Annotated in this window: 50 protein-coding genes and 1 pseudogene (2 of these 51 only partly in view); 26 read left to right on the top strand and 25 right to left on the bottom strand. The window is 71.8% G+C overall.

Annotated elements, in window-relative coordinates:
• From xseA to ACIO6U_RS23035, 3 genes are all read left to right on the top strand, one after another.
• A protein-coding gene (gene xseA, locus ACIO6U_RS23045; RefSeq protein WP_401721765.1) for an exodeoxyribonuclease VII large subunit crosses the window boundary here: on the top strand, nucleotides 1-760 show its 3' portion. Its footprint begins 449 nt before the window's first position; the window shows 760 of its 1209 coding nt (coding positions 450-1209); its start codon lies off the left edge, out of view; its stop codon occupies nucleotides 758-760.
• A 155-nt stretch (nucleotides 761-915) separates the two neighbouring features.
• A complete protein-coding gene (locus ACIO6U_RS23040; RefSeq protein ID WP_401721762.1) occupies nucleotides 916-1197 on the top strand; it encodes an exodeoxyribonuclease VII small subunit in 282 nt (93 codons plus the stop codon).
• 117 nt (nucleotides 1198-1314) lie between these two features.
• Nucleotides 1315-1908 (top strand): malonic semialdehyde reductase, encoded by a 594-nt coding sequence (locus tag ACIO6U_RS23035; protein WP_391049214.1) that lies wholly within the window; start codon nucleotides 1315-1317, stop codon nucleotides 1906-1908.
• Between the two features lie 140 nt (nucleotides 1909-2048).
• Here the strand turns inward: ACIO6U_RS23035 and ACIO6U_RS23030 are convergent, their stop codons facing one another.
• Entirely contained in the window at nucleotides 2049-2606 is a 558-nt protein-coding gene (locus ACIO6U_RS23030) for a DUF4245 domain-containing protein (RefSeq protein ID WP_401721759.1), read from the bottom strand.
• Between the two features lie 164 nt (nucleotides 2607-2770).
• Here ACIO6U_RS23030 and glpX point away from each other — a divergent pair, with 164 nt between their 5' ends.
• Complete coding sequence (gene glpX / locus ACIO6U_RS23025) at nucleotides 2771-3802, top strand: class II fructose-bisphosphatase (RefSeq protein WP_355347954.1); 1032 nt, start codon at nucleotides 2771-2773, stop codon at nucleotides 3800-3802.
• Between the two features lie 138 nt (nucleotides 3803-3940).
• Here glpX and ACIO6U_RS23020 read toward each other — a convergent pair whose 3' ends face one another.
• Together ACIO6U_RS23020 and ACIO6U_RS23015 are read right to left on the bottom strand one after the other, a co-directional pair.
• Nucleotides 3941-4294, bottom strand: a complete 354-nt coding sequence (locus tag ACIO6U_RS23020; protein ID WP_188281299.1) for a WhiB family transcriptional regulator — start codon at nucleotides 4292-4294, stop codon at nucleotides 3941-3943.
• 333 nt (nucleotides 4295-4627) lie between these two features.
• Nucleotides 4628-5323 (bottom strand): DUF1707 domain-containing protein, encoded by a 696-nt coding sequence (locus tag ACIO6U_RS23015; RefSeq protein ID WP_355347952.1) that lies wholly within the window; start codon nucleotides 5321-5323, stop codon nucleotides 4628-4630.
• 132 nt (nucleotides 5324-5455) lie between these two features.
• Here ACIO6U_RS23015 and ACIO6U_RS23010 point away from each other — a divergent pair, with 132 nt between their 5' ends.
• From ACIO6U_RS23010 to ACIO6U_RS22940, 15 genes are all read left to right on the top strand, one after another.
• Entirely contained in the window at nucleotides 5456-7111 is a 1656-nt protein-coding gene (locus ACIO6U_RS23010; protein ID WP_391049208.1) for a FumA C-terminus/TtdB family hydratase beta subunit, read from the top strand.
• A gap of 1330 nt (nucleotides 7112-8441) precedes the next feature.
• The gene (locus tag ACIO6U_RS23005) at nucleotides 8442-9548 is read left to right on the top strand and encodes a DUF1996 domain-containing protein (protein WP_355347946.1); all 1107 of its coding nucleotides are present in this window, start codon (nucleotides 8442-8444) and stop codon (nucleotides 9546-9548) included.
• Between the two features lie 96 nt (nucleotides 9549-9644).
• Nucleotides 9645-11531: an adenylyl cyclase gene (locus ACIO6U_RS23000; RefSeq protein WP_401721754.1), complete on the top strand. Its 1887-nt coding sequence runs from the start codon at nucleotides 9645-9647 to the stop codon at nucleotides 11529-11531.
• Nucleotides 11532-11548: 17 nt separating this feature from the next.
• Nucleotides 11549-13306, top strand: a complete 1758-nt coding sequence (locus tag ACIO6U_RS22995; protein WP_391049204.1) for a discoidin domain-containing protein — start codon at nucleotides 11549-11551, stop codon at nucleotides 13304-13306.
• A gap of 19 nt (nucleotides 13307-13325) precedes the next feature.
• Entirely contained in the window at nucleotides 13326-13817 is a 492-nt protein-coding gene (locus ACIO6U_RS22990; RefSeq protein ID WP_355347938.1) for a DoxX family protein, read from the top strand.
• Nucleotides 13818-13950: 133 nt separating this feature from the next.
• Entirely contained in the window at nucleotides 13951-15336 is a 1386-nt protein-coding gene (locus tag ACIO6U_RS22985; protein ID WP_401721751.1) for a class II fumarate hydratase, read from the top strand.
• A 23-nt stretch (nucleotides 15337-15359) separates the two neighbouring features.
• On the top strand, nucleotides 15360-16034 hold the full coding sequence (locus ACIO6U_RS22980; protein WP_401721748.1) for a DUF402 domain-containing protein: 675 nt from the start codon (nucleotides 15360-15362) through the stop codon (nucleotides 16032-16034).
• A gap of 284 nt (nucleotides 16035-16318) precedes the next feature.
• On the top strand, nucleotides 16319-16993 hold the full coding sequence (locus ACIO6U_RS22975; RefSeq protein ID WP_355348005.1) for a class I SAM-dependent methyltransferase: 675 nt from the start codon (nucleotides 16319-16321) through the stop codon (nucleotides 16991-16993).
• Between the two features lie 56 nt (nucleotides 16994-17049).
• Entirely contained in the window at nucleotides 17050-19344 is a 2295-nt protein-coding gene (locus ACIO6U_RS22970) for a SpoIIE family protein phosphatase (protein ID WP_401721745.1), read from the top strand.
• A 476-nt stretch (nucleotides 19345-19820) separates the two neighbouring features.
• A complete protein-coding gene (locus ACIO6U_RS22965; RefSeq protein ID WP_355347928.1) occupies nucleotides 19821-21269 on the top strand; it encodes a catalase in 1449 nt (482 codons plus the stop codon).
• A gap of 178 nt (nucleotides 21270-21447) precedes the next feature.
• Complete coding sequence (locus ACIO6U_RS22960; protein WP_355347925.1) at nucleotides 21448-22392, top strand: SPFH domain-containing protein; 945 nt, start codon at nucleotides 21448-21450, stop codon at nucleotides 22390-22392.
• Entirely contained in the window at nucleotides 22389-22655 is a 267-nt protein-coding gene (locus tag ACIO6U_RS22955; RefSeq protein ID WP_355347922.1) for a hypothetical protein, read from the top strand. The genes ACIO6U_RS22960 and ACIO6U_RS22955 overlap by 4 nt, the downstream gene beginning before the upstream one ends.
• Nucleotides 22656-22760: 105 nt before the next feature.
• Entirely contained in the window at nucleotides 22761-23285 is a 525-nt protein-coding gene (locus ACIO6U_RS22950; protein ID WP_355347919.1) for a PadR family transcriptional regulator, read from the top strand.
• Nucleotides 23282-23983: an ATP-binding cassette domain-containing protein gene (locus tag ACIO6U_RS22945; RefSeq protein WP_391049189.1), complete on the top strand. Its 702-nt coding sequence runs from the start codon at nucleotides 23282-23284 to the stop codon at nucleotides 23981-23983. The genes ACIO6U_RS22950 and ACIO6U_RS22945 overlap by 4 nt, the downstream gene beginning before the upstream one ends.
• Entirely contained in the window at nucleotides 23980-26394 is a 2415-nt protein-coding gene (locus ACIO6U_RS22940) for an FtsX-like permease family protein (RefSeq protein WP_391161696.1), read from the top strand. The genes ACIO6U_RS22945 and ACIO6U_RS22940 overlap by 4 nt, the downstream gene beginning before the upstream one ends.
• Before the next feature lie 93 nt (nucleotides 26395-26487).
• Here the strand turns inward: ACIO6U_RS22940 and ACIO6U_RS22935 are convergent, their stop codons facing one another.
• From ACIO6U_RS22935 to ACIO6U_RS22920, 4 genes are all read right to left on the bottom strand, one after another.
• The gene (locus ACIO6U_RS22935) at nucleotides 26488-28140 is read right to left on the bottom strand and encodes an AI-2E family transporter (protein WP_401721740.1); all 1653 of its coding nucleotides are present in this window, start codon (nucleotides 28138-28140) and stop codon (nucleotides 26488-26490) included.
• Nucleotides 28141-28332: 192 nt separating this feature from the next.
• Nucleotides 28333-29037, bottom strand: coding sequence for a transglycosylase SLT domain-containing protein (locus ACIO6U_RS22930; protein ID WP_355347907.1), 705 nt, complete (start codon nucleotides 29035-29037; stop codon nucleotides 28333-28335).
• Nucleotides 29038-29475: 438 nt separating this feature from the next.
• A complete protein-coding gene (locus ACIO6U_RS22925; protein WP_355347904.1) occupies nucleotides 29476-30795 on the bottom strand; it encodes a PhoH family protein in 1320 nt (439 codons plus the stop codon).
• A 312-nt stretch (nucleotides 30796-31107) separates the two neighbouring features.
• On the bottom strand, nucleotides 31108-31869 hold the full coding sequence (locus ACIO6U_RS22920) for an isoprenyl transferase (protein ID WP_355347900.1): 762 nt from the start codon (nucleotides 31867-31869) through the stop codon (nucleotides 31108-31110).
• 112 nt (nucleotides 31870-31981) lie between these two features.
• Between ACIO6U_RS22920 and mgrA the strand changes: the two genes are divergently transcribed.
• Nucleotides 31982-33025 carry an L-glyceraldehyde 3-phosphate reductase gene (gene mgrA, locus ACIO6U_RS22915; RefSeq protein ID WP_355347898.1) on the top strand — a complete coding sequence of 348 codons (1044 nt, stop codon included), beginning with the start codon at nucleotides 31982-31984 and terminating at the stop codon, nucleotides 33023-33025.
• Nucleotides 33026-33391: 366 nt separating this feature from the next.
• On the opposite strand, the gene ACIO6U_RS22910 is transcribed toward mgrA, so the two are convergent.
• Complete coding sequence (locus ACIO6U_RS22910; RefSeq protein WP_401721735.1) at nucleotides 33392-34129, bottom strand: prepilin peptidase; 738 nt, start codon at nucleotides 34127-34129, stop codon at nucleotides 33392-33394.
• An 88-nt stretch (nucleotides 34130-34217) separates the two neighbouring features.
• On the opposite strand from ACIO6U_RS22910, the gene ACIO6U_RS22905 reads away from it, so the two are divergent.
• Nucleotides 34218-34589 carry a DUF192 domain-containing protein gene (locus ACIO6U_RS22905; RefSeq protein ID WP_355347892.1) on the top strand — a complete coding sequence of 124 codons (372 nt, stop codon included), beginning with the start codon at nucleotides 34218-34220 and terminating at the stop codon, nucleotides 34587-34589.
• On the opposite strand, the gene ACIO6U_RS22900 is transcribed toward ACIO6U_RS22905, so the two are convergent.
• Nucleotides 34586-35101: a hypothetical protein gene (locus tag ACIO6U_RS22900; protein WP_401721732.1), complete on the bottom strand. Its 516-nt coding sequence runs from the start codon at nucleotides 35099-35101 to the stop codon at nucleotides 34586-34588. The two genes, ACIO6U_RS22905 and ACIO6U_RS22900, sit on opposite strands and share 4 nt — an antisense overlap.
• Before the next feature lie 50 nt (nucleotides 35102-35151).
• On the opposite strand from ACIO6U_RS22900, the gene ACIO6U_RS22895 reads away from it, so the two are divergent.
• The gene (locus tag ACIO6U_RS22895) at nucleotides 35152-35913 is read left to right on the top strand and encodes a GNAT family N-acetyltransferase (protein WP_401721730.1); all 762 of its coding nucleotides are present in this window, start codon (nucleotides 35152-35154) and stop codon (nucleotides 35911-35913) included.
• Nucleotides 35914-36080: 167 nt separating this feature from the next.
• On the opposite strand, the gene ACIO6U_RS22890 is transcribed toward ACIO6U_RS22895, so the two are convergent.
• From ACIO6U_RS22890 to ACIO6U_RS22840, 11 genes and pseudogenes are all read right to left on the bottom strand, one after another.
• Nucleotides 36081-36776 (bottom strand): OmpA family protein, encoded by a 696-nt coding sequence (locus tag ACIO6U_RS22890; protein ID WP_391049167.1) that lies wholly within the window; start codon nucleotides 36774-36776, stop codon nucleotides 36081-36083.
• A 5-nt stretch (nucleotides 36777-36781) separates the two neighbouring features.
• Complete coding sequence (locus ACIO6U_RS22885; RefSeq protein WP_401721727.1) at nucleotides 36782-37369, bottom strand: hypothetical protein; 588 nt, start codon at nucleotides 37367-37369, stop codon at nucleotides 36782-36784.
• A gap of 31 nt (nucleotides 37370-37400) precedes the next feature.
• Nucleotides 37401-37964, bottom strand: a pseudogene (locus tag ACIO6U_RS22880) (pilus assembly protein TadG-related protein); the annotation flags it as partial.
• A gap of 32 nt (nucleotides 37965-37996) precedes the next feature.
• Nucleotides 37997-38257 (bottom strand): Flp family type IVb pilin, encoded by a 261-nt coding sequence (locus tag ACIO6U_RS22875; RefSeq protein WP_391049164.1) that lies wholly within the window; start codon nucleotides 38255-38257, stop codon nucleotides 37997-37999.
• 436 nt (nucleotides 38258-38693) lie between these two features.
• A complete protein-coding gene (locus tag ACIO6U_RS22870; RefSeq protein ID WP_355347874.1) occupies nucleotides 38694-39596 on the bottom strand; it encodes a DUF5936 domain-containing protein in 903 nt (300 codons plus the stop codon).
• Between the two features lie 55 nt (nucleotides 39597-39651).
• Nucleotides 39652-40671 carry a type II secretion system F family protein gene (locus ACIO6U_RS22865; RefSeq protein WP_401721724.1) on the bottom strand — a complete coding sequence of 340 codons (1020 nt, stop codon included), beginning with the start codon at nucleotides 40669-40671 and terminating at the stop codon, nucleotides 39652-39654.
• Entirely contained in the window at nucleotides 40668-42002 is a 1335-nt protein-coding gene (locus ACIO6U_RS22860; protein ID WP_355347872.1) for a CpaF family protein, read from the bottom strand. Before ACIO6U_RS22860 ends, ACIO6U_RS22865 begins: the two co-directional genes overlap by 4 nt.
• Nucleotides 41999-42349, bottom strand: a complete 351-nt coding sequence (locus ACIO6U_RS22855) for a TadE/TadG family type IV pilus assembly protein (RefSeq protein WP_355347869.1) — start codon at nucleotides 42347-42349, stop codon at nucleotides 41999-42001. Before ACIO6U_RS22855 ends, ACIO6U_RS22860 begins: the two co-directional genes overlap by 4 nt.
• Before the next feature lie 137 nt (nucleotides 42350-42486).
• Nucleotides 42487-44055, bottom strand: a complete 1569-nt coding sequence (locus ACIO6U_RS22850; protein WP_355347866.1) for an AAA family ATPase — start codon at nucleotides 44053-44055, stop codon at nucleotides 42487-42489.
• Entirely contained in the window at nucleotides 44052-44774 is a 723-nt protein-coding gene (gene cpaB, locus ACIO6U_RS22845) for a Flp pilus assembly protein CpaB (RefSeq protein ID WP_355347863.1), read from the bottom strand. Before cpaB ends, ACIO6U_RS22850 begins: the two co-directional genes overlap by 4 nt.
• A gap of 12 nt (nucleotides 44775-44786) precedes the next feature.
• Entirely contained in the window at nucleotides 44787-45635 is an 849-nt protein-coding gene (locus tag ACIO6U_RS22840) for a hypothetical protein (protein ID WP_355347860.1), read from the bottom strand.
• A gap of 389 nt (nucleotides 45636-46024) precedes the next feature.
• On the opposite strand from ACIO6U_RS22840, the gene ACIO6U_RS22835 reads away from it, so the two are divergent.
• On the top strand, nucleotides 46025-47521 hold the full coding sequence (locus ACIO6U_RS22835; protein ID WP_391049374.1) for a glycosyl hydrolase family 18 protein: 1497 nt from the start codon (nucleotides 46025-46027) through the stop codon (nucleotides 47519-47521).
• 110 nt (nucleotides 47522-47631) lie between these two features.
• Here the strand turns inward: ACIO6U_RS22835 and ACIO6U_RS22830 are convergent, their stop codons facing one another.
• Genes ACIO6U_RS22830 through ACIO6U_RS22820 form a run of 3 tightly spaced genes read right to left on the bottom strand, consistent with a single transcriptional unit; the run spans nucleotide 47632 to nucleotide 49951 of the window.
• Nucleotides 47632-48042, bottom strand: a complete 411-nt coding sequence (locus tag ACIO6U_RS22830) for a RidA family protein (protein ID WP_355347857.1) — start codon at nucleotides 48040-48042, stop codon at nucleotides 47632-47634.
• Nucleotides 48039-48881, bottom strand: coding sequence for an IclR family transcriptional regulator (locus ACIO6U_RS22825; RefSeq protein ID WP_401721719.1), 843 nt, complete (start codon nucleotides 48879-48881; stop codon nucleotides 48039-48041). Before ACIO6U_RS22825 ends, ACIO6U_RS22830 begins: the two co-directional genes overlap by 4 nt.
• Complete coding sequence (locus ACIO6U_RS22820; RefSeq protein ID WP_391161706.1) at nucleotides 48878-49951, bottom strand: PfkB family carbohydrate kinase; 1074 nt, start codon at nucleotides 49949-49951, stop codon at nucleotides 48878-48880. Before ACIO6U_RS22820 ends, ACIO6U_RS22825 begins: the two co-directional genes overlap by 4 nt.
• A 147-nt stretch (nucleotides 49952-50098) precedes the next feature.
• Between ACIO6U_RS22820 and ACIO6U_RS22815 the strand changes: the two genes are divergently transcribed.
• Both ACIO6U_RS22815 and ACIO6U_RS22810 read left to right on the top strand, forming a co-directional pair.
• Complete coding sequence (locus tag ACIO6U_RS22815; protein ID WP_401721715.1) at nucleotides 50099-51457, top strand: alanine racemase; 1359 nt, start codon at nucleotides 50099-50101, stop codon at nucleotides 51455-51457.
• 435 nt (nucleotides 51458-51892) lie between these two features.
• Nucleotides 51893-53512 carry an amidohydrolase family protein gene (locus tag ACIO6U_RS22810; protein ID WP_401722239.1) on the top strand — a complete coding sequence of 540 codons (1620 nt, stop codon included), beginning with the start codon at nucleotides 51893-51895 and terminating at the stop codon, nucleotides 53510-53512.
• Here ACIO6U_RS22810 and ACIO6U_RS22805 read toward each other — a convergent pair.
• Entirely contained in the window at nucleotides 53400-55679 is a 2280-nt protein-coding gene (locus ACIO6U_RS22805; protein ID WP_401721712.1) for a P-loop NTPase fold protein, read from the bottom strand. The genes ACIO6U_RS22810 and ACIO6U_RS22805 overlap by 113 nt on opposite strands.
• Nucleotides 55680-55770: 91 nt before the next feature.
• Here ACIO6U_RS22805 and ACIO6U_RS22800 point away from each other — a divergent pair, with 91 nt between their 5' ends.
• Nucleotides 55771-56985: a pyridoxal phosphate-dependent aminotransferase gene (locus ACIO6U_RS22800; RefSeq protein WP_355347839.1), complete on the top strand. Its 1215-nt coding sequence runs from the start codon at nucleotides 55771-55773 to the stop codon at nucleotides 56983-56985.
• A gap of 82 nt (nucleotides 56986-57067) precedes the next feature.
• Here ACIO6U_RS22800 and ACIO6U_RS22795 read toward each other — a convergent pair whose 3' ends face one another.
• A protein-coding gene (locus ACIO6U_RS22795; RefSeq protein ID WP_401721709.1) for a phosphoenolpyruvate carboxykinase (GTP) crosses the window boundary here: on the bottom strand, nucleotides 57068-57289 show its 3' end. Its footprint extends 1599 nt past the window's final position; the window shows 222 of its 1821 coding nt (coding positions 1600-1821); the start codon falls outside the window, past its right edge; it ends in the stop codon at nucleotides 57068-57070.

The following is a 57289-nucleotide window of genomic DNA, read 5'->3' as shown; positions in this document are numbered from 1 at the left end:
CCGCGCCTCGGCGGCCGAGCGGGACGTCCGGGAGAACGCGCGGCTGCGCTGGCCCGCCGTCCGCTTCGAGGTGCGCAATGTGCCGGTGCAGGGCGCGAGCGCGGTGCCGCGGGTGATCGAGGCGGTACGGGAGCTGGACGCGCGTCCGGATGTCGACGTGATCGTGGTGGCGCGCGGCGGCGGCAGCGTCGAGGACCTGCTGCCGTTCTCCGACGAGGAGCTGGTCCGCGCGGTCGCGGCCTGCCGGACGCCGGTGGTCTCGGCGATCGGCCACGAGCCGGACTCGCCGCTGCTCGACCTGGTCGCCGACCTGCGGGCGTCCACCCCGACCGACGCGGCCAAGCGGATCGTGCCGGATGTGCGCGAGGAGCTGGCGCGCGTCCAGTTGGTACGGGACCGGGCGCTGCGGGTGATGCGCGGGCTGCTGGACCGGGAGGAGCGCGGCCTGGAGGCGGCGCTGAGCCGTCCGTCGATGGCGGCGCCGTACGGGATGATCGACGGCCGCGCGGCGGAGGTGGCCGACCGGGTGGACCGGGCCCGCCGTACGCTGCGCCATCTGCTGGAGCGCGCCGACGCGGATCTCTCGCACACCCTGGCGCGGGTGGTCGCGCTGTCCCCGGCCGCGACGCTGCGCCGCGGGTACGCGGTGCTCCAGCGCGGGGACGGCTCGGTGGTACGGGACCCGGCGGAGGTGGCGCCGGACGACGCGCTGCGGGCGCGGGTGGCCGAGGGCGACTTCACGGTGCGCGTCACGGAGTGATGCCGGGGTGGGCGTGGGCGGCGCGCGGTGATGTCGGCGTCGCGCGGTTCGGTGTCGTCACGCGGTGATGTCGTCGTCACGCGGTTCGGTGTCGCGCGGTGATGTCGGTGTGCGCGTCGCCTGACCTGTCCCACCCCGCGCCTAGGCTTGCCCCCATGGCAGACACGGCAGGCACCACCGATACGGCGGACCGGGAGAGCGGTAGCGCGGCCCTCGGGTACGAGCAGGCGCGCGACGAGCTGGTGGACGTCGTACGGCGGCTGGAAGCGGGCGGCGCGACCTTGGAGGAATCCCTGGCCCTGTGGGAGCGGGGCGAGGAGCTGGCCAAGGTCTGCCGCCGCTGGCTGGAGGGCGCGCGGGCCCGGCTGGACGCGGCGCTGGCGGCGGAGGAGGACGACGAGGAGGCGGAAGGGGTCACGGGGGCCGCACAGGAGTGACAGGGGTCACACTTGCCCCAGGGAATGGTTGAACGTTCACCCAGGTTGGTCGGAGTGTCCGACGCGCCGCCCCCCGGCGCGCCCCCCTCGCACGACCGAAAGACCTGAGGATCCCGCATGACTCTCGTGCTCGACACCGCCGCCCAGGACCTGCTCTTCCGTGAGGCCCGCACCGCCAACACGTTCACCGACGAGCCGGTGACCGACGAGCAGGTCCAGGCCATCTACGACCTGGTGAAGTACGCGCCGACCGCGTTCAACCAGCAGCCGCTGCGCGTCGTCCTGGCCCGTACCGAAGAGGGGCGCGAGCGCCTGGTGCGGCACATGAGCGAGGGCAACAAGGCGAAGACGTCGACCGCGCCGCTGGTGGCGATCCTGGCCGCGGACAACGAGTTCCACGAGGAGCTGCCCACCCTGCTCCCGGTCTTCCCGCAGGCCAAGGACGTGATCTTCGCCGAGCGCCCGGTCCGCGAGCAGTCCGCCGCGCTGAACGCCGCGCTCCAGGTCGGCTACTTCATCATCGGCGTCCGCGCCGCCGGTCTGGCCGCCGGCCCGATGACCGGCTTCGACGCCGACGGCATCAACAAGGAGTTCTTCGCGGACGGCGAGCACTCGGTGCTGGCCGTGGTCAACATAGGCAAGCCGGGCGAGGCCGCCTGGTACGACCGCAACCCGCGCCTGTCGTACGAGCAGGTCGTGACGACCGTCTGATCCGTACGACGGACCGACGTATGTCCGTATGACCGGGCACCTGGTCACACGTACGTCCGTATGACCGGCTACCGGTGGGACGTATGTCCATACGACCGGCCGCCCCCGGTGGGACGTATGTCCGTATGACCGGCTACCGATTACTGGCCGCCGCGCTCCTTGAGCGCGGCGGCCATCGTCGTCAGCTCCGTGTCCTTGCCGGTGCCCAGTACCACCGTGGTGACGCCCTGCTCCTTGCGGACCAGCGCGTTGTACTTCGGCCCCGCGTAGCGCTCCCAGACCAGGCCGCCCGCGGTGACCGTACGGCCGCCGTCGCGGTGCGCGCCGAAGGTGACGTCCTTGATGTACGGCTCGGCCGCGGCGTTGCTCTGCTCGACGGCGACGTACTGGTCCTCGGGGTCGACGAAGCCGATGTGCCAGGTCACCGCCTGCGGGTCGGCCGCGCTGTAGGTGACCGAGGTGGCCCGCCAGGTCGCGGGCAGCCCCTCGGGCCCCGCCACCTTGTACGGCGCGTCGCGCCGCGCCTGGCCGAGCTCCACCGAGAAGGTGACCGGCTTGGTCGGGTCGGCCTTCGAGTCGTGCGGGATGAACACATAGATGAGGGCGGCGACGGCGCCGATCACCGCCATCGACAGCACCAGGTCCCGCACGGTCTTGTTGCCACGTTTGTCTGCTGCCACCCGACCATCGTCCCCCATGCCGGGAACGGCCCCGGACGCCGGGGTCCGCACCCTCCACGGGCCCCGGCCCGCACAGGGCACCAGGCGCTCATGTGACGTGCACCCTGCTCATATTCGCGCCGAACCGATAGGGTCGGAACACCCTCATATTCCGGCCGTCCTCGTACAGAAAGGTGCGCGTGATGACCGAACAGCATTTGCCGCCCCAGCTCGAAGTGAGCCCGGAGGCCCCCGACCGCAACCTGGCACTGGAACTCGTACGCGTCACCGAGGCCGCCGCGATGGCGGCCGGACGCTGGGTCGGCAGGGGCGACAAGAACGGGGCCGACGGCGCCGCGGTGAACGCGATGCGCACCCTCGTCCACACCGTCTCGATGAACGGCGTCGTCGTCATCGGCGAGGGCGAGAAGGACGAGGCGCCGATGCTCTACAACGGCGAGCGGATCGGTGACGGCACCGGGCCCGAGTGCGATGTCGCCGTCGACCCGGTGGACGGCACCACGCTGACCGCCAAGGGCATGCCGAACGCGGTGGCGGTGCTCGCCGTCGCCGACCGCGGCACCATGTTCGACCCCTCGGCCGTCTTCTACATGGACAAGCTGGTGGTCGGCCCCGAGGCCGCCGAGTACGTCGACATCACCGCGCCGCCCGCGGTCAATGTGCGCCGGGTCGCCAAGGCCAAGGGCAGCGCGCCCGAGGACGTCACCGTCGTGGTGCTCGACCGGCCGCGGCACGACGGCATCGTGAAGGAGATCCGCGAGACCGGCGCGCGGATCAAGTTCATCGCCGACGGCGACGTGGCGGGCGCGATCATGGCGGTGCGCGAGGGCACCGGCGTGGACATGCTGCTGGGCATCGGGGGCACGCCCGAGGGCATCATCGCGGCCTGCGCGATCACCTGCCTCGGCGGCACGATCCAGGGCAGGCTGTGGCCCAAGGACGACGCCGAGCGGCGCCGGGCGCTGGACGCCGGGCACGACCTGGACCGGATTCTGCACACCAAGGACCTGGTCAGCGGCGAGAACGTCTTCTTCGTCGCCACCGGGATCACGGACGGCGAACTGCTGCGCGGGGTGCGGTACCGCGCGGAGACCGCCACCACCTCGTCGCTGGTGATGCGCTCCAAGTCCGGCACGATCCGGCAGATCGACTCCACGCACCGGCTGTCCAAGCTGCGGGCGTACAGCGCGATCGACTTCGACCGGGCGCGCTGAGGCTCACTCCCCGCCTTCGGTACGTCCTTCGGTACGTCGGCTGCCGCCTGCCGCGGCGCACTCGGGCCCCGTATTCCCGGATGCGGCGCGGCGGGCGGCGCCCGGCCGACGAAACTCCTGAGCCGCTGAGCCGTACGGTCAGCCCGCGGCGGCGATCTGCGGGTCGGGGCGCTGGAGTTCGACCTCGCGACGGCGGCGGCGGGCCAGCACCACGCGGCGCTCGGCGGCGGTCATGCCGCCCCACACCCCGTACGGTTCCGGCTGGAGCAGGGCGTGTTCACGGCATTCGAGCATCACCGGGCAGCGCGCGCACACGCGTTTGGCCGCCTCCTCCCGGGACAGACGAGCGGCAGTGGGCTCCTTCGACGGGGCGAAGAACAGCCCCGCCTCGTCACTGCGGCAGGCGGCCTCCGAGTGCCAGGGCCCGCCCAGATCCCGCGGATGACCGGGCGGGTAGGCGGTGTCCGTGACGGGCTCGATCGGTTGAAGCACGGGATACTCCTGACGACGGCTCGGCGATTGCCACCCTGGCGCGTCACCGACCACTCCCCCGGCGGGCGCGGATCTCAACGGCGGCAGTGCGGCGGCGTGCTCGAACCCCTACCCGCTGTACGCGACTTCATGCGCACCGTGTTCGCCCGGCGCGAGAGCCCCGCAAGCCTGTGACCTGCGGATGGCGGAAACACGCACGATGCTTGGCGCACTTACGCACCATCAATCACAGCCGTTACCGAGTCGGGGGGCGTGAAACCGCCGCTGCCCGCTCACCCGTGCGCGAGGCCGCCTCACCCCGGCGCCGGAGGCTCCCCCGACCGGTCCCGCGCCTCAGCTCTCGAGGTTCTTCTTCGTCCAGTCCTTGACCTTCTTGCCGCGCTTGGCCTTCGCCTCGACGCCGCCCCAGAAGGCGAAGCCGTCGATGCGGACCACCGGCGCGTCGGCGTCCGGCGCCTCGAACGCCTTGACGTCGGAGCCGCCCATGATGCCGACGACCCCGCCGCCGCGCAGCGTCACGTTCTCCGGCAGCTTGACGCTGATGCCGCCCATGATCGCGGTGCAGTGGATGACCAGTTCGGGCGAGGTGAAGGTGGCCTCGGTGAGGTCGATCTCGACGCCGCCCATGATCGCGACCGCGGTGATCCGGTGGCCGACGCGCCAGCGGCCCTTGCGCTCGGCCCCGCCGAGGATGCCGACCAGGTTCGGGTTCTCGCCGCTGGGGTCGGGGGCGTAGTGGTAACCGCCGCGGGCCGCGGGGGCGGGCGCCGGGGCGCTGGTCCTGCCCACCGGCAGATCCCGTACCAGCGGCTCCAGTTCGCCCATCGTCTTGGCCGCGTAGACCTGGTCGAGCCGCTCGGAGTGCTCCGACGAGTCCAGACGGCCCTCGGCCAGGGCCTCGCGCAGGATGTCGGCGATCCGGTCCCGGTCCGCGTCCGACGCCCGCAGGTCCGCTTCCGCGGTGGGCTTGCCCGTACGCACCGGCTGGGGCTGCTCTTGCGCGCGTTTCTGGAGCTGCGATTCGTCCACGTCCCTACGGTACACAGACGCGATAGATCGCGACTACCCCGAAGTACCCCCTAGGGGTCCGGCCCGCCCGGCCGTTCGGGGGCGTTCTAGAATCGGGAGGCCGCAGCGCCGCCGCCGAGTGAGGAATGCCCCATGCCTGAGTTCGCCTACACGGATCTGCTTCCCCTCGGCGAGGACCCCACCACGTACCGCCTGCTCACCGCCGAGGGTGTCAGCACCTTCGAGGCGGACGGCCGTACGTTCCTCACGGTCGATCCGGAGGCGCTGCGGCTGCTCGCGGCCGAGGCGATGCACGACATCTCCCACTACCTGCGCCCGACCCACCTCGCGCAGCTCCGCCGCATCCTGGACGACCCGCAGGCGAGCCCCAACGACAAATTCGTCGCGCTCGACCTGCTGAAGAACGCGAACATCGCGGCGGCCGGCGTGCTCCCGATGTGCCAGGACACCGGTACGGCGATCGTCATGGGCAAGCGCGGCCAGCAGGTCCTCACCGCGGGCGGCGACGAGGAAGCGCTGTCGCGCGGGATCTACGACGCGTACACCAAGCTCAATCTGCGCTACTCGCAGATGGCCCCGCTGACGATGTGGGACGAGAAGAACACCGGCTCCAACCTGCCCGCGCAGATCGAGCTGTACGCGACGGACGGCGGCGCGTACAAGTTCCTCTTCATGGCCAAGGGCGGTGGCAGCGCCAACAAGTCCTTCCTCTACCAGGAGACGAAGGCGGTGCTGAACGAGGCGTCGATGATGAAGTTCCTTGAGGAGAAGATCCGTTCGCTGGGTACGGCGGCCTGTCCGCCGTACCACCTGGCGATCGTGGTGGGCGGGACCAGCGCCGAATTCGCCCTGAAGACGGCCAAGTACGCCTCCGCGCACTACCTGGACGAGCTGCCCGCCGAGGGCTCGGCGGCCGGACACGGCTTCCGGGACAAGGAGTTGGAGCAGAAGGTCTTCGAGCTGACGCAGAGGATCGGGATCGGGGCGCAGTTCGGCGGGAAGTACTTCTGCCACGACGTGCGGGTGGTGCGGCTGCCGCGGCACGGCGCGTCGTGCCCGGTCGCCATCGCGGTGTCCTGCTCGGCGGACCGGCAGGCGCTGGCGAAGATCACCGCAGAGGGTGTCTTCCTGGAGCAGTTGGAGACGGACCCGGCGCGTTTCCTGCCGGAGACCACCGACGAGCACCTGGACGACGACGTCGTACGCGTCGACCTCAACCGGCCGATGGACGAGATCCGCGCCGAGCTGACCAAGTACCCCGTGAAGACCCGGCTTTCGCTGTCCGGGCCGCTGGTCGTGGCCCGCGACATCGCGCACGCCAAGATCAAGGAGCGGCTGGACGCGGGCGAGGAGATGCCGCAGTACCTGCGCGACCACGCCGTCTACTACGCGGGCCCGGCCAAGACGCCCGAGGGGTACGCCTCGGGCTCCTTCGGGCCGACCACCGCGGGCCGGATGGACGCCTACGTCGAGCAGTTCCAGGCCGCGGGCGGCTCCTTCGTGATGCTCGCCAAGGGCAACCGCAGCAAGCAGGTCACCGACGCGTGCGCCGCCCACGGCGGCTTCTACCTCGGCTCCATCGGCGGCCCCGCCGCCCGCCTCGCCCAGGACTGCATCAAGCGGGTCGACGTCCTCGAATACGCCGAACTCGGCATGGAAGCCGTCTGGAAGATCGAGGTCGAGGACTTCCCCGCCTTCGTCGTCGTCGACGACAAGGGCAACGACTTCTTCCAAGACCCTTCCCCCTCCCCCACCTTCACCACCATCCCCCGCCGCCAAGGCGCCTGACCCCTGCGGGAAGCTCACCGCCTACGGCTCTGCCGCCCCGCCGGGGGGCCGCGCCGCGGGGGGGCGGTAGCCGCGGGCGCGTGCGGCACGGGAACGGGCGGGTACCGCCCTGCGGGGCGGTGGCGGCACGGGTGCGTGCTGTCGCCGCCGCGGGGGGGCGGGCGCGCGCCATTGGGTAGCCGCGGCGGCGGCAGGCGCGGACGCGCACGGCGCGGGCACGGGCGGGTACCGCCCTGCGGGGCGGTGGCTTGCACGGGTGCGCGCTGTCGCCGCCGCGGGGGGGGCGGGCGCGCGCCACTGGGTAACCGCAGCGGCGGCATGCTCGGACGCGCACGGCGCAGGCACGAGCGGGTACCGCCCTGCGGGGCGGTGGCGGCGAGCCACGGCGGTGCCAGCGCGGCACGGGTGCGTGCAGACCCGCGGGGCGGCAACGACCGCATGCTCGCGCACGGTAGTGGGCACGCGCTTGCCCTGCGGGGTGGGGCCGCAACTCCGCAGACTCGGGAGCGGCGACGGCGACATACGCGGGCGCGAGCGCGCACTGCACGCGGGCTGGGCGATGGTGCCCGCAGGAGCAGCGGCAGACGCGGACGCGGCAGCAGGTAGCGCGGGCAGCGCGCAAGGCGAGTCGAAGCAGGGCCCGGCGGCAACGGGCCATAAGCCGGTGCCCTGATGCGGCGGGGCGTGGCAGCGCCCGCGTTACGGGGCCGGCCCGGCGGCTGATCGCCGACGCCCGTCACCCGGCATGCGTCGCGACGCGGCGCTGAACCGGGCGAAGGCCCCGCCCGATGGGGCGCGGCACCGCGCCGGAGCCCTGCCGGTTACCCAACGGCCGGGGGTGACACCCCGGCGTCCACGCCGCAGGCCCGGCGGGGCGACCGCCGCGTATGCCAGCGCACGGCGCCGGGGCGGCGGGGCCGGCCGAAAACCGCGTGGGGTGGGGGCCGCTGATTACGCCAGCACGCAGCGCCCGGGCGGCGGGGCCAGCCGAGAGCCGTGTGGGGGGGACCGCTGATTACGACAGCGCGTGGCGCCGGGAGTCGGTGGTGAATGCCAGCGCGTGGCGCCGGGGGTTGGTATAGGCCAAGGGCAGGGGTGGACCTTCACGAAATCCGCAAGAAGTGGAGGGCTTGCAGGCCAGGGTGGTCGGGGGGTGGCGGAATGCCCGGCTCGCGCAGCGGGGCCGATTCATCAACCGTTGACATGTCCTTAGCGGGAGCGGAACATTCCGTACCTGGGAGAGCGCTCTCCCAACTGACGGCCCGTCATGACGCCTGCCGCCACGTCGTGCCGTCAGCCCCCCATGCGCACCATCAAGCAGGAGGTCTCCATGGCACGGAGGACCAGAAGGATCCCGGGGCTGCTCATAGCCCTGTCACTCGCCGCTACCGGCCTCGGTATCGGCGGGGTCGCGATGACGACCGGAAACGCTTCCGCCAGCACACCGGCCGCCGCGGACCACGCGGCCGACCACGCCGGGATGCCCGGCATGGCGATGCCGCTGACCGGCAACGGACTGGCGTCCGGCGACGACCCGGACGGCGACGGCTACATCATGGCGAACCCGCCGGTCACCGGCGTGACGCCGTCGACGTACGAGCCGCCGCACGCGTACTTCCACGAGTTCCAGGCCCAGTGTGCCCCCACGCACACGGCGCCGGACGACCCGATCGTCTTCCCCGGCCAGCCGGGGGCTTCGCACGACCACACCTTCATGGGCAACACCAGCACGAACGGCAACTCCACGACGGCCTCGCTGGAGACCGGTAACACGGTGTGTCTGGCGCCCGGCGACAAGTCGGCGTACTGGATGCCGAGTCTGTTCAAGGGCACGCAGAAGATCCTGCCGGTCGGCACGCAGACGATCTACTACAAGTCGTCCGTGAACGACTACACCAGCGTCCGCCCCTTCCCCAAGGGCCTGCGCTTCGTGGTCGGCAGCCCGAGCCAGACGCAGGACGAGTTCCAGCACCTCAAGGGCACCGTCGAGGGCTGGGAGTGCGGGACCAGTTACCACAACTGGAACATCCCGGTGAGCTGCCCCAACACGCCTGACACGCAGCTCAACATCCGTCTCCAAGCCCCGAGTTGCTGGGACGGCATCCACCTGGACGTGCCGGACCACAAGAGCCACATGGCCTACCCGGTCGCCGGCGGCGCCAACCAGAACGTCTGCCCGGCCGACCACCCGGTCGCCCTGCCGATGATCGAGTTCAAGATGGCCTGGCCGGTGAACGGCGACATGTCGCAGGTCCACCTCTCCAGTGGCCAGGGCTTCTCCTTCCACTACGACTTCTTCAACGACTGGGACGCCCCGACCCTCAACGCGCTGGTCACCCACTGCATCAACGGTGGACTCCAGTGCGACGCCCGCGGTTACGACCAGTCGCAGCCCCAGAAGGGCGCGGCTCTGAACCAGAACTACCAACTGCCGTAAGCCCGGACACCGCGCTCTCCCGCGCGGGCCGGGCTTTACCCGACCCCGTGGGAGAGCGCTCTCCGGAAACCTGTCCCCCCAACACACAGGTGATCTATGAACAGCCCCGCACTTCCCCCCTCTCAACCCCCCACAAGCAGCACAAGCAGCACACCCGGCTCACCGGTGACATCCGTCTTCTCCCGGCGCGCGGCCCTCGGCGCGCTGGCGGCCCTCGCGGCCACCCCGGTACTGGCGGGCCGCGCCTCGGCGGCCACCGCGGCCACCGCGTCCGGCGCGAACGGTACGAAGGCCGGTAGGACGGCCGGTACGACGGCCGGTCCGCGCGCCGCCGCCGCGGACCCCGACTTCGGCCCCAACGTCCTGGTCTTCGACCCCTCGATGCCGATCGCCGACATCCAGGCGAAGGTCTCGGACGTCTTCCGCCGCCAGGAGTCCAACCAGTTCGGCACCGACCGCTTCGCGCTGTTCTTCAAGCCGGGCACGTACGAAGGACTCGACGTCAACGTCGGCTTCTACACCCACGTCGCCGGTCTCGGCCTGTCCCCCGACGACGTCGACATCCACGGCCTGGTGCACGTCGAGGCCGACTGGATGCAGGGCAACGCCACCCAGAACTTCTGGCGCAGCGCCGAGAATCTGTCGGTCACCCCGACCGGCGGCTCCAACCGCTGGGCGGTGTCGCAGGCCGCCCCGCTGCGCCGCGTGCACATCCGCGGCGAGGTCCCGCTGTGGAACGGCTACGACGGCTGGTCCAGCGGCGGCTTCATGGCCGACTGCAAGGTGGACGGCCGGGTCGTGTCCGGCTCGCAGCAGCAGTGGCTGACCCGGAACAGCGCGCTCGGCGAATGGGCCGGTTCCGTATGGAACATGGTCTTCGTCGGCGTGGACGGCGCGCCGCCGCAGAACTTCCCCGACCCCTCCCACACGGTGGTCGACAGCGCCCCGGTGATCCGGGAGAAGCCCTTCTTGTACGTGGACGGGTCCGGCGCGTACCAGGTGTTCGTGCCCGCGCTGCACAGCAACGCCCGCGGGGTGACCTGGAACGGCGGCGCGCAGGGCGAGTCGATCCCGCTGACCGACTTCTACGTCACGAAGCCGGGCGACTCGGCGGCCACGATCAACTCCGCGCTGGCGCAGGGCAAGCACCTGCTGGTCACGCCGGGCGTGTACGCGCTCGACCAGACCGTGGAGGTGACGCGGGCGGGCACGGTCGTGCTGGGCCTGGGCATCGCCACGCTGCTGCCGGACAACGGCATCACCGCGCTGTCCGTCGCCGACGTCGACGGTGTGAAGATCTCCGGGCTGCTGATCGACGCGGGCGCCACGAATTCCGCGGTGCTGGTCCGCGTCGGACCGCGGGGCGCCGACGGCGGCCACGCGGGCGACCCGACGCTCCTCCAGGACGTGTTCGTGCGGATCGGCGGCGCGCAGGCCGGCAAGGCCACCGTCAGCGTCGAGATCAACAGCTCCGACGTGATCGGCGACAACCTGTGGCTGTGGCGGGCCGACCACGGCAGCGGTGTCGGCTGGGACGTCAACACCAGCGACACCGGCCTGGTCGTCAACGGCGCGCGCGTCACGATGTACGGCCTGTTCGTGGAGCACCACCAGAAGACCGAGGTGCTCTGGAACGGCGACGCCGGACGGACGTACTTCTTCCAGAACGAGATGCCGTACGACCCGCCCAACCAGGCGGCCTGGATGGACGGTTCGCGGCACGGCTACGCCGCCTACCAGGTGGCGGACTCGGTCTCCTCGCACGAGGCGTGGGGGCTGGGCAGCTACTGCCTGTTCCTCGCGGACCCGAGCGTCGTCGCCGACAGCGCCCTGCTGGTGCCGAACACGTCCGGGGTGCGGCTGCACGACATGGTCACCGTCTCGCTCGGCAACGACGGGACGATCAGCCATGTCGTCAACGAGACCGGAGACCCGGTGAACAACACCAACTCCGGTATCTCCTACCTGGTGAGCTACCCGTGACCCCCTCGGAGGACGAGATGCGCGCACATGTGATCAGGAGGACGGCCAGGCGCGGCCTGGCGCCCCTCGCGGTGGCGGCACTGGTCGCGGCGGGTCTCGCCGTCGTGCAGGCCCCGGCCGCGCAGGCGGCGGGCAGCGTGGTCAAGGTGACCGGCTCGCAGGGCAATTGGCAGCTCACCGTGGACGGCGCCCCGTACACCGTGAAGGGTCTGACGTGGGGTCCGCAGCCCTCGCAGGCGGCGGCGGACCTGCCGGACGTGGCGCGGATGGGCGTCAACACGATCCGTACGTGGGGTACGGACGCGAGCAGCGCGCCGCTGTTCGACGCGGCGGCGGCCAACGGCATCAAGGTGATCGCCGGTTTCTGGCTCCAGCCGGGCGGCGGTCCCGGCTCGGGCGGCTGTGTCGACTACCTGACGGACACCACGTACAAGAACAACATGCTCGCGGAGTTCCCGAAGTGGGTGAACACCTACAAGGACAACCCGGGCGTGCTGATGTGGGACGTCGGCAACGAGTCGGTGCTGGGGCTCCAGAACTGCTACAGCGGTGACCAGTTGGAGCAGGAGCGCAACGCGTACACCTCCTTCGTCAACGACCTGTCGAAGGCGGTGCACGCGGCGGACCCGAACCACCCGGTGACGTCGACCGACGCGTGGACCGGCGCGTGGCCGTACTACAAGCGCAACACCCCGGACCTGGACCTGCTGGCGGTCAACTCCTACAAGGACGTCTGCAACGTCAAGTCGGCGTGGGAGAGCGGCGGTTACGACAAGCCGTACATCATCACCGAGGGCGGCCCGGCCGGTTCGTGGGAGGTGCCGAACGACGCGAACGGTGTGGCGGACGAGCCCACCGACCAGCAGAAGGCGGACGGTTACACCAACGCGTGGAACTGCGTGGCCGGCCACCCCGGTGTGGCGCTGGGCGCCACGCTCTTCCACTACGGCAACGAGGACGACTTCGGCGGCATCTGGTTCAACCTGGTGCCCGACGGCCTGAAGCGGCCCTCGTACTACGCGGTCAAGCGCGCGTACGGCGGGAACACCTCGGGTGACAACCAGCCGCCGCTGGTGACCGACATGACGGTGGACAACGCCACTTCGGGTGTGCCCGCGGGCGGCACGGTGACGATCACCACCTCGACCTCCGACCCGGAGAACGATCCGATCACGTACCAGGTGCTGTTCAGCAGCATCTACATCGACAACAACGGCTCGCTCACTCCGGCCGCGACCACGCAGAACGGCGGCACGCTGACGGCGAAGGCGCCGGAGAAGGTCGGCGTGTACGAGGCGTACGTCCGCGCCACCGACAACCACGGCAACGTCAGCTACGGCTCCAAGTCGGTGCGGATCGTGCCGCCGAAGCCGAACGGTACGAATGTCGCGCTCAACAAGCCCGCGACGGCCTCCACGTACCAGACCGACCCGACCGGCGGCTGCCCGTGCACCCCGTCGAACGCGGTGGACGGCAACGCCGGGACCCGCTGGGCGAGCGACTGGAGCGACCCGCAGTGGATCCAGGTCGACCTGGGCGCCACCACCGCCTTCCACCACGTCCAGCTCTCCTGGGAGTCGGCGTACGCCAAGGCGTACGACATCCAGACCTCCGACGACGGGCAGAACTGGACGACGGTGAAGTCCGTGACCGACGGCAACGGTGACATCGACGACCTCGACGTCTCCGGTACCGGCCGCTATGTGCGCCTGACGGGCACGCAGCGCGGCACGGCCTACGGGTACTCGCTCTACGAATTCGGCGTCTACAACTAAGCGGAGAGGAGGTGCGCTCATGTCGGACACCGTTACCGGTACGGGTTCGGACTCCCGCATCGACCGGGCCCAGCCGTACGCGCTCAGCCTGTTCCGTATCGTCGTCGGGCTCCTGTTCACCTGCCACGGTGTGGCGTCGCTCTTCGGCGTGCTCGGCACGGCCGAGCTGTCGGCGGGCCGGTGGCCGGGGTGGTACGCGGCGCTGATCCAGCTCGTCGGCGGTGTGCTGGTGCTGTTCGGGCTGGCGACCCGGCCGGCCGCGCTGATCGGCTCGGGGTCGATGGCGTTCGCGTACTTCGACGTCCATCAGCACCGGGGGCTGCTGCCGATCGAGAACGGCGGTGAGGCGGCGGTCTTCTTCTGCTGGACGCTGCTGCTGATCGTCTTCTCGGGGCCGGGCGCCCTGGCGCTGGACCGGCTGCTCGCGGACCGCAGGTCGGCCGCGCGGGCGGCGCTCGACGCGCAGGAGGCGCAGGACGGGGGGAACGGCCGGCTGGCCATGCCCGCCTGAGGCTCCGCGCGGATCTCACGCGGCCTCGCCCGGCTTCACGCGGGCTCGCGCGGCTGCGCGCGGATTCGGCCGATCTCACCACGGGGAGACAGTGCCCGGGAACACCCAGGTGTTCCCGGGCACTGTTATAGGCATGAGCGAATACCGGATCGAGCACGACTCGATGGGCGAGGTACGGGTGCCCGCCGAGGCGAAGTGGCGGGCGCAGACGCAGCGCGCGGTGGAGAACTTCCCGATCTCGGGGCAGCGGATCGAGCGGGCGCACATCGCGGCGCTGGCCCGGATCAAGGCCGCCGCCGCGAAGGTCAACGCGGAGCTGGGCGTCCTGGACAAGGACACCGCCGAGGCGATCCAGGAGGCCGCGGCCGAGGTCGCCGAGGGCCGCTGGGACGAGCACTTCCCGGTGGACGTCTTCCAGACCGGTTCCGGCACCTCGTCCAACATGAACGCCAACGAGGTGATCGCCACCCTGGCCACCGAGCGCCTGGGCCGCGACGTCCACCCCAACGACCACGTCAACGCCTCGCAGTCGTCCAACGACGTCTTCCCGTCCTCCATCCACATCGCGGCGACGGCGGCGGTGACCGGCGACCTGATTCCGGCGCTCACCCGTCTGGCGGAGTCCCTGGAGGCGAAGGCGGCGGAGTTCGCGACCGTCGTGAAGGCGGGTCGCACGCACCTGATGGACGCCACGCCGGTCACGCTGGGCCAGGAGTTCGGCGGCTACGCGGCGCAGGTGCGGTACGGGATCGAGCGGCTGCGGTCCTCGCTGCCGAGGCTGGCGGAGCTGCCGCTGGGCGGCACGGCGGTGGGCACCGGCATCAACACCCCGGCGGGCTTCCCGGCCGCGGTGATCGCGGAGGTGGCGCGCGCGACCGGGCTGCCGCTGACCGAGGCCCGCGACCACTTCGAGGCGCAGGGCGCCAGGGACGGCATCGTGGAGACCTCGGGGCAGCTGCGGACGATCGCGGTCGGCCTCACCAAGATCGCCAACGACCTGCGGTGGATGTCCTCGGGGCCGCGTACCGGGCTGTCCGAGATCGCGCTGCCCGACCTTCAGCCCGGCTCGTCGATCATGCCGGGCAAGGTCAATCCGGTCGTCCCGGAGGCGGTGCTGATGGTGGCGGCGCAGGTGACGGGCAATGACACGGCCATCTCGGTGGCGGGCGCGGCGGGCAACTTCGAGCTGAACGTGATGCTGCCGGTGATCGCCCGCAACGTCCTGGAGTCGGTCCGGCTGCTCGCCAACGTCACGCGGCTGCTGGCGGACCGCACGGTGGACGGGATCACGGCGAATGTCGAGCGGGCCCGCGAGTACGCCGAGTCCTCGCCTTCGGTCGTCACTCCGCTGAACCGTTACATCGGGTACGAGGAGGCCGCGAAGGTCGCGAAGAAGGCGCTGGCGCAGCGGAAGACGATCCGCGAGGTGGTGATCGAGTCCGGTTACGTCGAACGCGGTCTGCTGTCCGAAACGCAGCTCGACGAGGCGCTGGACGTTCTGCGTATGACGCATCCGTAACAGTGCTTCCGTAAACTCTGTTCATGACAGCCGAAGCCGATCTCTCGACCCGCGCCGGGGAGCGCCACTTCTGGACGCCCGGCGCGCAGGTGCTGTGGCGTTACCGGGGGAACGGCACGGACGCGGTGCACATCTGCCGTCCGGTGACCGTGGTGCGCGACGACGCGGAGCTGCTCGCGGTGTGGATGGCGCCCGGTACGGCGTGCGTGAAGCCGGTGCTGGCGGACGGGACGCCGGTGCACCGGGAGCCGCTGGCGAGCCGGTACGTGAAGCCGCGGGTGGCGCGGGTCGAGCCGTGGTGGGGCGCCGGGGTGCTGAAGCTGGCGCGGCCGGGCGAGCCGTGGTCGGTGTGGCTGTTCTGGGAGCCCGGGTGGCGGTTCAAATGCTGGTATGTGAACCTTGAGGAACCTCGTCGGCGCTGGTCGGGAGGGGTGGACTCGGAGGATCACTTCCTCGACATCTCGGTCCACCCGGACCGCTCCTGGCGCTGGCTGGACGAGGACGAGTTCGCGCAGGCGCAGGCGGACGGGCTGATGCCGACCGAGCTGGCGGCGCGTGTGCGGCGGGCCGGTGAGCGCGCCGCGGGGGTGGTCAGGGCCTGGGGTCCGCCGTTCCGTGACGGCTGGGAGGACTGGCGGCCCGACCCGGCGTGGCCGGTGCCCGCGCTGCCGCCGGACTGGGACCGGCCGCCGTCGTAGAAGCGGCGGGCCGGGCCGGGGGTAGGGCCGCGGTGCGTACGGTAGGGGGCGTAAGCGGGCGTAAGCCGTGGGGGGCGGGAGTGAACCTCCGAGCCCCTTGTTGCGTCCCTGACCCCCAACCGTAGGATCGTGCTCCGGAACACTGCGCAATTGCCGATCGCGGCCTAGAGTTTGACGCTACGTCACAGCGACGCGAACACAGCCATTCGTACAGCCATTCAGCAGCAGCCATCCAGCAGCAGTCAGGGAGGCCCGGAACGGTGGGAACCGGCGGCTACGAGCACATGGGGATCCCCCCTGCCGACGATCACGAGGATCAGGGCAGGGACCGTACCGGCCAGGCCGAGGCGTTCGACGCGATCGGCGACCGGTACGACGAAGCGTTCCCGCACAAGGACGGGCAGGTCAGGGCCGGTGAATGGCTCGTCGAGACCCTGCCCGCCGGTGCCCGTGTGCTGGACCTCGGCTGCGGTACGGGACTGCCGACCGCGCGCCAGTTCACCGACGCGGGGCTGCGGGTGACGGGCGTGGACCTGTCCGCCGGAATGCTCGCGCAGGCACGGGTGAACGTGCCCGCGGCCGACTTCGTCCAGGCCGACTTCGCCGACCTCACCGAGGGCGGGCCGCTGGCGCCGGGAAGTTTCGCGGCGGTCGCCGCGTTCTTCTCGCTGCTCATGCTGCCCAAGGACGAGATCCCCGGCACCTTGCGGGCGCTCCACGGCCTGTTGGAGCCCGGCGGCCTGCTCGCCGTGTCGATGGTGGAAGCCGATCTGGACAATGTGCCGATTCCGTTCCTCGGTCACACCATCCGGGTATCCGGTTATCTAAGGGATGAACTGCGCCATGTCGTGGTGGACGCGGGCTTCGAGGTGATCAAGGAGGATTCGTACGCCTACGCACCGGCGAGCACCGACGTGCCGCCGGAGGAGCAGATCTTCCTCTCCTGCCGACGCGCCTGACCAGGCCCGACCCGCCGCGGCCAGCGCGTGGCGCACAGACGGATGGAACGACTCGCGTGACCACGGACCCGCCCCGTACGCCCAGGAACCACGCCGCGACCCCACCGGACCCGCGTGGCGGCTTCGCCGTACCCGAGACGCCTTCGGGGCCGAGTACCGCTGCGGGCCTCGGCTCGGCCACGGGCCACCACGAGCTGCCCCGCGCCGCCCGCGACTTCGAGTCGGCGCGCGGCCTGGCCTCGGCGGCCTCCGCCACACCCCCGCGCCCCGGTGGGGCCCGCCCGCACGACGAGAACGAGCCGGAAGGCAGGCCGGCCGAGCGCCCCGGCGCCGACCACCCGGCGGCCGAGCGCCCCGCCACCGACCGCCCCGGCGCGGACCGGCCCTCGGCCATACCCGGCGGATCCGCCCCCGAGACCCCGCGCGGACCCTCGCGCGCCGTGGAGCCGCACCTGCCGCCGCTGCCGCCCATCCCGACGCACGGCTCCGGCTGGACGGCGCCGCCGGAGGGCGAGTCGCTGGCGTCGTTCGTCAGCACTCCGCCGCGCGGCACACCGCTGGAAGCGGCGGGACACCCCGGCGACGAGGATTCTGTGGGGATGCGCATCCCGATGCCCGTGCAGACCGGTCCCGAGGCCGACCGGCTGCGATACGTGGGCGCCGCGACCCGGCGGATCGCCCGCGGGCTCGACCTCGACGAGATCCTGCTCGGCCTGTGCCGCTCGGCGGTGCCCGCCTTCGCCGACGCGATCCTGGTCTATCTGCGCGACCCGCTGCCGGTCGGCGACGAGCGGCCGTCCGGGCCGCTGCGGCTGCGGCTGCGGCGCGCAGACGGCGGCTTGGAGGAGCCCGCGGACCCGCTGGCGACCGCGACCGCCCCGGTCGGCGCGGCGCCGCTGCTGCCCGCCCTGGAGTCGTCGTACGGCGGCGCCGCCGAGTCCATCGCGGTGCTGCTCGACGGGCCGCTGGCGGAAGTGCTGCGCGGCGTACGGCCGGTCTTCGCCGACTCCCCGCGCGCCGCCGACGCGCTCGCCGAACTCCTCGGCCGCCCCGACCACAGCGATGCGCCGCTGCCGGGCATGCCGACCGGGCGCCGCGCCCTGCTGGCACCGCTGCGCGGCCGTCGCCGGGTGATCGGCGCCGCGGTGCTGCTGCGGCGCGCGGACCGTACGCCCTTCGAGGCGGACGACCTGCTGGTGGCCGCCCAGCTCGCCACGCACACCGCGCTCGGCGTCGACAAGGCCGTGCTCTACGGCCGCGAGGCGTACATCGCGGACGCCCTCCAGCGCGAGATGCTGCCGGACTCGCTGCCGCAGCCGACCGGCGTCCAGCTCGCCAGCAGATACCTTCCGGCGGCCGAGTCCGCGCGTGTCGGCGGCGACTGGTACGACGCGATCCCGCTGCCCGGCAGCCGGGTGGCGCTCGTCGTCGGTGACGTCATGGGCCACTCCATGACCTCCGCGGCGATCATGGGCCAGCTCCGTACCACCGTCCAGACCCTGGCCGGGCTCGACCTGGCGCCCCAGGAAGTCCTCTACCACCTGGACGAACAGGCCCAGCGGCTCGGCCAGGACCGCATGGCGACCTGCGTCTACGCCGTCTACGACCCGATCGCCCACCGGCTGGTGGTCGCCAACGCGGGCCACCCGCCGCCGGTGCTGCTGCACGCCGACGGTCTCGCCGAGGTGCTGCGCGTGCCGCCCGGCGCGCCGATCGGCGTCGGCGGGGTGCCCTTCGAGGCCGTGGAGCTGCCCGCCCCCGCCGGGGCGACCCTGCTGCTCTACACCGACGGCCTGGTCGAGTCCCGCAGCCGTGACGTGTGGGGCGGCATCGAGCTGCTGCGCGAACGGCTGCACGACGCCGCCAGCGTGGTCTCGCCGCCGCCGCTGGAGCCGCTGTGCGACGAGGTGCTGGAGATCCTCGGCCCCGGCGACCGCGACGACGACATCGCCCTGCTCGCCGCGCGCTTCGACGGCATCTCGCCCAGCGACGTCGCCTACTGGTTCCTGGAGCCGCACCCCCAGACGCCCGGCCGCGCCCGCCGCCTGATCCGCCAGGCCCTGCGCCGCTGGGACCTCGAGGACCAGTCCGACGCCGCCGAACTCCTGGTCAGCGAGATCGTCACCAACGCCGTGCGCTACGCCGAGCGCCCCATCACCCTGCGCCTCCTGCGCACCGACGTCCTGCGCTGCGAAGTCGGCGACGACGCGCCTCTTCTGCCGCGCATGCGCCACGCCGCCCCGGAGGAGGAAGGTGGCCGCGGCCTCTACCTCGTCAACCGCATGGCCCAACGCTGGGGCGCCACCCGCTTGGGCGCGGGCAAGGTGGTGTGGTTCGAGCTCCCGATCTAGGGCCGCGCCGCCAGTCACCGCTGCGCGGTGGGGTTCGCCGGTGGGGTGCGTTTGCGTGAGGTGGGTTCGCCGGTAGCCAGCGAGCCGAAGGCGGCGCCGGTGTTGAAAGGGAGAACGCGCACAGCGACCGAGGAACGAGGGAGCGAGCACGATCGACTGTCGACACCGGATTTAAGCCGCCGGAGGCGAGAGGGCGGCAAAAAAAGGGGATCGCGGTGAGCTGACGCATGAGGGCTCCCACCCACGTTCAGCCGCGCGGTGAGCTGACGCAAGAGGGCTCCCACCCACGTTCAGCCGCGCGGTGAGCTGACGCAAGAGGGCTCCCGCAGTGACCTCCCCCGGACAGGGGCGAGCCGACTCGGCCACCAGCGTGACCGAGGGTCACCGCAAGGTGGCTCAGCGTGCCGACAGGCATATTCGGTGGGAAGGTGGGGAGCAGCGAGGTCATACGACTCCCGAGCGTGAGGACACTCTCGATGAGCACCCCGTACACCACCAACAACGCCGGTATCCCGGTCGAGAGCGACGAGCACTCGCTGACCGTGGGGGCCGACGGGCCGATCCTGCTGCAGGATCACTACCTGATCGAGAAGATGGCCCAGTTCAACCGGGAGCGGGTCCCCGAGCGGGTGGTGCACGCCAAGGGCAGCGGGGCGTACGGCCGGTTCGAAGTGACCAACGACGTCAGCCAGTTCACCCGCGCGGACCTGTTCCAGCCGGGCAAGCGCACGCAGATGCTGGCGCGGTTCTCGACGGTCGCGGGTGAGCAGGGCAGCCCGGACACGTGGCGGGACCCGCGCGGCTTCGCGCTGAAGTTCTACACCGAGCACGGCAATTACGACCTGGTCGGCAACAACACGCCAGTGTTCTTCGTGCGCGACACGATCAAGTTCCAGGACTTCATCAGGTCGCAGAAGCGCCGCCCGGACAACGGGCTGCGCGACAACGACATGCAGTGGGACTTCTGGACGCTCTCGCCGGAGTCCGCGCACCAGGTGACGTGGCTGATGGGCGACCGCGGCATCCCCAAGTCGTACCGGCACATGAACGGCTACGGCTCGCACACGTACATGTGGGTCAACGGCGGCGGCACGAAGTTCTGGGTGAAGTACCACTTCAAGACCGACCAGGGCATCGACTTCCTCACCCAGGCGGACGCCGACACCCTCGCGGGCCAGAACGCCGACTACCACCGGCAGGACCTGTGGGAGTCCATCGACCGCGGCGACCACCCGTCGTGGACGCTGTATGTGCAGGTCATGCCGTTCGAGGACGCGGCGGACTACCGCTTCAACCCGTTCGACCTGACGAAGGTGTGGCCGCACGGCGACTACCCGCTGATCGAGGTCGGCCGGATGACGCTGGACCACAACCCCGAGGACTACTTCGTCCACATCGAGCAGGCGGCGTTCGAGCCCTCGAACATGGTGCCGGGCATCGGCCCGTCCCCGGACAAGATGCTGCTCGGCCGCCTGTTCTCGTACCCGGACACGCACCGGTACCGGATCGGCCCCAACTACGCCCAGCTCCCGCCGAACCGCCCGCACTCGCCGGTCAACTCCTATGCCAAGGACGGCCCGATGCGGTACGAGCCGTCGAACGCGGGGGCGCCGTACGCGCCCAACTCGTACGGCGGACCGGCCGCTTCGCCGCAGGCGTACGGGGAGGTCACCGGCTGGCGGGCGGCGGGCGAGATGGTGCGCGAGGCGTACGCGCTGCACGCGGAGGACGACGACTTCGGGCAGGCGGGCACGATGGTGCGCGAGGTGCTGGACGACGCGGCGCGCGCCCGGCTGGTGTCGAACGTGGCGGGCCACCTCAGCGATGGGGTGAGCGCGCCGGTGCTGGAGCGGGCGCTGACGTACTGGCGCAATGTCGACCAGTCGCTGGGCGACCGGATCGCCGGTGAGGTCAAGACCGGCTGACGCCACCGAAGCGCAGCCCCGAGGCACGTGATCATGTCCCGTGCCCCGGGGCTGCATCGTGTCCGGGGGCGGGTCAGGTGCGGGTCCGGTGCGGGTTCGAGGCTTTGCCAAGGTTTGGGTTTCCCGAAAATGTGATATCTCTTTGATAGACACTTTTTCGGAGGAACGGGGACCCGCCATGTCGGACCAGAAACCACAGCTCGCCGTCGACGCACCGGACATGCCCGCGCCGCGGGTGCAGGAGCGACGGGCGGTGGGCATGCCCGGTCTGCCCTTTCTGCTGCTCGCGCTGGTGGTGGTGGCCGGTGGTGTGGCGCTGATCGTCGCGGGCGCGGTGCACGCCAAGGACCACCCCGGCGCCCTCGCGACCACGCTGATCGTCGCGGGCGCGGTGGTCGTCCTCTGCGCGTTCATCACCCTGTTCGGCCTCACCCAGGTCGCGCCGGGCTCGGCGCGGGTGTGCCAGCTCTTCGGGCGCTACCAGGGCACCATCCGGCAGGACGGCCTGCGCTGGGTGAACCCCTTCACCAGCCGCCGCAAGATCTCCACCCGGCTGCGCAACCACGAGACCTCGACACTGAAGGTCAACGACGCGTACGGCAACCCGATCGAACTGGCCGCGGTCGTGGTCTGGCAGGTCAGGGACACCGCGCAGGCGACCTTCGAGGTCGACAACTACGTCCAGTTCGTGAGCATCCAGACCGACACCGCCGTCCGGCACATCGCGACCAACTACCCGTACGACGCCCACGACGGCCAGTCGATCTCGCTGCGCGGCAACTCCGAGGACATCACCGAGCGGCTGTCCGCCGAGATCGCCGCCCGCGTCGAGTCGGCCGGTGTGAAGATCATCGAATCCCGCTTCACACACCTCGCCTACGCGCCCGAGATCGCCTCCGCGATGCTTCAGCGGCAGCAGGCCGGGGCCATCGTGGCCGCCCGGCAGACGATCGTGGACGGCGCGGTCGGCATGGTCGAGTCGGCGCTGTCCCGGATCGCCGAGCAGGGGATCGTCGAACTGGACGAGGAGCGCAAGGCGTCCATGGTCAGCAATCTGCTGGTCGTGCTCTGCGGTGACCGCGCCGCGCAGCCGGTCCTGAACACGGGCACCCTCTACCAGTGACCTCCTCCGCGCCCGACGACGGGCCCGACGGGGCGGGCGGCGGGGAGACCGCCGCCCGCCCCGTACGCAAGCAGGTGCTGCTGCGGCTCGACCCCGCCGTTCACGACGCCCTCGCGTCCTGGGCGGCGGCGGAGCTGCGCAGCACCAACGCGCAGATCGAGTTCCTGCTGCGCCGCGCCCTCGCCGAGGCGGGCCGCCTGCCCAGCGCGACCCGCCCCCTCCCCCGCCGCGGCCGGCCCCCGAAGCCGTCGGCCGGTACGTAGGCCCCGCCCGCCACCGGCCCCCTCCCGACACCACCGCACGGCGGCGGAAGGCAGCGCTCCGGTGCGTATACATGGTGTGTATACCCGTGGTGTACAGTGCTCCGCATGTCAATTGGGCACACCCTGCTCGGACTCCTGGAGTCCGGCCCGCGCCACGGCTACGACCTCAAGCGCGCATTCGACGAACGGTTCGGACACGACCGCCCGCTGGCCTATGGGCAGGTCTACTCGACGATGGCCAGGCTGCTGAAGAACGGCCTGGTCGAGGTGGACGGCATAGAGCCGGGCGGCGGCCCCGAGCGCAAGCGGTACGCGATCACCGAAGCGGGGATCACGGACGTCGAGACGTGGCTGACGCAGCCGGAGAAGCCGGAGCCGTACCTCCAGACCACGCTGTACACGAAGGTCGTGCTGGCGCTGCTGACCGGCCGCCCGGCCGCCGACCTGCTCGACACCCAGCGCGCCGAGCACCTGCGGCTGATGCGCGACCTCACCCGGCGCAAGTCGGCGGGCGACCTGGCGGACCAGCTCATCTGCGACCACGCCCTGTTCCATCTGGAGGCGGATCTGCGGTGGCTGGAGCTGACCGCCGCCCGTCTCGACCAGCTCGCCGCGGAGGTGGCCAAATGAACGCGTCGACCGAGCCCCGACCCGAGCCGCTGCTGGTGGCCGCGGGACTGCGCAAGGCGTACGGCCCGACCCCGGCGCTGGACGGCGCCGACTTCAGCATCAGGCCCGGCGAGGTCGTCGCGGTCATGGGCCCCTCGGGGTCGGGCAAGTCGACCCTGCTGCACTGCCTGGCCGGCATCGTGAAGGCCGACTCCGGCCAGGTGCGCTACCGGGGACGCGACCTGTCGGCCATGTCGGACGGCGAGCGCAGCGCGCTGCGCCGCGCCGACTTCGGCTTCGTCTTCCAGTTCGGCCAGCTCGTACCCGAGCTGACCTGCCTGGAGAACGTGGCGATGCCGATGCGGCTCGGCGGCGCCAAGCGCAGGCCGGCCGAGCAGCAGGCGGCGCAGTGGCTGGAGCGCCTGGAGGTCGCCGACATCGCCGACAAGCGGCCCGGCGAGGTCTCCGGCGGCCAGGGCCAGCGCGTCGCGGTGGCGCGCGCGCTGGTCGGCGGCCCGCGGGTCGTCTTCGCCGACGAGCCGACCGGCGCGCTGGACTCGCTCAACGGCGAGCGGGTGATGCGGCTGCTGACCGACGCCGCGCACGACACCCGCGCCGCCGTCGTCCTGGTCACCCACGAAGCACGGGTGGCCGCCTACTCCGACCGGGAGATCGTCGTGCGGGACGGGAAGTCGCGCGACATGGAGCGGGTGTCATGAACAGCCGCGAACCTCACGGCACCGAGGCACCGGACCAGCCGGCCGGCGTGCGGACCTGGGCGCGCGACCTCGCGCTCGGCGCGCGTTTCGCGGCGGGCGGCGGACGCGAGGGCTGGACCCGTACGGTGCTGACCGCCGTCGGCGTCGGGCTCGGCGTGGCGCTGCTGCTGCTCGCCGCCGCCGTACCGGCCATGCTGGACACGCGGGAGCAGAAGCGGGTGGCCCGCGACACCTCCTCCGCCACGTTCATCGCCAAGCCGTCCGACCGCTCGCTCCTGGTGGCCGACGTCAGGACCGTCTACCGGGACTCGCAGATCGGCGGCTCGCTGCTCCAGGCCGAGGGGGCCAAGGCGCCCTCGCCGCCCGGCGTCGCCCATCTGCCGGGCGCCGGGGAGATGGTGGTCTCCCCCGCGCTGCGAAAGCTGCTGAACTCCACGCCGCTGCTGCGCGAGCGCATCCCGTACAAGATCACCGGCACCGTCGGGGAAGCCGGGCTGATGGGCCCGAGCGAGCTGCTGTACTACGCGGGCAGCGATCAGCTCACCGCCCGTGACGAGAACTACGGGCACGGCAACGCCACGCGGGTCACCTCGTACGGCTACCACGCCCCGTCCGAGGCGATGAGCCCGGTGCTGACGCTGCTGCTGGTCGTCATGCTGGTGGTGCTGCTGCTGCCGGTCGCGGTCTTCGTCGGCGCGGCGGTACGGCTGGGCGGCGAGCGGCGGGACCGGCGGCTGGCGGCGATGCGGCTGGTCGGCGCGGACATCCGGATGACCCGCAGAATCGCCGCGGGGGAAGCCCTGTTGGGGTCGCTGTTCGGGCTGGTGCTGGGCGCGGTGTTCTTCTTCACCGGTCGGCAGCTGGCCTCGCACTTCACGATCCACGACATCAGCGCCTTTCCCGCCGACATGACGCCGAACGCGGCGCTCACCACGCTGATCGTGCTGGCGGTCCCGGTGGCGGCCGTCGCCGTGACCCTGGTCAGCCTGCGCGGCACGGCGATCGAACCGCTCGGCGTGGTCCGCCAGGGGCTCGGCCGGCGCCGCACCCTGTGGTGGCGGCTGCTGGTGCCGCTGGTCGGCATCGGCCTGCTGGTCCCGCTGTTCGGTTCGGTCAACGGCAGCGACGCGCATGTCAACGAGTACCAGACCGCGGCGGGCGCGGTGCTGCTGCTGTTCGGTGTCACCACGGTGCTGCCCTGGGTCGTGGAGGCCGTCGTCGGACGGCTGCGCGGCGGGCCGGTCGCCTGGCAACTGGCCACCCGCAGGCTCCAGTTGAACAGCAACGGATCGGCGCGGATGGTCAGCGGCGTCACGGTCGCGGTCGCCGGGGCCATCGCGCTCCAGATGCTCTTCGCGGGCGTCAACGACACCTTCGTGCACTCCACGGGCGCCGACACGTCCCGTATCCAGGCCACCGTCAGCGCGCCGACCGCCGACGCGCGGCAGGCGGTCGACTACACCGCGAAGGTCCGGGCGACGCCCGGCGTGGCGCGGGCGTACGGCTTCATCGACACGCGGGCCACGCAGCCGGACGCCAGCAAGCTCGGCCCCGACGCCGAGACCGCCTACATCCCGCTGCTGGTCGCCGACTGCGACACGCTGCGGCAGATGGCCGACATCGGCTCCTGCGGGGCGGGCAGCGTCTACATCGTGCCCAACAACGAGCAGTGGGGCGCGTCGTCCAACGCGGACCTGGCCAAGTACGCCAAGCCCGGCAAGCGCCTCGACCTCAACACCGGCGCCCTGCCGTACACCGGCGCTCCGCGGCTGTGGACGGTCCCGTCCGACGCCCGTTCGGTCACGGCGCGGACCGACCCGCGCGGTCAGACCAACTGGGGCGTCCTGCTGACCCCCGAGGCCGTCGACCAGTCGAAGCTGGCCGATCCCACGGCCGTCGTCATGGTCAACCTCGACGCGGGCAAGCGGGACGCGGTGGAGTACCTGCGCAACACCGGGGCCGCGCTCGGCCCGACGGTCACCGTCTCGGCCGTGAGCGACAGCACCACGCAGACGCAGTACGGCCAGTTGCGGCGCGGCCTGTTCGTGGGCGCGGCCATCACCATGGCGCTGATCGGCGCCAGCCTGCTGGTCACGATGCTGGAGCAGCTCCGCGACCGCAAGAAGCTGCTCGCCGTCCTGGTCGCCTTCGGCACCCGGCGCACCGCTCTGGCCTGGTCGGTGCTGTGGCAGACGGCCATTCCGATGGCGCTCGGCCTGGTCCTCGCCTGTGTCGGCGGGCTCGGGCTCGGCGCCGCGCTCCTGGCGATGGTCGGCCGTACGTTCCACGTCGACTGGGCGATCGTCGCCCAGATGTCGGCGATCGGCGCGTCCGTCGTCCTGGCCGTCACCCTCCTCAGCCTGCCGCCGCTGTGGCGGCTGATGCGGCCGGACGGTCTGCGGACCGAATAGGGCGAAGGGCGAAGGGCGAACGACGCGACCGCCCCCGCGTCCGGAGGGGGGACGCGGGGGCGGTCGGAGGCGGGGGCGGTCGCGGGGGCGCTGTTAGGCGGACGCGCCCTCGTGAGTGTGGTCGTCCTCGTGGGAGGGGTCCCGGTCGTCCGGGCCGGGACCGTTCGGGCCGGGGCCCTCGGGACCGGAACCCTCAGGACCGGAACCCTCAGGACCGGAACCCTCAGGACCGGAACCCTCGGGACCGGAACCCTCGGGACCGGGGCCGTCCGGTGTCGGGCCGCCCGAGGCCGGGGCCTCCGGGTCCGCCGGGGGCTGACGGGTGGTGACCGGGGCGATCTCGTAGGCCGTCGCGCCGTGCGGACCGGCTGCGGCCGCCGCCCGCTCCTTGGTGTGGGCCCTGAGGTAGCCGACCACCGTGTTGCCGACCGCGACCAGCGGCACGGCGACGACGGCGCCGCCGATGCCCGCGATCATCGAACCGGCGGCGACGGACAGGACGACGGCCAGCGGGTGGACGCGGACGGCGCGGCCGAGGATGAAGGGCTGGAGGATGTGCCCCTCGATCTGCTGGACGGCGAGCACGACGACCAGCACCATCAGCGCGGTGAACGGCCCCTGGGTGACCAGGGCCACGACGACCGCGATGAAGCCGGAGGCGACGGCGCCGACCAGCGGCACGAAGGACGACAGGAAGATGACCACGGCCAGCGGCACGGCCATCGGCACGCCGAGGAAGAAGATGCCGACGCCGATGAAGATGGCGTCGATGAGGGCGACTATCACCGTGCCGCGCACGTACAGGGTGAGGGTGCGCCAGGCGCGCGGACCGGCGCCGGCCAGCCCGTCCCTGGCCGCGTCGGGGAACAGCTTGAGGAACCAGTTCCAGATGTTCGGCCCGTCGTAGAGCAGGAACAGCGTGCTGAACATCGCCAGCAGTATGCCGGTGAGCAGTTCGACGATGACGGTGACGCCCTGGAGCCCGGCGTCGGTCAGCGCCTTGGTGTTGGAGCCGATCGCTTCCTGGAGGTTCTTGGCGACCTGGTTGATCTGGTCGTCGGTGACGTGGAAGGGGCTGTTGAGCAGCCACTTCTTCACCTCGTTGACGCCGTCCTGGAGGCTGGTCGACAGATTGCTGATGTTGTCCATCACCTGCCAGACCACGAACCAGCCGACCAGGCCCATGATGACGAAGCCGCCGACGAAGACCATGGCCGTCGCCACCCCGCGCGGCACACCGCGCCGCTTGAGGCGGGCGACGAACGGCTGGAGCAGCGCGGTGATCAGCAGGCCGGCGGTGAAGGCCAGCACCACGAGCTGTACGGCGCCGATCACCCGCATCAGCACCCAGACGGTGCCCGCGAGCACCAGCAGCCGCCAGCCGACCTCGGCGCCGACGCGCATGCTCCACGGCACGGCCGACACCGGATCGGGCTGCGGCGCGCGCGGCGCGGGCACGACGACGACGGGCGGGGGCGCGACGGCCCCGCCTCCCGCACCGGCGGCCTTCGCCGTACGCTTCCCGCCGCCCGGTTCGGAGGCCGCGTCGGGCGTGTCGGCCCCCCGGTCCGCACCGGCGGAGGGGTCGGTGGCGGGAGCGGCGTCCGAGGAGTCGCGGCGCGGGTCCTCGATCGCGGCGCCGACGCCGCGGCTCGCGTTCACCGCCGCCTGGCGTTCGTCGATCCGTCCGGCGATATTGGCCAGCCCGGAGGCCAGTACGGCGCTCCAGTGGCGCTTGTCCGGCATTGCTCTCCCCTGACCCCGTCGACCATCTGTGGAACTGCTGAGAATGACGATGTTATTCGCGAGGAGGGTTGCCTCCCACATCCTCCCCGCGCCTACCCCGTTCCGGGACACGCACAAGCCCCCGGCCCTGAGGGCTCGGGGGCTTGCGGAGAGATACCGCGCACTGCCGCCTGACGGCTGGGCGCCGTCGGCTCAGTAGTAGTTGTGACTCTGCCAGAACGACCAGGCGCCGCAGGGGCTGCCGTACCGGCTGTTCATGTAGTTGAGGCCCCACTTTATCTGCGTGGCCGGATTGGTCCGCCAGTCCGAGGCGACCGAGGCCATCTTCGAACCGGGGTTGGACTGAACCAGGCCGTACGCCCCGGAGGAGGGGTTGGTCGCCGTGTAGTTCCAGCCGCTCTCGCGGGAGACGATGTTGGAGAAGCACGCGAACTGGTCGCCGCCGACGATGGTCTGCGCCATCGCCTTGACCTGCGCCACCGTGTACGAGGCCGTGACGGGGAACGTGGCACGTGAGTCGCCACCGCCCCGGCTGGCGGCCTCTTCGAGCTTGCGCTGCTTCTCCTTGGCAGCCGCCTCGTCCGCCGCCTTCTTCTTGGCGGCGGCGTCCTTGGCCGCCTGGACGCGGGCGGTCTGCTCAGCGGACTGCCGGGCCGTGGCATCGGCGGCGTCCGACTGCGCCTGCACCTGCTCGGTCAGCGAAGCCTGCTGAATCTGCTGCCCAGCGGGAATGTCCGCAAGGAGGGTCGTCGTGCCGGCTGCTTCGACAGGCTCGGAAGAGCCCTGGTCGGCGCCCGACGCGACGCCTACGACGGCGCCCACAGTGGTGACCGCAGTGGCCGAAGCCACCGCGAGTCCCCGGACCGAGATCCGGCTCACACGGTTTCCTTCCAGCATCGCCCGATGGGTGACCTCACGGACGAAATCGTGCCCCTGGCACGGTCCCCTTCCTGCCGGTCCGCCAATACGGGCCGGTCGGTCACGGGGGCACTGGCCCGGTGCGAACTCCCGGAGGAGTCCCGCGTGGTGCTCGGGCGGCTCATGGCGGTCGATGTGGATTTGTGTGGAGCTGCTCTTCCCACACCCCTGAGGGTGTAGGAGTGCCATAAGCGGGGCCTGACAGCCTCACACCCTGCCGTACGCGGACGCCGCGCGGCAATTTCCGGTTGAGTGGCAAAGCTCACACGCTGCGGAGGAGGGTAAATCCGAGCGGCGGACCCCGTAAAACGCTAGGCTGCTGCGCCCTTCACGCCGGGCGCAGCAGCCTCAACTCACGCTATCACTCAGTAAATCCGGACACTTCAGGCCCCCCGCCATTCGGGGGCCGTGCCCCGGTCAGGCCCCGCCGTCCTCCAGCATCTCGGTGACGAGAGCGGCGATCGGCGACCGCTCGGAGCGGTTGAGGGTGATGTGGGCGAACAGCGGATGGCCCTTCAGCTTCTCCACCACCGCCACGACACCGTCGTAACGGCCCACCCGGAGGTTGTCGCGCTGCGCCACGTCGTGGGTGAGGACCACCCGCGATCCGGCGCCGATCCGCGACAGGACGGTCAGCAGGACGTTCCGCTCCAGCGACTGGGCCTCGTCGACGATCACGAAGGCGTCGTGCAGCGAACGGCCCCTGATGTGGGTCAGCGGCAGCACTTCCAGCATGCCGCGCGCCACGACCTCCTCGATGACCTCCTTGGACGTCACGGCCGACAGCGTGTCGAAGACGGCCTGAGCCCAGGGGCTCATCTTCTCCGCCTCGCTGCCGGGCAGATAGCCCAGCTCCTGGCCGCCGACCGCGTACAGCGGCCGGAAGACCATCACCTTGCGGTGCTGACGGCGCTCCAGGACGGCTTCGAGGCCCGCGCACAGGGCCAGCGCGGACTTGCCGGTACCCGCGCGCCCGCCCATCGACACGATGCCGACGTCGGGGTCGAGCAGCAGATCGAGCGCGATCCGCTGTTCCGCGCTGCGGCCGTGGATGCCGAACGCCTCGCGGTCGCCGCGCACCAGCCGCACCCGGCCGTCCTCGGTGACCCGGCCCAGCGCCTTGCCGCGCTCGGACTGGAGCACCAGGCCGGTGTGCACCGGCAGCTCGGCCGCTTCGGGCAGCGCGATGGACTCCTCCGCGAAGAGGGTGTCCACCTCGTCCGCCCCGACCAGCAGTTCCTCCATTCCCGTCCAGCCCGAGGTGATCGCCAGCTCGGCCCGGTACTCCTCGGCCAGCAGGCCGACGGAGGACGCCTTCACCCGCAGCGGCAGATCCTTGGAGACGACGGTGACGTCGTACCCCTCGGCCTGCAGATTGCGGGCGACCGCCAGAATGCGCGAGTCGTTGTCACCGAGCCGGAATCCGGCGGGGAGCACCCCGGGATCCGAGTGGTTGAGCTCGACACGCAGCGTGCCACCGACGTCACCGATCGGAATCGGTGCGTCCAGACGGCCGTAGCGGATCCGGAACTCATCCAGCAGCCGCAACGCCTGGCGGGCGAAGTAGCCGAGTTCCGGGTGGTGGCGCTTGGCTTCCAACTCCGTCACCACGACGACCGGCAGCACAACCTCGTGCTCGTCGAAGCGGGCGATGGCATTGGGGTCTGCGAGCAGCACGCTGGTGTCGAGTACGTACGTGCGCCGGTCGTTGTCACGGCGATTCTTGCTGGTCACCACGTGTGGACGAACCCCCTCGGGAGAGGTCGAACTGCGGTACCGGCAACCATGGGCCGGATGCCGGTCTCCCAGTGATATGCCCTGGAAAACCGTCGCCCATGCGAATGCATATGACAGTCATCCGACGGTCATCGCCCGGTCACCGACCGCTCACCGGCCATTACGCGGGAGAAACCGGCCTCCGCACGCCGTCGTCCAGCCCTCGCGGCACCGGATTCAGGCCGCCCCCACACCCCCCGTACGGCCCACACCGCGCCCCGCGCGGCAGGGGCTACACGGGGTCTTCCGTACCGGCGCGCCGGTACGGAGTCGTCAGGTGCCGTAGCGCCGGTGCCTGGCCGCGTAGTCGCGCAGCGCCCGCAGGAAGTCCACCTTGCGGAAGGCGGGCCAGAAGACCTCGCAGAAGTAGTACTCCGAGTGGGCGCTCTGCCAGAGCATGAAGCCGGACAGCCGCTGCTCCCCCGAGGTGCGGATCACCAGATCCGGGTCGGGCTGGCCGCGCGTGTAGAGGTGCTCCGAGATGTGCTCGACGTCCAGGATCTCGGCCAGGTCCTCGATGGTGGTGCCGCGCCCCGCGTGCTCGTGCAGCAGCGACCGTACGGCGTCGGCGATCTCCTGCCGGCCGCCGTAGCCCACCGCCACGTTCACCAGCAGGCCGCCGAGCGCGTGCGTCTCCTGCTCGGCCTCCTTGAGCACCGACTGGGTGTGCGCGGGCAGCAGGTCCATGGTGCCCACGTGGTGCACGCGCCAGCGGCCGGTCGCGGCCAGTTCACGCACCGCGTCCTCGATGATGCCCAGCAGCGGCACCAACTGGTCGGCGGGGCGGTCCAGATTGTCGGTGGACAGCAGCCACAGCGTGACCACCTCGACACCGGTCTCCTCGCACCAGCCGAGCATTTCGGAGATCTTGTCGGCCCCGGCCCTGTGCCCCTGCTCGGGGCTGCCGCCGGACGCCTTGGCCCAGCGCCGGTTGCCGTCCAGGATCACGCCGATGTGCTTGGGGCCCTGCGCCACGTCCAGCCGGCGTTCCACCCTGCGGGAGTACAGCCCGTACACCAGGTCGCGCAGATTCATCGCACACCAGCCCCTCCTGGGCCTGTCGCCCGGCGGCCACACTACTGCGCACAAGGGCTCGCGGACGAACCGGGGAGGCGGGGCCGACACCCCCGCGTGATAAGCAGAGACCGTGAATATTCGTTCCCTTTACCGCGCCTCCGACGAGCGCTACGACTCGATGGAGTACCGCAGGACCGGCCGCAGCGGCCTCAAGCTCCCCGCCGTCTCCCTGGGTCTGTGGCACAACTTCGGCGACGACCGCACCCTGGACTCCCAGCGCGCCATCCTGCGCCGCGCGTTCGACCTCGGCGTCACGCACTTCGACCTCGCCAACAACTACGGCCCGCCGTACGGCGCCGCCGAGGCCAACTTCGGCACCCTCTTCGCCCAGGACTTCCGGCCCTACCGCGACGAACTGGTCATCTCCACCAAGGCGGGCTACGACATGTGGCCGGGACCGTACGGGGAATGGGGCTCGCGCAAGTACCTGCTGTCCTCCCTCGACCAGTCCCTGTCCCGCATGGGCCTCGACTACGTCGACATCTTCTACTCCCACCGCTTCGACCCCGACACGCCCCTCGAAGAGACGATGGGCGCGCTGGCGACCGCCGTCCAGCAGGGCAAGGCGCTCTACGTCGGCATCTCCTCGTACGGTCCCGACCGTACGCGGGAGGCCGCGCGCATCCTGCGCGAGCTGGGGGTGCCCGCGCTGATCCACCAGCCCTCGTACTCCATGATCAACCGGTGGATCGAGGACGAGGGCCTGCTGGACGTCCTGGAGGAGGAGGGCATGGGCTGCATCGGCTTCGTGCCGCTCGCCCAGGGGCTGCTGACCGACCGTTACCTCGGCGGCATCCCCGAGGGGTCGCGGGCCGCCCAGGGCAAGTCCCTCAACCCCGGCCTCGTCAACGACGAGACCATCGGCCGGCTGCGCGCCCTCAACGACATCGCCGCCGCGCGCGGCCAGTCGCTCGCCCAGCTCGCCCTGTCCTGGGTGCTGCGCGACCCCCGTGTCACCTCCGCCCTCATCGGCGCCTCATCCGTCGCCCAGCTCGAGGCCAACGTCGCCGCCGTCGGCGCCGCCCCCCTCACCGCCGAGGAGCTCTCCTCCATCGACGCGCACGCGGTGGAGCCGGAGGGGGTCAACCTCTGGTCGGTCAGCAGCGAGGCCTAGCCTGCGGCTCGCTTCCGTTTAAAGGGGGTGCCCCCTTTCGCCCCTCACCGGGCGGAGGGGGGCACCCCCCTTTCTTTCGGGGCTCGGGCCCCGGGCCTGCGGCTGCGCCGGGCGGTACGCCGCGTTTTTCAGGGGCGCGGGGAACTGCGCGGCCGGCCACGGCGATGGCTGCGCGTCACCACCGGGCCCGGAGGGGCAGTTCGGTGGTCTCCCGACCACCGGGCCGGTGGGGGCTGAGCGCGCAGTTCCCCGCGCCCCTGAAAAGCCTGGCCTTGCGCAGGGCGAGCGCGCAGTTCCCCGCGCCCCTGGGGGGGGGCATCGTCTTGCGGAGGGCGGGCGGACAGGGGGGCGGGGACTGAGGGGGGCTCAGGGGGTGAGCAGGAGGGCGGTGAGGGTGCCGAGGAGCATGAAGGGCCCGAACGGCAGTGGGGTCTTGCGGGTGGCGCGCCGAGTGGCGATGAGGGCGAGGCCGATGACGGCGCCGAGGGCGAAGCCGAGAAACGTGCCGGTGAAGACGGTGGGCCAGCCGTACCAGCCGAGGGCGAGGCCGAGAGTGGGGGCGAGTTTGACGTCGCCGAAGCCCATGCCGGCGGGGTTGACGAGGAAGAGGAGCAGGTAGACGAAGCCGACGGCGAGGGCGCCGAACAGGGCGCGCGGCCAGGAGCCCCGGTGATCGGGAAGCAGGGCGGCGAGACCGAGCAGCGCGGCGGTGCCGAAGAAGGCGGGGAAGGTGAGGACGTCCGGGAGCCGGAAGACCTTGAGGTCGACGCGGCCGAGGACGAGGCCGAGCGGCACCAGCAGGAGCCAGACGACGAGTTCGGGGTGGGCGCCCACCCTGGCGGCCAGTCCGGCGCAGGCGAGCGCGCACGCGAGGGCGAGGACGACGGCGGGCCCGTAGGAGCCGTAGGAGCCGCGCTCGGCGCAGCGCGGGCAGCGCGCCGGTCCGAGCCAGCCGCGTATGCCCTCGGGCAGCGGGTGACCCTCGGGGCAGTGCGCCGCCCACGGCTCACCTGAGGGGACGGCCAACCGGTAGGCGGCGCGCGGCAGCGGCAGGCCGCTGACGATTCCCCACACGGCGGCGGCCACGATCGGATAGACATGCACCGGGCCGACCGTACACGGCCGCCGCGGACCCGTAACGGGGCCCGTACCGCGTCACCTGCCGCCTGATCGAGCACCCCGGGGAGTGGCCATGCGCCGACGTTGGCGAGACGGTGACGGCACGCTGCGTACGCCCGACGCCGAGGTGCCGCTGCGGGTCGCCGCGTCGTACCGGGCGCGGACCCGCGGGCTGCTCGGCCTGGACGGGATCGAGGGCGCCCTGCTGCTGACCCCGGCCTCCAGCGTGCACACCGTACGGATGCGGTTTCCGATCGACGTCGCCTATCTGGACCGCCGGCTGCGCGTCCTGGCCGTCCGTACGATGCCGCCCGGCCGCGTCGGCCGCCCCCGACTGCTGGCCCGGCACGTCCTGGAGGCGGAGGCGGGCGCGCTGGCGCGGTGGGGGGTGCGCAAGGGGGTGCGGCTGGCGGCGGACGTGGGCGAGGGGCCGGACACGCCCTAGCGGTTCGGGTCGGTGGCGAATTCGATGCTGTCGATGATCCGGCGCAGCAGCATCGGGTCGGCCGCGCCGTCGGCCGTCCAGGCGCGGACGGTGACCGGGTGGCCCTCGTAGTCGTGCAGGCGGACCTCGACGCGGGCGGCGGGGCGGCCGTCGGGGGCGGCCTGGACGTAGCTGAGGACCTGGCCGGGCTGGCCGTCGAAGTCCAGCGACTCCTTGCGGGCGGTGGCGAGGGCGGTGGCCGTCGCCTTGTCGGGGGGACCGCCGGCGCCCGGATTGGCGCTGACGGCGACCTCGGCGTCCGTACGGCCGTCAGGGCCGCGCAGCACCGCCCCGCCGCGCACGTCCTGCCAGGTCTTGGGGACCGCGACCGCCAGCGGGTCGGCCCGCAGATAGCGCCAGCCGTCCGGGGCTCCGGCGCCGACCGAGCAGGCGGAGAGGGTGGCCAGGACCAGGCAGGTCAGGGCGGCGCCGGTGAGCGAATACCGGCGGCTTTTCGCCGTTTTGTTCCGCATGCGGGCAATCTACGATGCGGCGGCCCGCATCTCCTTGATAGGCATGCGGAATGCCCGCGACCTCTTCCGCCCGTTCCACCCACGAGATCGGCCGCCTCCGCGACCTGCCCACCGACGACTCGCTGTGCCGCTGGGCGGCGCAGGACCTGAGCGCGGGCCGGGCCTTCGTCCGCGGCGCGGCGGTCGCGGTGGCGGCGCCGAACCTGTCGCTGCTCGACCGGCTCGCGGTCACCGGCCCCGCGGACGACGCCGTCCCGCTCGTACGCGAGGTGCTGCGCGAGGTCGGCCCGAGCTATCGGCCGCTCGGCGACCGGGAGTTGATCGACACGGTCGTGCGCGCGGCGCCCTCGCTGCGGCCGGTGGCCGGTTTCGGCTGGATGGACCGTACGGGGCCGCCGGTCGGGCCCGTCCCCTCGGGAGACGATTCCGCCCGGTGGCTTCCGGACAGCGCCGCCCCGGAGGTGGGCGCCCTGCTGGACACCGCCTTCCCCGCCTCGTACGCCTACCCCGGCCGCCCCGGCGCGCGGGACCGGTGGGCCGGGGCCCGCGTGGACGGGCGCCTGGCCGCGGTCGCCGCGCTCACCTGGTGCGCGCCGACGGTCGGGTACGTGGCGGGGGTCGCGACCGCCGCGGCGGCGCGCGGCCGGGGGCTGGCCCGCGAGGTCTGCGCGCTCGTCGTCGCGGAGGCGCTGGCCGTTCACGGCACCGCCGCCCTGATCGTCGACGACTCCAACGCCCCGGCGCTGCGGCTCTACCGCAGCCTGGGGCTGGCCTACCGGCCGCTGCGGGCGGCGGGGGTGGAGGCGGGCTGAGGGGGGTGTTCGCGGGGGCCCTGCGGGGGCGGCCTATGGGGGCCGCGCGCGTGCGGTGCGGGTGCGGGTGCGGGAAAAGAAAAACGGGCCGGTTCGCAGGGGGGGAGAGCGAACCGGCCCGAGGGGGGGAGTTACACCGTACCGCGTCAGAGCGACCGCTCAGCACGTTACGCGGCAGGTGGCGTGAAAGTGATCTCGACGCGGCGATTCTGACTGCGTCCGGTTTCGGACGAATTGTCGGCAATCGGGTAGTCCTCGCCGTACCCACGGACCTGAAACGTGTGGGACGGGTCACCGGCGCTGCCCATTTCCGTTGCCAGGACTTGGTAAACGGCGTCGGCGCGTTGCTTCGAGAGCACCATGCCGTGCTCGGAGCTGCCGAGATTGTCCGTGAACCCGAACACCCGGATGGGTGACGTCACATGGCGTGCGGTGATGTCGTCCGCGATGGCCTGGATCCGCGAGGTCGCCGTGGGCGACAGCACGGCGCTGTCCTTCTTGAACAGCACCTCCGACTGGAGCGCGTAGGTGACCGTCGAGTTCGACGTCTCCTGCCGCTGCTCCGGCTGGCTCGCCTTCGTCGACGACTCGTCCGTCACGGACACGATGTCCAGGACCTTCGCCGGCGCCAGCGTCGAGCCCTCCGGCAGCCTGAGTCCTGGCGACGTCGGGTCGATCCGCACGGGGGCCGTCGGCGTGCTGTCACCGGCCGTGGGCGGCGGATTCGTGTCGGCCACGGCCGCGGTCCCCCCGGCCACCGTCCCGGCGGCCAGCACGAGCACGATCACCACGCCCGCGGACAGGGCGGCCCGCTGCCCTCCGGCGCGGGATGCCGCCCCGGGCGGCGACGCGTTGCGCTTCATCGTCCTCACCCCTCCGAGATCGTGATCTTCGCGGGCGGCATCGTCGGCAGCTCGAACGACACTTGGGTGGTGGCTTCCGGCGGGGCGGGGAACTGCGCGAAGAAGGGGCGGGATTCCTTGGGCTGGACACTCAGCAGCTTCATCGTGCACAGGCACTTGCCGTCCGTGTCGCGCAGTACGTAGTAGCGCTTCTTTCCGGCTTCGTCGACGAGGACCGCGCCCGCGACCGACGCGCCGGACGAGGACAGCGCGGTCTCGTTGCCGACCCAGTTGTCCGCGTTGAAGATGTTCGTGCCGTTGTTGGTGACAACCCCCTGGACCGTGACGAATCCGCCGGAGTCCCGCACAGCCGAGTTGATGGTGACCTCGATGTCCCTCTCACCCTTGATCTGGGCGAGGACCTGGGTCGCGGTGGCGCTCGGCGCGGCGGTGTCACCGCCACTCGATCCAGGGTTCTTCGACGCGCTCGCGGAGGTGGACGGCTTGTTGTCCGCCTTGTCACCGCCGCCGCCTCCGCCACCGCAACCCGCCAGCGTGATGGCGGCACCGGCGGCGAACGCCACCGCAATCGTCGCCCTGTGCCCGTATCGCATCGTTCCCCGTTCCCTCATCGCTCGGCCGCCGTCACTTGCTCAAGTGGACGGTGTAGAAGGTCGACAGGTCCAGCACGAAGCCGCCCGCCGTCGGATCGACCGTCACATGGTCGCCGTTGCAGATGAATCCGATCGCGTTGCCGTCCTTGTCGCCAAGTCCGCAGCGCGGTTCGACCACCGCGGTGGCGGTGGCCTTGGCGTGCTTGGTCTCGGTGCCGTCGACCACCGAGGTGCCGACCGTGCCCAGGGTCGTGACGGAGACGGTGTATCCGAGCGGTACGCCGGAGGCCCGGCCGCAGCCGTCCGGAGCGTCCACGGCGGCGTCGTTCTGCCCGGCGTACGAGGACGCGGCAGCGCACGCCTCCGCGTCGTGCGACCCCAAATTCGCCAGCAGTTTGCCCAGTTGGACGAGGTCGCCCGAGGTCAGTGCGGCGAGGAAGTCGGCGGACGCGGCATCACGGTCCGCGCGAGCGGCGGCCAGCGCCGCCGAATCCGCCGCGGTCTGGGCGGAGTTGCGGACGACCGCGGCCTGGCCGACCGCGAAGTACGCGAAGGCCAGGAAGAACAGCGCGGCCATGGACACGATGTAGATGCCGAGGGTCTGACCGCGGTCATCCCCGAACCGGCCTACTTGCCGTTTCCGGCGGTGATCTTGTCGATCATCGAGTTGATGCCGTCCTTGATCTTCGTGCCGATGTCCGTCGTCCCCGCCAGCACTCCGATGATCACCGCGATCACCACCGCGATCCCGAGATACTCGAACGACGTCTGACCCCTGTCGGCCGACCCGTCCGCCGACCGGTCGGCGATCCGGGCCGCGAGTCTGTCCGTGCGGTCGCGCAGCCAGATCTCGGTGTCCGTGTAGCGCCGGACTACCCACCTGTTCATCATCGTTCGCCCCATTCTTCGTCACCTGACGGATGCGTGCGACGGCCGCGTTCCACCTGTCGGGGTAGGTGTCCACGGCGCACCGCCTCTCGCTGGTCGTGTTGCCGTCCGCAGCGGATCGGTTCTGATTGCAGGTGCAAATATGGTTGCGAATGCAAAGGTACACCCGAACCTCGGACATCCGCAGCCCGTTCTGCGCCAATTGGCGCTTACAGCATGCCGGTTGATCACACTGTGTGGCCAGCGGATCACGGTAATCGCCAGGTCATCAACCGCTCATCTCCGGTCATCGGCCGCCATCTCCGCTCATCGTCACCGGTCACGCGCCCGCCGCGTCCGGCGGCCACGACCGTCATCCGCCCGGTCGTCCGCGCCGGCGCCCACTCCGACACCCGCGCCGGCACCCGACCCGGCGTACGAACCGTCACCCGCCCCGTCATCCGCCGCTGCCGAAGGTGTCGCCGAACTGGATGTGGGAGCCCATGATCGTGCCGGTGATCAGCAGGATCATGGTCGCCGGGACGAGGATGGTGGTGATGACGCCGGTGGCGCGCGGGACCATGCGGGCGGCGCGGCGGCGGGCGTTCTGGGCCTCGGTGCGGCGCATGTCGTTGGCGATCTGGAGGAGGGTGCGGGCGATCGGGGCGCCCAGTTCCTCGCCCTGCTGGAGGGCGGTGACGAACTGGCCGACCTGGTCGCTGCGGTTGCGCCTGCGGAGCTGGTCGAAGGCGTCGCGGCGGCTGACGCCGACGTCCATCTGACGCAGGGCGACCCGGATCTCGTCCGACCAGGGGCCCTGGTACACGGCGTTGACGCGCTCCAGGGCCTGGCGGAAGCCGAGGCCCGCGCTGACGACGACGGCGAGGACGTCGAGGAAGTCGGGGAGGGTGCGTTCGATGTCGTCGCGGCGGCGGCGGACGGCCAGCCAGATGCCGAGGTCGGCCCACCACCAGGCGTACGCGGCGAGCAACAGGGCCAGAATCCAGTGCCCTTGGACGAGCAGCAGCAGGGCCGCGAAGCCGCCGAGGCCGCCGTAGACGGCGCGGCGGGCGGCGTAGCGCTCGACGGTGAGGCCGTGCGGGTGGCCCGCGTGGTCGATCCGGGCGCGCATTTTGGCGATCCGGGCCGGGCCCATCATCCGCATCACCATCGGCGCCCAGCGGATGCCGATCCGGTCGATGGCGTTGCCGGTACGGGTCGTCCGGGTCCTGCCGACTTCCAGCGCGAGGGCCAGGTCGTCGGGGAGCTTCACGTCGGCGCGCAGGAGTGCGACGGCGTGGACGACGCCGACGACGCCCGCGGCGACGACCGCCGCCAGGACGAGGCCGATCAGGAGCATCGGGAATTCCCTCCGGTCACCGGCCGGTTGCCGCGTGAGGTGTGCACGGTCGCGGTCATACGTCGATCCTCGACATCCGGCGGATCAGCGCGAAGCCGACCACGTACAGGCCCAGGGCGACCAGGACGCAGATCCGGCCGACGGTGGAGCCGGTCATGGCGCTGAGCGAGCCCGGCATGATCTGGTTGAGGAGCAGCAGGGAGCCGATGCCGATGACCGGGACCGCGTAGGCGGTGACGGTGACCTGGGACATCTGGGTGCGGATCTCGCGCCGGGTCTCCTTGCGCTCCTCCAGGGTGACCGTGAGGTTGCGCAGCGACTCGACGACGGAGCCGCCCGCGCGGCTGGAGAGCACCAGCGTGGAGACCAGCACGACCAACTCGCGGCTGGGCAGCCGCTGTTGCAGCTCGGCCAGCGCGTCCTCGATGGAGTGGCCCACCGCCATCGCGTCCGCGACCTGCTTCAGCTCCTCGCCCGCGGGCGCGTCCAGCTCCTCCGCTGCCATGGAGACGGCGGTGCGCAGGGCGAGCCCGGCCTGGGTGGCGTTGGCCAGGACGCGTGCAAGTTCGGGGAGTTGGGCGATGAAGCGCTCGGTACGGACGCGGCGGCGCCACTCCAGGAAGCTGTACGCGGACCAGCCCGCGATGAGTGCGGCGATCGGCCCGAAGAAGGGGGCGAGGACCGCCGCGGCGAGCACCCACGCGACGAGGACGACGCCGACCGCGGCCGCGGTGAACTGACCTGGCGTCAAGTTCGTTCCGGTAGCGGCCAGTCGGCCCGCGAGGCGCTGGCCCCAGGCGTAGCGGCGTACGCGGCGGTCGAGTCCGGCGAAGGCCGATTCGCGGGGGCCGCCGCCGAAGTCGCCGGCGAGCCGGTCGACGAGCGCGGCGCGGTCGGCCCTGCCGCCGCGCCAGGCGTGGCCGCCCCACACGGCCAGTGCGAGGGCGAGCACGCTGACGCCGAGCACGAGCAGCGGGTACGGTCCCGAGGCGAATCCGGGGCTCGCTGCCAGGTGCGGGAGACCGCTGCCGGGCGGGGCCGCGACCGCCGTCATTTCTTGCGGAACGGCGGTCACTTCGCCTCCCTGCTGTCGAGTTCGAGTTCGCTCGCGCCGATGCCGAAGGCGGCGGGTACGTGTTCGCCGGACAGGTAGAGCCGCTCGGCGATCTCGCGCGGGACGGGCCGGTGTTCGTACCAGCCGCGGACGATGCGGTCGACGCCGAGCGGTTCCGCGCGGAAGCGGGTCGCGGAGGTGAGCCGGAAGACGTCACGGCCGCGGGAGGACAGGACGGCGATCTCGCCGATCCTGCGGGTGCCGTCGATGTGGCGGTTGAGCTGGACGAGGACGTCCACGGCGCTGTTGATCTGGTCGCGCAGCGCCTCGAAGGGGATCTTGACCTCGCTCATCGACGCGAGCGTCTGGAGCCTGAGCACCGCGTCCTCGGCGGAGTTGGCGTGCACGGTGGCCAGTGAGCCGTCGTGTCCTGTGGACATCGCCTGGAGCATGTCGAGGGTCTCGCCGCCGCGGACCTCACCGACGATGATCCGGTCGGGGCGCATCCGCAGCGAGTTGCGTACGAGGTCGCGAATCGTGATCCGGCCCTCGCCCTCGACGTTGGGCGGGCGCGACTCCAGCCGGATCACATGCTCCTGCTGGAGCTGGAGTTCGGCCGCGTCCTCGACCGTGATGATCCGCTCGCCGTCGGGGATCAGCCCGGACAGCGCGTTGAGCAGCGTGGTCTTGCCCGAGCCCGTACCGCCGCTGACGATGATGTTGCACTTCGCGCGCACGAACGACGAGAGCAGCAACAGCATGTGCTCGTCCAGCGTCCCGAGGGCGATCAGCTCCTGGAGCGTGTACGCGCGCGGGAAGCGGCGGATGGTGAGCGTGGGTCCGGTCAGAGACAGCGGCGGGATGATGACGTTGACGCGCTCGCCCGACGGCAGCCGGGCGTCGACCATCGGATTCGACTCGTCCACACGGCGGTTGACGGTGGAGACGATCCGCTCGATGGTCTGGAGGAGCTGTTCCGCCGACGAGAAGCGGGCGGCGACCGCCTCGACCCGGCCGCCGCGCTCGACGTAGATCTTGTCGGGGCCGTTGACCATGATCTCGGTGACGGTGGGGTCTTCGAGCAGCGGTTCCAGGATGCCGAGGCCGAGCGCCTCGTCCACCACGCGGCGGATCAGCGCGGCGCGTTCCGCCGTGGACAGCACCGGGCCCTCGCGGCTGATGATGTGGCCGAGCACCCGTTCCAGCCGGGCCCTGCGCTCGCCCGGCGCGAGCGCCGACATCTCCGCGAGGTCGATCTCCTGGAGCAGTTTCGCGCGGTAGACGGCCACCATGTGGCCTTCCTGCGTCTGCGGGGTCGCCTCTTCGACGGCGAGGCGGGCACGGAGGCTCATCGTGTCGTGTCCTCCTTCGGCATGGTGGCGGAGCGCTTCACGGGGTCGAAGAAGCTGACGCCAGGCAGGACGGACGGGACCTTCACCGTGGCCTGCGCGGTCACGGTCGTCGTGTCGGACGTCGTGAACCGGATCGTCGCGGTCAGCCAGTCGCTCACCGCCGCCTGGCCGGCCTGCTGGCCGGCCGCCTCTCCCCCGTTCGGGCCCGCCTGCGCGGCGGTCCTGGCCGCCGTACGGGCCGCTGTGCCGGCCTGTTCGCCGCAGTACGCGACGAGGCCGAGTTGGATGCCCGCGAGGGCGATCAGGAGCAGGAACGGGAGCATTCCGAGGTATTCGAGCGACGCCACTCCCCGGTCCCGGGCGGACCCGCGGTGCCTCTCGGGGGCGCCGCCCCCGAACCCGCGCCGGGAGGGCCCCGAAGGGGCGCGGGGAACCGCGCGCACGGCGGAGGTACGGGCTGCGGGAGCCCGGCGGCGGGAGCGCTTCATCGCTTGGCCGTTTCGTCCAGCGTCTTCGCGTGGCCCGAGATGGGGACGAAGTCGCCGATGCCGGGGATGAGGAGGGGCATTTTGAGGGTGACGGTCGCCGAGACAGTGCCGTCCGCGCGGCTGACCGAGGTGTCGCCTGGCCCCCACGCGCTGGGAAGGTCGCTGCTCGCGGCGGCGGAGGCGTCGGAACCCACCGCCGCGGCCCGGGCCGCCTGATCGGCGGCGTTGCCCGCGAGCGTGAAGGTGTAACCGGCCAGCACCGCCTGCCAGATGAGCAGCAGGGTGATGAGGATGATCGGCGTCATGCCGAGGGTTTCGAGGGTGACCTGGCCCCGGTCGCCGCGTTCGGACCGCTCGCGGCGCTGCTTCTTCCCGCGTGCGGCGGGCAGCGTCGCGCCGCTGACCAGGCCCAACTCCCCTGCCAGTGCCCAGATTCCGGCCTTGACGGTGGAGCGGGCGTCGAGGTCCTGGAGGCGGCCGGCGTCGATGACGGCCTGGAGTTCGCGGAATCCGGCGGGGATGACGGAGGTCGCCATGCGGGTGCCGGTGATGCGGCCGATCAGCGACGGCTGGATCTCGGTGCCGCGGGTGTGGCGGTTGACGACGGCGGTGGTGTCCTGGGGCTTGCGGATCTGGAGCCGGTCCCACATGCGGACCATGCGCTTGGCGGCGCGCACGGCGATGACGTCGGGCGTGAGCACGAGGACGGCGGCGTCGGCGACCTCGACGGCGACGGCGTTGGCGCTGGTCATCTGGGTGCCGCAGTCCACGACGACGACTTCGTAGCGCTGCCGGAGTGCGGCGAGGACGAGGCGGGCCGAGCGGTCGGTGACGTCCTCGCCGCGTTCGCCGTCGGCGGGGGCGAGCAGCAGGGCGGGGCCGGACTCGTGGACGTACATGGCGTCGTGCAGGACCCGGGAGGAGACGTCCGCGATGTCGGCGAGGTCGGCGATGGAGCGGCGGAACTGGACGTCGAGGTAGGAGGCGATGTCGCCGCCCTGGAGGTCGAGGTCGACCAGGGCGGTGGAGCGGCCCGACGCGTGGGCGGCGAGGGCGAGTTGGACGGCGGTGACGGTGGTGCCGACGCCGCCCTTGGCTCCGGCGACGGCGATGAGGGTGCCGCCCGCGACGGCGGGCAGGGCGCGCTGCGGGCCGAGGTGTCTGCGGACGCCGGCCGACCAGGTGGCGGCGGCTTCGACGCGGGCGCCCAACTCGTCGTAGGAGAGCGGGAATCCGACGACGCCTCGGGCGCCGGAGTCCATGGCGGCGGCGAGCACGGCGGGGCTGGGGTCGGCGGTGAGCAGGACGACGCCGATGGCGGGGAAGCGCAGGGCGACGTCGCGGATGAGGTCGAGGGCGGGCATCGGTCCGATGCCCTCCTGCACGATGACGACCTCGGGCAGTTCGTCGATCCCGGCCTCGGCGGCGCGCGTGAGGGTTTCGAGCAGCGCCGTGGAGTCGCCGAGCGCGGGTGCCGGTTCCGCGCCGGGCAGTTGGCCGAGCAGGCCGAGCAGGGCGCGCGCGGCGTCGGGGTCGGCGGTTCCGGCGAGGATGCGTACGGTCACGGCTTGCCTCCGGTGCCGCCGTCGCCGCTCAGGGTGTACGTGCGGTCGGTCTGCGAGGGTGCGGAGCTGTCACCTGGGGCGACCAGCGCGAGGCGTACGTGTTCCGCGAACGACTCGGCGTAGGCGACGCGTTGGGCATCCCCGGCGTTGAGAGCGAAGGTGATCGGCACGCCTTCGGTGGACAGCCGCTGGGCGTTCTCGCTCTTGTCGAAGGCCTTGATCTCGCCGACGTCGATGACCTGCGCGCCGGACACGATGATCTTCGAGACGTCGGGGTCGGTGTCCTTGCGGCCCTGGAAGGTGGCGAAGATGTTGACCCGGGCGCCGGGGGTGATCTTGCCCGCCACGCCGGTCTCGGCGTCGATCATGATGGCGATCTCCATCTGTCCGGCCTGGAGTTCGGGCCGGGCGGCGACCATGTCGGACTGGAGCAGCGAGCCTTTGCGCAGCGGCACGGCGGCGATCTTTCCCTGGAGCTGGCCGAGATCGCGTACGGCGGTGTCCGGCAGCCAGCGCTTCGGTATCCGGATCCGGTGCACCTGGGACGCGGTCAGCGCCTGGTACGCCGGTACGTCGGCGCTGAGTTCGTACGCGGTGACCTTCGGTCCGACCTGTGACCGCGCGTCGCTGACGACGGCGAGCACTCCCGCGAAGGCGGCCACCGCGCAGATCACGGAGATCACGAGGAGGACGACACCACGACGCTGACGTGAGTTCATGTGCGGGCGGACCTATCGCTTGTGGGGTTCGAGTTGGGGGCGGCGCGGTGTCTCGACCTCGCGCCCCGGCCGGGCGGCGGCGTGCTTCGCCGGAGCCGTACGATCCCCCAGCCGTGTGGCGCAGAACAAGCACTGGTCACCGATGACTTCGAGCCCGCACCAGGTGCAGGTGTCGCGCCGTACCGAGGTGACGAGTTGGTAGAGCATGCCCACATCGGCGATGTAGGCGGTGAATTCGACCAGCCGGGACGTGCCCCACCAGCGTGGGGAGTCGGTCGGCAGCGGCACTTCGCGCAGGTGCTGGGCGCGCCAGCCGCTGGCGAGCGGTCCGGTGACCCAGGCGGGGTCGACGCCCTTGCCCGCGACGGCGAGCTGTGTCTGGTAGCCGGGTCCCGGCGGTACGGTGCCCGGTTCGGCCTCGGCCAGGTACGGCTCGGGGTGCGCGACGACGGCGAAGTGCCGTCCCGGCACGAGGGACTTGACGTGGGCGCCGACGCCGACCGGGACGCGGTCGAGCTTGGCGACGGAGCCGAGCAGCGCGCCGGAGTGCAGGTAGTACGTGAGCAGCCGGGCGGCGCCCGCGAGGACGCCGGGGCCGAGGTCGGTGCCGGAGAGCTGGCGCAGTTGCTCGGCGAGCAGGGCGATGGCCAGCGGGGGCAGCGGGCTGGGGACGATCGCTATCCGGTCGGCTTCGAGGGCGGACCGCACGGTGTGCATCCGGCGCCTGGCGGGGTCGGCCGGTTCGGCCGGTGCCAGGGCGATGAGGTGCCCGTACGTGTCGAGCGCGGTCGTGGTGCGCGTCAACTGCTCTTCCAGCGAGAGCGAGAGATCGTCAGAGGTGACGGTGATGACGCTCGGCATGCGGAACCTCCCCTCCTGCGCCCGGTGGTGGCCGGTACCTGGCGATTCGCGGTCGTCAGCTTATCGATGTGTAGCGGCTTGGGTGCGGAAAGTTGCGGATCGGAAGTGGTGAACGACAGGTGTCCGGCGGAGGTCTTGACAACCGAATTGGTCTGGACCAACTTTCTCCCTGTCATCTGTTTTCTGCATGCGCTTCACATTGCTCCGCACGTCGGCACTTCAGGTCACCCGTTCACGTCCGTACGTCATGTCATGCGCCACCGCACTCCCACTACCCCCCAACTCCTTGCCCCCAGGAGGCAGTCGTGGAACGTGCATCGCACGCGAATCAAGCGAGCCATGCCCAGCACAGATCAAAGCTCGTCCGCTCGACGTTCTTCCGCCGAGGTATCGCGGGGCTGAGCGCCGCCGCGGTGATCGGCACCGGTGTCGCGCTCGTCGACATGGGCAGCGCCAGCGCCGCGACCACCAACCTCGCCGCCAACCCCGGCTTCGAGAGCGGCCTTTCCGGCTGGACCTGCACCGCGGGCAGCGGCAGCACCGTCTCCAGCCCGGTGCACTCCGGCTCCGCCGCCCTCAAGGCCACCCCGACCAGCAGCGACACCGGCCAGTGTTCCCAGGTCGTCAGCGTGCAGCCCAACTCCCAGTACACGCTCAGCGGTTGGGTGCAGGGCTCGTACGTCTACCTGGGCGCGACCGGCACCGGCGGCACCGACCCGTCCACCTGGACGCCGTCGGCCTCCTCGTACCAGCAGCTCAGCGTCAGCTTCACCACCGGCGCGAACACCAAGTCCGTGACGATCTACACCCACGGCTGGTACGCGCAGCCCGCGTACTTCGCGGACGACATCTCGCTGTCGGGCCCCGGCGGTACGGGCACGACCCCGCCGACCACCCCGCCGACGACGCCTCCCACGACGCCGCCGACCACTCCCCCCACGACACCTCCCACCACCCCGCCCACGACGCCTCCCACCACGCCGCCGACCAGCCCGCCCACCAGCAGCATCCCCAAGCACGCGGTCACCGGCTACTGGCAGAACTTCAACAACGGCGCCACCGTGCAGACCATCGCGCAGGTGCAGAGCCAGTACGACATCATCGCCGTCGCCTTCGCGGACGCGACGACCACGCCCGGCGCGGTCTCGTTCACCCTCGACCCGGCGCTGAACTACAGCACCGCGCAGTTCAAGGCGGACATCGCCGCCAAGCAGGCCGCGGGCAAGAAGGTGATCATCTCCGTCGGCGGTCAGAACGGCACCATCTCGGTCCGTGACTCCGCCTCGGCCACCAACTTCGCCAACAGCGTCTACACGCTGATGCAGACGTACGGCTTCAACGGCGTCGACATCGACCTCGAGAACGGCATCGACACCACCTACATGCCGCAGGCGCTGCGCGCGCTGAGCGCCAAGGCGGGCTCGTCGCTCATCATCACGATGGCGCCGCAGACCATCGACATGCTCTCGGCGGGCAGTGACTACCTGGCCACCGCGCTGAAGATCAAGGACATCCTGACCGTCGTCAACACCCAGTACTACAACAGCGGTTCGATGAACGGCTGCGACGGCGGCGTCTACAGCCAGGGCACGGTGGACTTCATCACGACCCTGGCCTGCACCGCCATCCAGGCCGGGCTCTCCCCGTCCCAGGTCGGCATCGGCACCCCGGCGTCCACCAGCGCCGCGGGCTCCGGTTACGTCAGCCCGACCGTCGTCAACAACGCGCTCGACTGCCTCGCCAAGGGCACCGGGTGCGGGACCTTCCACCCGTCCACCACCTGGCCCACCATCCGCGGGGCCATGACCTGGTCCACCAACTGGGACGCCTCGGCGGGCAACGCCTGGTCCAACAGCGTCGGAGCCCACGTGCACGGCATGCCGTAACACGGAGTCCGCTCCAAGGGGGCGCCCCCTGTCCCGCACCCGCGGGACAGGGGGCGCCCCCGACGCGTTCCCCGCGCCCCGAAAGCTCTCCTCCCGCGCGGGAGGAGTCGTCACCCCAGGACGGCCAGGGCGTCGATTTCGATCAGCAGGCCGGCGGGGAGGCCGACGTAGATGGTGGTGCGGGCGGCGGGGGGCTCGACGAGGGAGGCGAAGAACTCGTTGTAGATGGCGTTGAGTTCGGCGAAGTGGTCCGTGTCCGTGAGGTAGACGCGGATCATGATGACGTCTTCCCAGGTGGCACCGCCCGCTTCGAGGACGGCCTGGACGTTGGCGAGGGTCTGGAGGGTCTGCTCGCGCAGGCCGGGGCCCGCGGGCGTCGGGGGCTGGCCCTCGACGGCCGGGAGGAAGCCGACCTGACCGGCGACCTGGAGGAGATTCCCCTTGCGGACGCCGTGCGAGAACTTGGCGGGCGGCGCCGTGTGGGTGGCCGGGACGATCGCGGTCTTCTGGCCGTTGCTCATGCGGAGTTGTCCTTCACTGAATCTGGTGCGGGTACAGACGCGGATACGGGTACGGGTACGGATGCGGGTACCGGTACAGATGCGGATGCGGGCGCGGGCGCGCTTCCCGACAGGTCGCGGCTGACGGCCTCGGCCGTCCGCAGCAACAGCGGGCGCAGGCGTAGCAGTTCGTCGGCGGGGACGACGACGTTGGGGGCCGAGAGCGACATGGCGGCGCAGACGCGGCCGTCGGGACCGCGCAGGGGCGCGCCGACGCAGTTGATGGACTCCTCGTGGCCGCCGAGGTCGGTGGCCCAGCCCTGTTCGCGGACGCGGGCCAGTTCGGCCAGGAACGCGGCGGCGTCGGGCGTGGACTTCGCGGTGTAGCGGGGGTACTCCAACTGCTCGGCCACCGAGCGCCGTTCGGGCTCGGGCAGGTCGGCCAGGAGCAGTTTGGCGACGGCGGCGACCGTGATGGCGACCGGGCGGCCGATCCGGGAGTACATCCGTACCGGATAGCGGCTCTCGACCTTGTCGATGTAGACGACCTCGCCCTGCTCGTACACCGCGAGGTGCACGGTGTGGCCGGTGCGTTCGTTGAGCGCGGCGAGGTGGGGGTGGGCGATGCCGCGGATGTCGAGGGTCTCGATGGCCTGCTGGGCGAGGGCGAACAGGCGGGCGCCGAGCCGGTAGCGCTGGTCCTGCTGCCGGTAGACCAGGCCGTGTTCGTGCAGGGTCCGCAGCAGCCGCAGCGCGGTGGACTTGTGGACGTCGAGCCGGGTGGCGACCTGTTCGAGCCCCGCCGGGCCCTCGGCCAGCAGCGGCAGGATGCTCAGCGCGCGGTCGACCGTCTGGCTCACCGCGGTCCCTCCTCCGTCGTCGTGGGCGCACGATCTCCGGACGCCGTCCACCCGGCGCCCAGCCGCAGTCTCCCCCATGCCGCGTCGTCCAGGGCGACCAGCGCGTCGGCGCGGGCGCGGCCGGGCGGCGTGCCGAGGTCGCCCGGCTCGGTCAGCGCGGCGGCGGCCAGCACATGGCCGTGCCTGACGCGGTCGCGTACGGGCAGGCCGCGCAGGGCCGCCGACAGGTACCCGGCGGCGAAGGCGTCGCCCGCGCCGACGTGCGCGACGACGTCGACCGCGAGGGCGGGGACGTGACGGCGTTCGTCGCCGTCGAAGACGGTCGCGCCCGCCTCGCCCTGCTTGACCACCAGCGTCCGCGGCTCGGGCAGCGCGGCCCGTACCGCGGCCGCGTCCGGCAGCCCCCAGGCGGCCTGCGCCTCGTCCTCGCCGACGAAGACGAGGTCGCAGCCGCGGGCGAGGTCGAGCGTGCGCCGGGGGTCGGCGTCGCGCCACAGCGCCGGGCGGTGGTTGACGTCGAAGGAGACCAGCGGGCGTCCCGGCGCGCGGCGGGTGAGGCCGCGCATCAGCTCCGCGCAGGTCGCGGAGAGCGCGGCGGTGATGCCGGTGAGGTGCAGCACCCGGCCGCTCCACGCGTCGGCGCGGGCGACGAGGTCGGGGGCGAGCGCGGAGGCGGCGGAACCGGCCCGGTAGTAGACGACCTCGGCCCGGTCGGCGGGGGCGTCCGTACCGACGGCGCGCTCGCCCGCCGTACGGAAGTACACGCCGGTGGGGCGGTGCGGGTCGCGCTGTACGGCGCTGACGTCGACCCCTGCCGCGGCGATGGTCTCCACCAGGTGGTCGCCGAAGCCGTCGGCGCCGACGCGGCTGATCCAGCGGGCGCGGTGGCCGGTGCGGGCCAGGGTGCAGGCCACGTTGGACTCGGCGCCGCCGATCGCGCGGTGGAAGGCGGGCACGTCGGCGAGGCGGCCGGGGCGGGAGGGGACGAAGGTGACCATGGACTCGCCGAGGCAGACGACGTCGAAGTCGGCGGCGCCGGGGGCGGCGCTCGGGCTCGTCGGTACGGTCACGGCGGTCACTCACTTCTGCGGGCCGCGGCGGGAGCGGCGGTGGCCTGGTGGGCAGGAGCACCGTTGACCAGGCACTCGCGGGGATGTTAGACAGCTTGCATCACTGTATGCAACGGCCGTTGCATATGTTGCAACTCGGGAGGTTCGATGACGGCGGACGTGGGCGGACACGGGGGCGGGGCCGGGGCCGGGGTCGGCACGGGAGCCGGTGCCGGTGCCGGTGCCGAGCGGGTGGCGGCGCTGGCGGCCGGGCTGCGCGAGGAGCGGGTCGACCACCGTTTCAAGGGGCTGCCGCCGGACGCCGAGGGGCTGACCGTCGGCGAGCTGGCCGACCAGCGCCGCGGCCTCTTCGACGGCGGCTTCACCACGCCCGTCCTCGTCCTGTCCCAGGCCGCCCTCGCGCACAACCTCGACCTGCTGGAGCGGTACACCGCCCAACACGGCCTGTCCTTCGCCCCGCACGGCAAGACGTCCATGGCCCCGCAGCTCTTCGCCGACCAACTCGCGCGCGGTGCCTGGGGGATCACCGTCGCCGTACCCCACCAGGCGCGCGTGTGCCGGGCGTTCGGAGTGCCGCGGATCTTCATCGCCAACGAGGTCGTCGACCCGGTGGCGCTGCGCTGGATCGGCGGTCAGCTCGACGCCGACCCCGGCCTCACCGTCGTCACGTACGTCGACTCCGTGCGCGGTGTCGAGCTGATGGACGCGGCGCTGCGGGACGCCGGGACGCGGCGGCGGCTGGACGTCGTGGTCGAGCTCGCGGGCGGCGAGGGCGCAAGGACCGGTGTCAGGACCGAGGACGAGTGCGCGGCCGTCGCCGCGGCCGTCGCCGCGACCGGCACGCTGCGGCTGACCGGCGTCGCCGGGTACGAGGGCGAGGTGCCGGACGCCGACCCCGAGCGGGTACGTGCCTGGCTGCGGCGGCTGGTCGCGCTCGCCGGCGCCCTCGACGCCGACGGGCTCTTCGGGGACGCCGAGCAGATCGTGGTCAGCGCCGGGGGCTCCGCCTGGTTCGACCTCGTCGCGGAGGTCTTCGCGGACGTGCCCGCGATGTCCCGGCCGGTCCTGAAGCTGCTGCGCTCCGGGGCGTACGTCACGCACGACGACGACCACTACCGGCGGCGCACGCCGTTCAACCGGGTCCCGGACGAGGGCGCCCTCGAACCGGCCTTCCGGCTCTGGGCCCAGGTCGTCTCCCGGCCCTCGCCCACCCAGGCGTTCCTCAACGCCGGGAAGCGCGACGCGCCGTACGATCTCGGGCTGCCGTCCGTCCAGACGGTTCGCGGCGCCGACGCCGGTCCGCGTCCGGCGCCGGACGGGCTCACCGTCACCGCCCTGTCCGACCAGCACACCTGGCTGGCCGTGCCCGCCTCCGACCCCCTCGCCGTCGGCGACTGGGTCGCCCTCGGCCTCTCCCACCCCTGCACCACCTTCGACAAGTGGCCCCTCATCCCGGTCACCGCCCCCGACGCCACCGTCCCCGCCTACATCCGCACCTTCTTCTAACCCACCCGCCCCCCATGTCCTCAATCGCCGGACGGGCTGAAAGGGGTGTGTCGCGGCCCGCGCCGGAAGCTGGGCCCGGACGGCCCGGACCGTCTGGCGCGGGTGGCGCGGCGCGGGCGCAGGCTTCGCCCCCCACCGGACGGGCTCGGCGGAGGCCGCCGGGATGGGCGGGAAGGCGGCTCGGGTCCGGACGGGACGACAGCCGGGTCCGAACCCTGGGCACGGGCGGCCGGTTGGGCGGGCGCGCCAGAAGCGCCGGACCAGCCCGTCCGGCGACCGAGGACGAAGCCCGCCGTCGGCCGACCAGCGCGAAGCAACGCACAGCCCGACCCGCGACCGACGACGCAACCCCCGCCAGCCGACCAGCCCGTCCGGCGATTGAGGACTAGCCCGGCGGCGATGAGTGGCAACCGTGACGACATGAAAGGCCCCGCCATGGATCTCGTGTTCCGCGACGCTCGCGTCATCGACGGAACGGGGGCGGCGTCGTATGTGGCGGACGTGGGGCTGGCGGGGGGCCGGGTCGGGGAGATCCGGCGGAAGGACGGGGGGCGGCGGCTCACGGCGAGACGGGTGGTGGACGCGGAGGGTCTGGCGCTGGCGCCGGGGTTCATCGACATGCACGCGCACAGCGACCTGGCGCTGCTGCGGGACCCGTCGCACGAGGCGAAGGCGGCACAGGGCGTGACGCTGGAAGTCCTCGGCCAGGACGGCCTGTCGTACGCGCCGGTCGACGACCGGACGTTGGCGCAGGTGCGGGCCCAGATCGCGGGGTGGAACGGCGACGGCTCGGACGTGGAGTTCGACTGGCGGAGCGTCGGCGAGTACCTGGACCGGCTGGACCGGGGCATCGCGGTCAACGCCGCGTATCTGGTGCCGCAGGGCACGGTCCGGATGCTGGCGCTGGGCTGGGAGGACCGCCCGGCCACGGCGGCGGAGCTGGCACGGATGAAGGAGTTGGTCGCCGAGGGCCTGGCCCAGGGCGCGGTGGGCCTGTCGTCGGGGCTGACGTACACGCCGGGGATGTACGCGTCGGACGCGGAACTGACCGAGCTGTGCCGGGTGGTGGCGGCGTACGACGGCTACTACTGCCCGCACCACAGGTCGTACGGGGCGGGCGCGCTGCGGGCGTACGAGGAGATGGTGGCGCTCACCGAACAGGCTCGCTGCGCGCTGCACTTGGCGCACGCCACGATGAACTTCCCGGAGAACGAGGGCCGCGCCCCCGAACTGCTGGCGCTGCTGGACGCGGCCCTGGCCGCAGGCGCGGACATCTCGCTGGACAGCTACCCCTACCTCCCCGGCTCCACAACCCTCGTGGCGATGCTGCCCAGTTGGGCCACCGAGGGCGGCCCCGACGCGACGCTGGCCCGGCTGCGCGACGACGCGACGGCGGCGCGCATCCGCCAGGTGATGGAGGTGGACGGCGCCGACGGCAGCCACGGCGTCCCCGTCGACTGGTCGGTGATCGAGGTCGCCGGGGTGCGCGAGCGCTCGCTGGCCGCCCATGTCGGGCGCAGGATCGCGGACTTCGCGACCGCCCGGCGGCTCCTGCTGGAGGACCGGCTCGCCACCACGATCCTCCAGCACGTCGGCCACGAGGAGAACGTCCGGGCCATCATGCGGCACCGCGTGCACACCGGCGGCTCCGACGGCATCCTGCGCGGCGACAAGCCGCACCCGCGCGCGTACGGCACCTTCCCCGAGTATCTGGGGCGCTACGTCAGGGAGTTGGGGGTGCTGCCCCTTGAGGAGTGCGTGGCCCATCTGACCGGCAGGCCCGCCGCCCGGCTGCGGCTGCCCGATCGCGGCCTGGTCCGCGAGGGCTACCGCGCCGACCTGGTCCTGTTCGACCCGGCCACCGTCGCGGCCGGTTCCACGTACGACCGCCCCCGCACCCTGCCCACCGGTATCCCGTACGTCCTGATCGACGGCCGGTTCGTCATCGAGGACGCCCGTCGGACGGACGTGCTGGCGGGACGCTCGGTGCGGCGGACCGAGGTGCGGCGGTCCGAGGCGCGAGGAACGGCTGGTCGGCGAACGGCCCGGGGGTGAGGCCCCCTGGGGCGAGAGTCCCTGAGGTGAGGGTCTCGGCGATCGCCGGTACGGCGGTCAGGTCGTCGGTGATGACCGCCTCCAACGCCCCGGCGGCGGCCCGGTCGTTGGGCGTGATCCGCCCGGAGTAGAAGATCACCGGACCCGCGTAGCCGCGTGACCTCACACCGCGTACCAGCGCGAAGCCCTTGGCGGGCTCGTCCGCGAAGCCCGCGTGGCAGAGCAGCAGGGCGGGGCGGTGTTCGGCGAAGATCTGGACGAGTTCGGCTTCCGTGTCGGCGGGGAGCACGGCGGAGCTCACCGTCAGCAACTGGGCGATGGCACGGCCTCTGCCCCGCGCGAAGCCCGCCGCCACCGCGAGCGCGAACGTACGCTCCGGCGTCCCGGCCGGGTAGCCGGAACCCTGTTGCGGCGCGTGCCAGGCCGGTGCGTCGGCGCCGTATCCGGCCAGTTCCGGGTCGTCGAGCGCGGGGCTCACCGACTGCGGCCGCTCCAGCGGATCCGGCTCGTACGGCGACCCGTCACCGCGCGGGTAGCCGTAGCCGTACCCCTGCACGGGCCCCTGCCCGTACCCCGGCACGGGCCCCGGGTACGGCGGCGTGCCGACCCCCGTATCGCCGTAGTCGACCGACGATCCGCTCGGCCCCGGTGACGCCACCGGGTCCCCCGGTTCCGGCCCGGCCGCGGGCTGCGGCGCGCTCTCCCACGGACCGGCCAGCGGCGGATACGGCGCCGTCTCGCCGTCCTCGGTGCCCTGCCGCAGCCGTCGCAGCACCAGTTCGGACTCGGGCAGCGCCACCAAGTCCTCGACCAGGGAGACGAAGGCGGGGTCGCCCGCCAGGTCGGGGAAGCCGACCGGGAGCTGGGCTTCGAGGTCGGCGAGGACCGTGCCGTGGTCCTCGTGCCCGTGCAGCGGCGGCAGGGAGTGGGCGCGCAGGAAGTCGGCGACCATCGGCCGGTCGGGGTCGGCGAGCGGCGCCGGGGACCACAGGCGGGTGCGGACCCGGCGGTAGGTGCGGAATTCGCGCACCACGTCGGCGTCGTCCCCGGGCCCGGCGGGCGCCGTCATCATGCGGTGGAAGTCGGGATAGAGGTACTGGAGCAGCAGGGTGCGGATGACGGCCTCGGGGCGGATGCCCGCCCAGACCGGGTTGAGGCTCGCCTCCAACAGCAGGCCGTTGAGCAGGCGTTTGACCCGGCGCGGGTTGCGGGCAGCGCGGTAGGCGAGGAGTTCGACCAGGTGCGGGTCCAACAGGTGGTCGATACCTGCCAGTTCGGCGCAGGAGCGGACGTACGCCTGGATCTCCCGGCCGCTGGGCGCGGGGATGCGGTAGCTGGTCTGGAAGATCTTCTCCACGAAGGCGGCCCCGGCGGGCGAGAGGTCCGGCAGCAGTCCGCCGGGGCCGATCGCGGCGCGGTCGCAGCCGATGACGAAGGCGAGGCCCGGCACGTCGAGGTAGACCTTCACGGCCTCGCAGACGGCGAGGAAGGTCTGCTCCGAGCAGCGGTCGAGGTCGTCGATGAAGATGACGAGGAGTTTGCCGCCGGGCGCGGAGCCGCGCGTCGCGGTCCACTCGCCGACCATGTCGCGCAGCGCGTCCCGCATGCCGTTGCGGGCGCCCGCGTCGACCGACAGGCGCTTCCACAGCTCGTCGACCATGCCCGCCACGCCGAGCGGCCCGGCGGCGACGACGGTCAGCGCCCGTAACAGGCCCATCAGGGCGCCGCCCGCCCTGATCCGGCGCAGGGCGCGCCGCAGGATGCTGGGGTCGACCTGGTTGAGCACCGATTTGATGAGCCCTTCGAGGGCGTCGCCGCCGGTCGAGGTCCAGGCGTTGTACCAGACGGTGTGCACGTCGGGGAACCGCTGGAGCCGTACGTCGACCAGCCGCATCAGGCTGCTCTTGCCCATCCCCCATCCGGCGTCCACCGCGAGGGTGAAGGGCGTCGCGTCGCGCGAGGCCACCAGCAGTCCGGTGAGCTGCGCCGCGGCCCGGTTCGCGCCGAGCAGGTCGCGCGTCTCGTCGGCCACGGGTTCGTCGTTGAGCAGAGCGAACGCGGGCGGGGTCACCGGCGGGTACGAGGACCCGTTCGGGAATGCGTACGGCGTCGCGTAAGGCGTCGCGTACGGCGACATGGGCGGCGGTCCGGCCGCTGGGGAGGACACCGTCCAAGTCTGGCAGCCGCGCCCCCGGGTCCGCCGGTACGTGGCGGAAAACACCGAGCGGTCCGCGTGACGTGGCCGTAAGGTGACCGGCATGCAGGTGATCCAGTCCACGAAGCTCGCCAACGTCTGCTACGACATCCGGGGCCCGGTCCTCGAAGAGGCCATGCGGCTTCAGGCGGCGGGTCACCGCATCCTGGAGCTGAACACCGGGAATCCGGCGCCGTTCGGGTTCGAGTGCCCGCCGGAGATCCTGGAGGACATGCTCAGGTCGCTGGGGACGGCGCACGGGTATGTGAACTCCAAGGGCATCCTCCCGGCGCGCCGCGCGGTGATGCAGCACTACCAGACCAAGGGCATCGATCTGGACGTCGAGGACGTCTACCTCGGCAACGGGGTGTCGGAGCTGATCCAGATGTCGATGCAGGCGCTGCTCGACGACGGTGACGAGGTGCTGGTGCCCGCGCCGGACTACCCGCTGTGGACGGCGTCGGTCTCGCTGTCCGGCGGCACGGCCGTGCACTACCGCTGCGACGAGCAGGCGGACTGGCAGCCTGACCTCGCCGACATCGAGCGGAAGATCACCGACCGCACCAAGGCGATCGTGATCATCAACCCGAACAACCCGACCGGCGCCGTGTACGACGACGAGATGCTGCGCGGCATCGCCGAGATCGCCCGCAGGCACCGGCTGATCGTCTGCGCCGACGAGATCTACGACAAGATCCTGTACGACGACGCGACGCACACCCCCTTCGCCGCCATCGCCCCCGACCTGATGACCCTGACCTTCAACGGTCTGTCGAAGGCGTACCGGGTGGCGGGCTTCCGCAGCGGCTGGCTCGCGGTCTGCGGCCCCAAGGACCACGCGACCAGCTACATCGAGGGTCTGACGATCCTGGCGAACATGCGGCTGTGCGCGAATGTGCCCGCGCAGCACGCCATCGCCACCGCCCTCGGCGGGCGCCAGTCCATCAAGGACCTCGTCCTGCCCGGCGGCCGGCTGACCGAGCAGCGCGACGCGGCGTACGCGGCCCTGACCGCCATCCCCGGCGTCACCTGCGTGAAGCCCAAGGGCGCCCTCTACGCCTTCCCGCGCCTCGACCCCAAGGTGCACAAGATCAAGGACGACCAGCAGATGGTCCTCGACCTCCTGCGGGCCGAGCGCATCCTCGTCGTCCAGGGCACCGGCTTCAACTGGCCCGACCCCGACCACTTCCGCCTCGTCACCCTCCCCGCCAAGGAGGACCTGACGGACGCGGTCACCCGCATCGGCGACTTCCTGGGCGGCTACAGCCAGGTGCCGTAAGAGGTACGGCGTCCGGGAGGGGTACGGCGAAGGAGCGCGGGAGGTCACCGCGAAGGGGCGCGGGCGATCCGCGCCCCCCACGTCAGCCCAGGCGCGCTACCAGGGACTCGTACTCGTCCCACAGCTCGCGCGGGGTGTGGGTGCCGAAGGTTTCGAGGTGGGCGGGGATGAGGGCGGCTTCCTCTTTCCAGACCTCGCGGTCGACGGACAGCAGCAGGTCGAGGTCGTCCTGGGAGATGTCGAGCCCCTCGGTGTCGAGGTCGCCGGGGGCCGGCAGGATGCCGATGGGGGTCTCGACGCCCTT

Source organism: Streptomyces sp. NPDC087422, assembly GCF_044744145.1.
GTDB lineage: Bacteria > Actinomycetota > Actinomycetes > Streptomycetales > Streptomycetaceae > Actinacidiphila.
This window is presented reverse-complemented; position numbering and strand designations above follow the sequence as displayed.

Coding starts and splice junctions, on each gene's coding strand:
- ACIO6U_RS23030 (WP_401721759.1), bottom strand. CDS start 2,606: ATGGGGGACGATGGTCGGGTGGCAGCAGACAAACGTGGCAACAAGACC.
- ACIO6U_RS23035 (WP_391049214.1), top strand. CDS start 1,315: ATGACTCTCGTGCTCGACACCGCCGCCCAGGACCTGCTCTTCCGTGAG.
- ACIO6U_RS22965 (WP_355347928.1), top strand. CDS start 19,821: ATGAGCACCCCGTACACCACCAACAACGCCGGTATCCCGGTCGAGAGC.
- ACIO6U_RS22860 (WP_355347872.1), bottom strand. CDS start 42,002: ATGAGCCTCCGTGCCCGCCTCGCCGTCGAAGAGGCGACCCCGCAGACG.
- cpaB (WP_355347863.1), bottom strand. CDS start 44,774: ATGAACTCACGTCAGCGTCGTGGTGTCGTCCTCCTCGTGATCTCCGTG.
- ACIO6U_RS22800 (WP_355347839.1), top strand. CDS start 55,771: ATGCAGGTGATCCAGTCCACGAAGCTCGCCAACGTCTGCTACGACATC.
- ACIO6U_RS22840 (WP_355347860.1), bottom strand. CDS start 45,635: ATGCCGAGCGTCATCACCGTCACCTCTGACGATCTCTCGCTCTCGCTG.
- ACIO6U_RS22940 (WP_391161696.1), top strand. CDS start 23,980: ATGAACAGCCGCGAACCTCACGGCACCGAGGCACCGGACCAGCCGGCC.
- ACIO6U_RS22815 (WP_401721715.1), top strand. CDS start 50,099: ATGACGGCGGACGTGGGCGGACACGGGGGCGGGGCCGGGGCCGGGGTC.
- ACIO6U_RS22935 (WP_401721740.1), bottom strand. CDS start 28,140: ATGCCGGACAAGCGCCACTGGAGCGCCGTACTGGCCTCCGGGCTGGCC.
- ACIO6U_RS22890 (WP_391049167.1), bottom strand. CDS start 36,776: ATGAAGCGCAACGCGTCGCCGCCCGGGGCGGCATCCCGCGCCGGAGGG.
- ACIO6U_RS23000 (WP_401721754.1), top strand. CDS start 9,645: ATGAACAGCCCCGCACTTCCCCCCTCTCAACCCCCCACAAGCAGCACA.
- ACIO6U_RS22905 (WP_355347892.1), top strand. CDS start 34,218: ATGCGCCGACGTTGGCGAGACGGTGACGGCACGCTGCGTACGCCCGAC.
- ACIO6U_RS22870 (WP_355347874.1), bottom strand. CDS start 39,596: ATGCTCCTGATCGGCCTCGTCCTGGCGGCGGTCGTCGCCGCGGGCGTC.
- ACIO6U_RS23010 (WP_391049208.1), top strand. CDS start 5,456: ATGCCTGAGTTCGCCTACACGGATCTGCTTCCCCTCGGCGAGGACCCC.
- ACIO6U_RS22920 (WP_355347900.1), bottom strand. CDS start 31,869: ATGAATCTGCGCGACCTGGTGTACGGGCTGTACTCCCGCAGGGTGGAA.
- ACIO6U_RS22945 (WP_391049189.1), top strand. CDS start 23,282: ATGAACGCGTCGACCGAGCCCCGACCCGAGCCGCTGCTGGTGGCCGCG.
- ACIO6U_RS22875 (WP_391049164.1), bottom strand. CDS start 38,257: ATGAACAGGTGGGTAGTCCGGCGCTACACGGACACCGAGATCTGGCTG.
- ACIO6U_RS23040 (WP_401721762.1), top strand. CDS start 916: ATGGCAGACACGGCAGGCACCACCGATACGGCGGACCGGGAGAGCGGT.
- ACIO6U_RS22990 (WP_355347938.1), top strand. CDS start 13,326: ATGTCGGACACCGTTACCGGTACGGGTTCGGACTCCCGCATCGACCGG.
- ACIO6U_RS22975 (WP_355348005.1), top strand. CDS start 16,319: ATGGGGATCCCCCCTGCCGACGATCACGAGGATCAGGGCAGGGACCGT.
- ACIO6U_RS22985 (WP_401721751.1), top strand. CDS start 13,951: ATGAGCGAATACCGGATCGAGCACGACTCGATGGGCGAGGTACGGGTG.
- ACIO6U_RS22995 (WP_391049204.1), top strand. CDS start 11,549: ATGCGCGCACATGTGATCAGGAGGACGGCCAGGCGCGGCCTGGCGCCC.
- ACIO6U_RS22980 (WP_401721748.1), top strand. CDS start 15,360: ATGACAGCCGAAGCCGATCTCTCGACCCGCGCCGGGGAGCGCCACTTC.
- ACIO6U_RS22885 (WP_401721727.1), bottom strand. CDS start 37,369: ATGCGATACGGGCACAGGGCGACGATTGCGGTGGCGTTCGCCGCCGGT.
- glpX (WP_355347954.1), top strand. CDS start 2,771: ATGACCGAACAGCATTTGCCGCCCCAGCTCGAAGTGAGCCCGGAGGCC.
- ACIO6U_RS22900 (WP_401721732.1), bottom strand. CDS start 35,101: ATGCGGAACAAAACGGCGAAAAGCCGCCGGTATTCGCTCACCGGCGCC.
- ACIO6U_RS23005 (WP_355347946.1), top strand. CDS start 8,442: ATGGCACGGAGGACCAGAAGGATCCCGGGGCTGCTCATAGCCCTGTCA.
- ACIO6U_RS22960 (WP_355347925.1), top strand. CDS start 21,448: ATGTCGGACCAGAAACCACAGCTCGCCGTCGACGCACCGGACATGCCC.
- ACIO6U_RS22930 (WP_355347907.1), bottom strand. CDS start 29,037: ATGCTGGAAGGAAACCGTGTGAGCCGGATCTCGGTCCGGGGACTCGCG.
- ACIO6U_RS22830 (WP_355347857.1), bottom strand. CDS start 48,042: ATGAGCAACGGCCAGAAGACCGCGATCGTCCCGGCCACCCACACGGCG.
- ACIO6U_RS22950 (WP_355347919.1), top strand. CDS start 22,761: ATGTCAATTGGGCACACCCTGCTCGGACTCCTGGAGTCCGGCCCGCGC.
- ACIO6U_RS22810 (WP_401722239.1), top strand. CDS start 51,893: ATGGATCTCGTGTTCCGCGACGCTCGCGTCATCGACGGAACGGGGGCG.
- ACIO6U_RS22895 (WP_401721730.1), top strand. CDS start 35,152: ATGCCCGCGACCTCTTCCGCCCGTTCCACCCACGAGATCGGCCGCCTC.